This window comes from Bacillus altaicus, from assembly GCF_042136375.2.
Classification (GTDB): Bacteria; Bacillota; Bacilli; order Bacillales; family Bacillaceae_G; genus Bacillus_A; species Bacillus_A cereus_U.
In genome coordinates this window covers 1552360-1609650 of sequence record NZ_CM143394.1, presented here as the reverse complement: position 1 = coordinate 1609650, position 57291 = coordinate 1552360, and the positions used below count along the sequence as shown (strand labels likewise).

The following is a 57291-nucleotide window of genomic DNA, read 5'->3' as shown; positions in this document are numbered from 1 at the left end:
AATAGTAAAAAAAGCCAAGGAGAAATCTCCTCAGCTTTTTTTATTACTTCGTTACAATACCATGCACTAAAGTTGGCGCATCTACGTGGTCTTTAGCGATTTTCATGTTCTCATAAATTTTCGCTTTTACGTCTTCAACATTTTCGCGGTTTGCGTAAATTGTAACAAGAGAGTCACCTTTTTTCACGCTATCGCCTACTTTTTTGCGAAGCATTAGACCAACTGCTAAATCAATTTCAGACTCTTTCGTTGCACGCCCTGCTCCTAAAAGCATTGCTGCTGTTCCGATTTCATCTGCAACGATTTCCGATACGTAACCGTCTTCTTTCGCTTCCACTTCAATTTTAAATTGTGCTTGTGGCAATTTAGAAGGATCATCAACAACAGATGCATCGCCGCCTTGCGCTGATAAGAACGTTTTAAATGATTCTAGCGCTTTACCATTGTTCATTACTTCAATTAACTTTTCACGCGCATCTTCTAAAGATGAAGCTTGTCCAGCAAGGTACACCATCTGACTTCCAAGTGTTAAACATAACTCTTCTAAATCTTTCGGTCCTTTACCTTGTAATGTATCAATTGCTTCTTGTACTTCTAATGCATTACCAATTGCTTCACCAAGTGGCTGACTCATATCAGAAATAACCGCCATCGTATTACGACCAACGTTATTACCGATGCGTACCATTGCTTCTGCTAAACGCTTTGCATCTTCATCCGTTTTCATAAATGCTCCTGCTCCAGTTTTCACATCAAGAACGATTGCATCTGCACCAGCAGCAATTTTCTTACTCATAATGGAGCTTGCAATAAGCGGAATTGAGTTTACTGTTGCCGTGACATCACGAAGTGCATACAATTTTTTATCAGCAGGTGTTAAGTTTCCACTTTGACCGATAACAGCAATTTTATTTTCATTTACAAGACGCATGAATTCATTATTTTCAATTTCAACATGGAATCCTGGTACTGCTTCTAATTTATCGATTGTACCACCCGTATGTCCTAGACCACGTCCAGACATTTTCGCAACTGGTACACCTAAAGCAGCTACTAATGGACCTAATACAAGTGTCGTTGTATCACCAACACCACCTGTTGAATGCTTATCTACTTTTACCCCTTCAATTGCTGATAAATCAATTGTATCGCCGCTGTTTACCATTGCCATCGTTAAATCAGCACGTTCTTGTTCATTCATATCTTGGAAGAAAATTGCCATTGCAAGTGAACTTACTTGATAATCAGGAATATCACCATTTGTATATCCTTCAACAATAAAGTTAATTTCTTCTGTCGTTAATGCATGTCCATCACGTTTTTTTGCAATTAGATCCACCATTCTCATTGTGAGGTCACCCCTTCATTTGTTTTACGATTGCTTTTACTAATGCTAAGAAGTTAGCTTTAACACGTTCTGTCGTTTCAATTACTTCATCGTGGTGAAGTGGTTGATCTAAAATACCAGCTGCCATATTTGAAATACAAGAAATACCAAGTACTTTCATACCCGCATGACGCGCTACAATTACTTCAGGTACAGTTGACATACCAACTGCATCTCCGCCAAGTGTACGAAGCATACGAATTTCAGCAGGTGTTTCATATACAGGACCTGTCATTCCAACATATACACCTTCTTGTACTTTAATATTTAAATCTGCTGCAACTTGTTTCGCCATTTCGCGAAGCTCTGGCGTATATGATGTAGACATATCAGGGAAACGTACACCCATTTCAGAATCATTTGGTCCGATTAATGGGTTCGTACCCATGAAGTTAATGTGGTCTGAAATTAACATAAGATTGCCTGGTTCAAATGATGTATTTACACCACCAGCTGCGTTCGTTACAACAACTGTTTCTACACCTAGTTCTTTCATAACACGAACTGGGAATGTTACTTTTTGCATATCGTATCCTTCGTAGAAATGGAAACGTCCTTGCATTGCTACTACTGTTACACCTTGAAGTGTACCGAATACAAGTTGACCTGCATGTCCTTCTACAGTTGAAACTGGGAATTCAGGGATTTCACTGTATGGTACTGTTACTGCATTCTCGATTTCATCTGCTAATACACCTAGTCCAGATCCAAGGATTAGTCCTACTTGTGGTGTCTCTTGAAATTTCTCTTTTAAGTATGAAGCTGATTTTGTAATTAGTTCACGATTCATCTGTTTATCCCCCTATTTCTTTAGCTCGTTTAAGAAGCTTGTTCCATGTTCTGGCATTTTAACATTAAAGTTTTCTGCTACAGTTGCACCAATATCAGCAAATGTTTGACGAAGTGATAACTCTTGTCCGCCTTCTTTCATGCTTGGACTATATGCTAATAACGGTACATATTCACGTGTATGATCAGTACCGTAGTGAACTGGATCATTACCGTGGTCTGCTGTAATTAATAATAGATCATCTTCTTTTAGTTTTTCGAATACTTCTGGAAGACGTGCGTCATATTCTTGTAGAGCTTCTCCGTACCCTTGTGGGTCACGGCGATGACCAAATAATGCATCAAAGTCAACTAAGTTTAAGAAGCTAATACCTGTAAAGTCCATATTTAATGTATCTACAAGCTTGTCCATTCCATCCATATTTGATTTCGTACGAAGTGATTCAGTTACCCCTTCGCCATCATAAATATCAGCGATTTTACCAATAGCAATTACATCATAATCGCTATCTTTTAGTTCATTCATTACTGTGCGACCAAATGGTTTTAGTGCATAGTCATGACGATTTGGTGTACGTGTGAAGTTTCCTGGCTCTCCAACGAACGGACGAGCGATAACACGTCCTACCATGTACTTCTCATCTAATGTTAATTCACGTGCGATTTTACAAATTTTATATAGCTCTTCAAGTGGTACTACTTCTTCATGAGCTGCGATCTGTAATACACTATCAGCAGAAGTGTAAACAATTAAAGAACCTGTTTCCATTTGTTCTTGACCAAGCTCAACAAGTACCTCAGTTCCAGAGGCTGGTTTATTACCAATAATTTTACGACCTGTCTTTTCTTCTAATTCATCAAGTAATTCTTTCGGGAATCCTTCAGGAAACACTTGGAATGGTGTATCAATGTAAAGGCCCATAATTTCCCAATGACCTGTCATTGTATCTTTGCCTGTAGATTTCTCTTGCATTTTTGTATAATATCCAAGCGGTTTCTCTACTTTAGAGATTCCTTTCATTTCACGAATATTACCAAGGCCTAATTTCACCATGTTTGGCATGTGTAATCCATTCATATGTTCAGCGATATGACCAATTGTATCAGAACCTAAATCACCAAACTGCTCAGCATCCGGTGCTTCACCGATTCCCACAGAGTCCATTACGACTAGGAAAATACGTTTATAGTTATTCATAACTGCAACCTCCTATATGTTCAGTTCTACTTCTTGTAGTATGTTCAAAACGCTATAAAGTGAAACTGTTATCAATGGGAATTATCTTTCGTCCTCATTATTAAACAGTACTGCTTTAAATCATTCTCTAACTTTTTCGTTTTACTTTCAAACGAATCAAAAACATTTCTAGTTTTTTAAGTCAGATGTCAGACATCTGATATTGATATCATAACATGTTTACGCTTTCTTTTTAATACATTTTCGTAGAATTTCTCATTTTCTTTACCCTTCTATTGTAATCCATTCTGCAAAGAAGTGCTAATCATTTCATGACTTATTTCCTAAAATAAAAAGCAGCTCTAAAGAGCTACTTTTTATTTTACTTCTACTGTTTCTTCTTTATGTTCATGTAGTTCACCTTTTCTTACATGAACTTTCACTTTATAAGCACCATTCTCTTTGAAAGTATGTTTACTTTCATATTCCCCTTTATTCCCCTCTTTTGCTGGAATAAATTCGTGTTTTTCAACGCCGTCTTTCCAAATTTCAAGTTGTACTTCAGCACCAGTTAATGCTTCTTCTTTTTGTTTTAAATGAACTTTCATTGTTGACTCAGCATTTGCTTTTATGTCACCAGCCATAAGGTGAATCATTGTGTCACTTTTATGATCGCCATGTCCTGCACTGTGATCGCTATTTTCTTTTTTCGCATCTTCTACTTTCGCATTCCCTACAGCAACTTTGTGTTCTGGCATAACGTGCATATCACGTGCATTTGTATGAGGAATAATATGATATACTCCATCAGTTTCAAATGTTTTCTCTACTGCATAAACACCTTTTCCTTTATGCTTACCATCTAACATCTCGTGTTTCTCGTCGCCATCTTTCCAAATCTCAAACTTTACGTCATCAGCATCCGTTACTCTTTCTTTTCCTTGTGTAACAAGTGCTTGTACTTCTGTTTTTTCACCAGGTTTAATTTCTTTCGGATTCGTTTGAACCGCTACTTTTATACCTTCAAGTTTCTGTCCTTTTTTCGGTTCTTCTTTGTTTGTATTACAGCCAGCCAATGCTAGCATCGCGATAAATAATGTAATAATAAGTTTTTTCATCTTCATTTCCTCCTTCATACTTTCCTTAGTATAGAGGAAATACATTGTAATATTCTAGTCTTCTGCTGAAAACAATGTACGAAATGTTTGTGAAGTTTCTGTGAAATGGTTCACTCTTCTTAATCTATGAAAAAAGAGCATAGTGACTATGCTCTCGGGTGAAACTGTTTATATACATCTTTTAATCTAGTTTTTGAAACGTGCGTATAGATTTGCGTTGTTGAAATATCTGCATGTCCAAGCATTTCTTGTACAGCACGCAAGTCTGCCCCGTTTTCTAATAAATGCGTAGCAAAAGAATGGCGCAACGTATGCGGTGTAAGCTCTTTTTCAATATTTGCTTCTTTCGCTAATCGTTTTAAAATTTTCCAAAATCCTTGTCTCGATAATCGATTACCATGATGGTTTAAAAAGAGTGCATCTACTGCTTTTTTACCCATCAATTCTCTTCTTCCTTTTTCAATATACTTTTGAATCGCTTCTGTCGCTAAGCTTCCTAATGGAATAATTCTTTCTTTATTCCCTTTCCCAATGCAGCGAACAAACCCCATCGTTAAGTGTACATCTTCTAAATTTAATGAAATTAATTCTGAAACACGAAGTCCTGTTGCATACAACAACTCTAACATTGCCTTATCACGAATCCCAAAAGCACTTACCGTTTTCGGTGTTTGAAGCAATGCTTCCACTTCGTCGATTGATAATACTTTTGGTAATTTCCGTTCCCCTTGTGGCGTTTCAATATGTACCGATGGGTCATGCTCCACTGCTCGTTCACGAAGTAAAAATTGATGAAACGAACGAATCGATGCAATATGACGCGCCAATGTTTTTGAAGATTTCCCGTTTTCTTTTAAATACTGCAAAAAGTTAACAATATGCAAGCGTGTCACTTCATGAAACGTCTTCGTTTGTTCTACATTTTGCAAATACTTCACATAGCTTTTCAAATCGCGTTCATAAGATACAACTGTATTTTTCGCTAAACCTTTTTCAACAATCATATAATGAATAAAATCTTTTAATTGATCTTCCAATCTACACTACTCCCCATTTTCATAGAAAAACATCATTCTATTTACGAAAGCATCCTTTTCCGGCCCCTCATTCCCTGATACTTTTTCTACAGTCTCTTCTTTTGGCTTTTCATAACGATGGTAACTTTCATATTCTTCATTTATCCATAGTATAGCGAAATAAAACAAAATCGTACAACTTGTAAATAATAAAAATACTTTCATCCCATCAAAAGTTAATTTTAAAGCTCGGCGCATTGTAAATTCCTCCAAAATATAAGTTATTACAACATATGCCAAGCTTTCACCAATTTATACCTTATTCAAATAAAAAACCTCTTCCTAGTTAAATAGGAAAAGGTTATTTTTCATCCGTTTCATTTTCTTGACAATTTTTACAAATCCCATGGAATGTTAAACGATGATCTTTCACCTTAAAGCTCCAGTCTCGTTCCACTTTATTCTCCACTTCACCAAGTAAATCTTCTTGTATTTCTTGTACAGCACCACATTGTGTACAGATTAAATGATGATGGAAACGCTGTGCACCTTCTTGGCGTAAGTCATAACGCGAAACACCGTCTCCAAAGTTAATCTTATCGACAACTTTCAACTCAGACAATAACTCTAAAGTTCGATAAACGGTTGCTAATCCGATCTCTGGCGACTTTTCTTTTACAAGGAGGTATACATCTTCTGCGCTTAAATGATCTTCTTCATTTTCTAGCAGCACACGAACTGTTGCTTCACGTTGTGGTGTCAATTTATAGCTCGCTGCATGTAATTGCTTCTTAATTCGTTCAATTCTTTCTTCCATTCGGTACTACTCCCTCCTCGCCACTCTTACACCATTATATCAGAAGAAGGGCTCCTGTCAAAAGAAAAACAATAAAAACAAATTGATAATTATTCTCAAAAAGTATTTATTGTTTGTTAATAGCCTCCACAACTTCTTTCATTAAAACTGGTGATGCATACGCTTCGACACTGGAAGCAATAGCTAATACCGCTCCAATCACGAGAAAAAAGCATGTATAGCGAATTAATAACGGTAATAGTGGCTCAGTTATTTTCCGGATAAATTGATGCCTAATCATTCTCAAGGAAAAGCTTGCAGCAATTGTTGTCATTACGAGAAATACAGGAATTATAATTAAATTTTGTGGCAATACAGATACAAATGCTAATAATAGTCCATTCCATCCGTGCTGACTTACTAAAAAACCTACTGTAAATCCAACAACTACTCCTTTTAAAAATAGTAAGATAAAAATGAGCGGCAACCCAATAATTGAAATCCCCAAAATCCAAATAAAGCCGATATATTTTAATTGCGAAAAGTAACTTTCTCGAAACATTTCGCCCGCGACAGCAAATTCTCCTTTAGAAACTTGTCCAAAAAAACGCTGTAAATAAAATGATAAATCTTGCTTTTGGTTTATTTGTAAACTATTCACAAGAATCGCTCCAAATATTACTCCCATCAGTAATAAAACCGCATTAAATATATATAGTGAAGAATTTTCCTGTATGTGAGACATTACACGGTCTTGCCACGTTTTTCGCCACATTTTCCTTCCCTCCGTTCACACTCTTACTAAAAATGTATGAAAGAAAGAAAAAAAGTATGACGAATTAGCATTGAAATTCCGCTCTACTTTGCTAAACTAAAAAGTAGAGAATAGGAGGGATTTCTCTTGAAACCATTATTATTAGATTTTCCAACATTATTTCAAACTGAGCGCTTGCAAGTACGTAAGCCGTTTCCAGGTGATGGCACAGAAGTATATGAAGCAATCCAAGCTTCGCTAGAAGACTTATTACCATGGATGCCAATTACAGCTGAAACAGAAGAACGTGCTGAAGAAATTGTTCGGGAGGCTCACGGACAGTTTTTACTTCGTGAAACACTTGATTTCCACTTATACGATAAAGTATCTGGTACATTCATCGGAGCTATTACGCTCAAGCCTGAAAACTGGGATATTCCAAAGTTTTCACTTCACTTCTGGCTACATAGCGCTTATACAAAACAAGGCTATATGACAGAAGCCATTAAAGGTACGATTCAATTTGCATTTGATAAACTAGGTGCTAGAAGAATTGAAATTCGTACTGATGCAACAAATATAAACGCATGTAACTTAGCAGAGCGTCTAGAATTTATTTTAGAAGGTACAATGGAAAATGATTTCCTAGCACCCGATGGCAGCTTACGCGATGCACGTGTATATGCAAAAATCAACTAAAAACACTCGCCTTAGGCGAGTGTTTATTTTTGTAATTGTAAATATTGTACTGCAAACATCGTCTTAGCATCATGTATGCGAAGGTCTTTCATAAGATCAATCGCTTCTTCTAATGACACTTCCATTAATTCCACAAATTCATCTTCATCTAAAGCTGCTTTATTTTCTTTTTGTTTTAACCCTGTCGCTTTATATACATATAAAATCTCATCTGCAAAACCAGGTGATGTATAGAAAGATGTAATAAGCTCCATATTTTCACATACATATCCTGTTTCTTCTTCTAATTCACGAACTGCTGTTACCTCTGGCTTTTCCCCAGGTTCTAACTTCCCAGCAGGAATTTCCACAATTGCCTTTTCGAGAGCTTTACGATACTGCTCAACGAGTACAATTTTCCCCTCATCAGTAATAGCAATAATAGCAACTGCCCCAGGGTGATTTACGATTTCACGTTTACTCATTTCTCCATTTGGTAATACTACATCATCAACACGAACTTTTATAACTCTACCATCAAAAATCGGTTCAGTTTTTACTGTTCTTTCTGCAAGATTACTCATACTACTTCATCTCCCTGTTCTATTTCCTAATCGTTCTTCATACATTTTACCACATTGAAAGGAGCGTGATAGAAATGAAAGTTTACATTTTACCAAATCGCGTCACTTTAGTCGGCAAAGCATGGCAAATTCGGCATAAGCTAAAACAATATGGCAAAGAGTATACAACTGTACAAGAGTGGATTACAGCAAATAAGGTGAAAATTTAATCAGAGGGGGCAGTTAATCTCCCACCTAACTTCCTCGTATGAGCCGAATTTTGAGGTGGGGGTCTTACCGCCCGTTAAAGCGGGGTAAAAAGTAAACGTTTGTCAACCTCCTTCCCCTTTCGTACAATAAAGATAAGGAGGTTGACCTATGAAAAAACGTCAATTAGGAAATTCAGATTTATATGTTACGGAAATTGGATTTGGCTGTATGTCTCTCGGTACATCTGAGGCTGAAGCTATGCGTATTATCGATGAGGCAATCGATTTAGGAATTAACTTTTTTGATACAGCGGACTTATACGACTATGGATTAAATGAAGAATTTGTTGGAAAAGCTCTGAAAGGAAAACGCGACCAAATTGTTCTTGCAACAAAGGTTGGAAATCGATGGACAGAAGAAAAAAACGGCTGGTCTTGGGATCCTTCTAAAGCTTATATAAAAGCCGAAGCAAAAGAGAGTTTACGTAGACTTCAAACAGATTATATTGATTTATATCAACTGCATGGCGGGACGACTGAAGATCTTATAGATGAAACAATTGAAGCCTTTGAAGAATTGAAAAAAGAAGGTATTATTCGTCATTATGGTATCTCTTCTATACGTCCAAATGTCATTCGTGAGTATGCAAAACGTTCAAATATCATTAGTGTATTAATGGAGTACAGCCTTTTAAATCGTCGTCCTGAAGAATGGTTCCAGGTGCTTAATGAACATCAAATTAGTGTCATCGCACGCGGACCACTTGCGAAAGGCATTTTAACTAACAACAATGCAAGCAAGATAGAAAGAGTAAAGGAAAAAGATTACCTCTCCTATTCTTATGATGAATTAAATACAACACTCGCGAGTGTAAAAGAAATTATAGGAGAAAAATCTTTAACTGGATCAGCCGTTCAATACTGCTTACATAATGAAAATGTTGCATCTGTTATACCTGGCGCAAGCTCTATTCAACAGTTGCAAGCAAATGTACATGCTGGGGAACAAACGTCTTTAACAAAAGAAGAATATAGACAACTTCAGCAAATTGTTAAATTTGATACATATGCTTTACATCGTTAAAAAAACGTTATCGTACAGGTCATAGCCATCAAATTTTAAAAAAGGTGTCCCAAAAGCTCATTAAAAATGACCTTTTGGAGACACCTTCTTTGTATTGATCTTTATATGGATGAAAAGTTGTTTCATGAACTAATTTAACGTTATGTTTATCTACCGAGAATAAACAACTATTATTTCTCTTATTTTGAACTAAAATTAATTGATTTGTAGTGTTCGGGCAACTTTCCCACCACTTTCTATAACCGTACAGATAGCGTTTTTATAACGTATCATATTTATCAGGATTCGTTCCTACATGTAAATTACGATTTAACGTATTAATTTGATCCATCTCTTCTTCAGTTAATGAGAAATCAAAAATAGTAAAGTTCTCTTTAATACGAGATGGCGTAACAGATTTAGGAATAGTCACAATCCCACTTTGAATATCCCACCTTAATATAACTTGTGCAGGTGACTTTTCATATTTTTTAGAAATAGCCTGAATAATTGGCTGCTGGAATACTTCGCCGCCTCTCATTAAAGGACTCCATGCTTCCATTTGAATTTGCTCACCTTGACAGAAATCACGCAATTCAAATTGCGCTAGCATTGGATGAAGTTCAACTTGGTTTACCATCGGCTTCACTTTGCAATTTGGTAATAACAATTCTAAATGATGTTTATGAAAATTAGAAACACCAATGGCACGCACTTTACCTTCTTCATATAGCTTTTCTAGAGCACGGTACGTATCAACATACTTTCCTCTTATCGGCCAATGGATTAAATATAAGTCTACATAGTCCATTTGTAATTTCTTTAAACTTTTTTCAAACGCCTCGAGCGTCTCCTCGTACCCTTGATCGTCGTTCCAAACTTTTGTTGTAATAAACAAGTCTTCTCGCGAGATTCCAGATTCACGAACCGCTTCTCCGACACCGCTTTCATTTTCATATACAGTTGCTGTATCAATCGAACGGTATCCAAATTCTAATGCTGTTTTTACTGCTTGTTTAACTTCGTTGCCTTCTTTCGCTTTATAAACGCCTAGACCAATCATCGGCATTTTCACACCATTATGAAGTGTAGTTGTTGGAATATGCACACTCGTTCTCCCTTTCAATGTTACATTTTTTATAAACCACCACTTTATTTCAACAAGATTCATCCAAAAAGTCAAAACATACGTACAGTTTACATAATACTTTTATACACATTTAAAAAATAACGTGAACTCAGTCATTCACGTTATTTCCTTTCCATTCTTTCGCTTTTTCATCAACATTACGTACAAACTCATTTTTCCCTTCCGTATACATCGTGCCATCATATGTATATTTTTCCGCTAGTTCTTTCTTTAAAGTTGCATACGCCTCTGCTTCTTCACAATGAGCCATCATGTAATCACGAAACGATAAATGCCTTGTAATCTCAGGATTCCCTTTTTCAAATACGTGCAAATGATACGAGCGTTTCTCCTCCGTTCCATGAATAAAAAAACGTCGACCTGAAATACCATTTTCCCCTTTCACGATGTAACCAAGCTCTTTAAATCGTTCATTCCAATGATCTACTCTGTCGATACTTTCTACTTCCATGATCATATCAATAATAGGCTTAGCCGCAAGTCCTGGCACTGATGTACTACCAATATGATGAATTTTTACCGTTTCTGGCATCGCCACTTTTAATCTTTCGGCTTCCATTTGGAATTTCTCACTCCAATGATTTTCATACGGAACGACTACAATTTTCCTCATTCTAACTCCCCTTTTCTTATAAACTCGTCAAAAAAATGATCAGCGGCATTTCACTGATCATCTTTTTATTATTTAAAGTCTTTCCAAGTAAGGCTACTTTCACTTAACAGTTCTTCAAATGATTTATTCTTTTCACGTTCTTTTTGTTCCTTACGCTTTCTTTCTTGTTCTGCTGCCTCTTTTTTCTCTTCTCTCACTTGCAACTCTTTTTTCTTATTCTTTAATTGTTGCATGAGCGAATCATTCAATTGATCACCTAGTGTAAGTGATTCTTTCTCTGGTTGATTCATTTGAGAGTGTCTTTGTGTTTGTGTTTGTCTTTGCTTCTTTTTCTTCATACTATTCACCTTTTACTTTTTTCTCCATTATAGAGGATACACGGCGAAATCGACAATAAAAAAGATACGTGACTCCCCGATTCTCTATTATTCTTTTTTTGTAAATGTGTTAATTTTTCGAAAAAACTAAATTTTTTTGTGGATATAATCCTAGTAATCTATTAAAATTATGTCGTATGATGTCAGATTATAAAAAAAGGAGAAATTAATTATGTGGAAAAAAATTATTCCTGCTGTTGCTGTTTTAAGCACTATTACTTTTTCAAGCGTATTCGCCGCTCCTCCATCTCAGGCTCCTGCCGAACAAAACCGGTTCATAGACGTACAAATGCTTGGTATTAATGATTTCCATGGACAACTAGATACTGTAAAAAAAATTAACAATAAAGAAGCTGGTGGTGCTGATTACTTAGCTACTTATTTAAAAGAACGCAAAAAACAAAACCCTAATACACTTCTTGTACATGCTGGAGATATCGTCGGAGCTAGCCCACCAGTTTCTGCTTTATTACAGGACGAACCAACTATTGAATTTTTAAATGACTTAAAGTTTGATGTTGGTACAATTGGAAATCATGAATTTGATGAAGGCATTGATGAAATGCGACGCCTCATTTATGGTGGATATCATGAAAAAACAGGGAATTTCAAAGGAGCAAACTTCCCTTATGTTGCTGCAAACTTCTATAATAAATCAACTGGCCGCTTATTTTTACCACCATTTACTGTAAAAATGGTAGATGGAGTTCCTGTAGGTTTCATCGGAGTTGTTACAACGGATACACCGAATGTCGTTATGCCAACTATGCTAAAGAATGTACAAATTACTGATGAAGTAGAAGCTATTAATAAATCTACTCAGCAATTAAAGCGTCTCGGTGTTAAATCTATCGTAGTCCTTGCACACGTTGGAGGTACAACTGATGACACTGGTGTAACAAACGGTGACCTTACTCGCATTGCAAATGAAACGGATCCAGAAGTTGATGTTATTTTCGGTGGACATAGTCATACGTATGTAAATGGTACGGTTAATAATAAGCTTATCGTACAAGCGAACTCTTACGGGATGGCTTTCTCTGATGTAGATGTAACGATTGATAGAAAAACAAAAGATATTGTGAAGAAAAAAGCTGAAGTTGTTACAACATATCATGAAGGTGTCGAGCCCGATAAACAAGTAAAACAAAAGTTAGATCAATATAAAGAAAAAATTGCACCGCTTGTAAATGAAGTTGTCGGAAAATCTACAGCACCTATTGACCGTAAACAAAACGATGCTGGTGAATCTACACTTGGAAATTTAGTTGCGGATGCCCAGCGCCAAACTATGCAAACTCAAATCGCACTTATGAATCCTGGCGGCATTCGTAATGACTTAGACGCTGGCGATATTACATGGGGCGAATTGTACGGCATTCAACCTTTTGGAAATCAATTGATTAAAGTAGATTTAACAGGTCAAGACATTCGCGATATTTTAAATCAACAATGGCAAAAAGGTACAACGAGAATGCTTCAAATTTCAGGTATCCACTATACTTGGGATGCAAGCAAACCAAACGGTGAGAAGGTTACGACTATACGCCTAACAAATGGAGAAGAATTATCTCCATCCAAAACGTATAGCGTAGTTGCAAATGCTTTCTTAGCTTCTGGCGGTGATGGATTCGTATCATTTAAAAATGGTAAAAATGCAGAAACTGGTCCAAATGACTTTGAAGCACTAGTCGATTATGTAAAACAAGTAAAAGAGCCAATTCAACCAATTATTGATGGACGTATTCAAAAAATCAACTAAATACTATTCAAACTAGTGCGTGACACTCGAAAGAAGAAGCTCCTTTTTATATGCAAGGAGCTTCTTCTTTTAGAGTCATACGTATTGTCATTCTTCTAGTGCAGTAAAGGATAAGCACATAGCCCCTTGTTTCCTCGTAGTATATAGAAAACTATAATAGGAGGATTTGTATGTATTTCTATCAAACAATGACGATACATTATATCGACAAAACGACAAACTCATTCGTAGTATTGAGAAAGCAATTAACGGAGAATATAGCGCCATTCATTATTATGCTAGATTAGCTAATTTAGCTCCAGACATAAATGAACGAAATCAAATCCTTGAAATTCGGCAAGATGAGCAACGAAAAGTTGATTTTTACTTAGAAATTGCAGACGAAGCGACAAATCAACAAAGGAAAGAAACATTTCGGCGCGCAGCAGCTGATGAACAAAATTATGCCGTTTGATTCCTATATTAATTTTCGAAACAAAAAATAAAATAAGACAAAAAGGATACACGCTCTTATATGGAACATAGTATCCTTTCTTTTATTTCTCTGGATACGTTTCATGATTAACATCATACCGTTGCAAAAATTCCTGTAGTGCTTCTTCTACAATTTTAGACTTTTGAATCCCTTTCGATTCCGATATAACATCTAGTCTTGCTAATACTTCTATATTAATCGAAAAGGTTCGTTTCTTTTTCTCTGTGCTCTCACTTATAATTTGAACACTTACTTCTCCTCTTTTTCTTAACAATTCATAAATGCTTTGTAATTGTTCATAAATTAGTAATTGATAGTCAGTTTTTGCATATTGAAGGGCAGTAGCTTCTTGGATTTGCAAATGACGTGGCTCTTCACCATCACCTATAAAGATACGTTTTTTCTGCTCTCCATCATATTCATATCCAATCACCCTTAATTTCTTTGATAATGTATATGGGCTCATTTCAAGCCGTTTCGCTATAATAGCGATTGATTCGCGTCTATTTAAAGAATCAATAATTTCTCCAATCGTCACATTCTCCCTCCTCTCTTAATCGCCTAAACTTGAAATCAAACCAGTATGTTATGATACAATGATTTTCTAGTAGTATATGCAAAAGAAAGAGCCTGTGCGATTCATACCATTTAAGAAAAGGAGGGTTACATATGCTTTTTCGTAGCCATACCCCTCGGTTTTATAACGAAAAGAAGCAATTAATCCCTAACAGTATCGCTACGATAGAAAGCGTTATGATTAATGACCGGAAACAATCTCTCCTTATACGCGGACAAAACGTGGAACAGCCTATTTTATTATGCTGTCACGGTGGACCTGGTATGGCTCAAATTGGCTTTATTCGCCATTTTCAAAAAGAGTTAGAAAAGCACTTTATCGTTATTAATTGGGATCAGCGAGGGGCAGGTAAATCCTTTTTATGGCGGGATATCCAAACAAATTTTACGATTGATCAATTTTTTTCAGATGCAAAAAAGGTTATTCAATATCTTCTCAAACGCTTTAATAAACAAAAACTATTTCTCGCTGGTCATTCTTGGGGAAGTATTATCGGACTACAAATCGCTAATCAATGTCCCGAATATATAGAAGCATACATCGGCATCGGTCAAATCGTACATATGAAGCAAAATGAAGAATTACTATATCAACATTTAATTAGCTCTGCCAAAAAGCATGACCATAAAAAGGCATTAGCTTCTCTTTTAAAATTAGGGAAACCACCCTTTTTAGATACGAGACGCCTCATTATTCAAAGAAAGTGGCTTGGTACGTTTGGAGGAGCAATACAAAACGGATCTTCCTTTTCTTTCATACGAAAAGGTTTCTTTTCTCCTGAATATACGCTATTAGATTGGTTCAAATTTCTCGCAGGAAATTTAAAATCCGGAGTTTTATGGGAAGAGATGCTGACAATCGATTTCTTTTCGTCTATTTCAGGTTTATCTGTTCCTGTTTATTTTTGTTCTGGTCGCTATGATTATCAAACTCCTTATGCACTCGTTCAACAATATTGCGATACCATTCAAGCTCCTATTAAAAAGATGGTTTGGTTTCCAAACTCGGCACATTCTCCAGATTTAGAAGAGCCTGAACTATTCGCCAAATCTTTACAATCAATTAAACAAGAACTATCTTTTCAACATACATAACGAAAGGCTCTTTTACATTTCATAGAAAACATTTTATAATGATATGTCGCAAGTATATGTCACTACAAACATTTGCTTGCCTTAACAGAATAAAAATTAGGGAGATTACATTTATTATGAACGCTGTACTCATCGCAGTAGCAGTCATGCTACTGCTTAGTTTGTTACGTGTCCAAGTCATTGTCGCCATTATCGTTGGAGCTTTAACAGGCGGACTTATCGGCGGACTCGGTATTTCAGAAACAATTAGTACTTTTACAGCCGGTCTTGGGAACAGTGCTCCTATCGCATTAAGCTACGCAATGCTCGGTGGATTTGCTATTTCCCTTTCAAAAACAGGACTTCCTGATGCAATGATCCAATCAGCTTTAAAATGGATCGGCAACGAACAAGACACGAAAAAACAAGTCTATTCTAAAATACTTATATTATTTATCATTTTAACAATGGCTTGTTTCTCACAAAATATTATCCCTGTTCATATCGCCTTCATCCCAATCTTAATTCCAGCACTTTTAAAAGTATTAAATGAGCTGAGGGTGGATCGTAGGCTTGTAACATGTCTTATTACATTTGGATTAATTACCCCTTACATGTGGGTCCCCGCAGGATTCGGAAAAATTTATCATGACGTATTACAAACAAATGCTGCGCAAAGCGGTCTTACATTTGATGTCGCACTTATTCCAAAAGCGATGACTATTCCAGCAATCGGTATGATTATCGGATTATGTGTAGCGGTTTTCATTACATACCGAAAACCACGTACATATGAAACAGAACAAATTCATGCTGCACAGAATGAAATCGTTCCCTATACGAAAAGAAGCATTACTTTTGGTTTATTATCAATACTCGCTACATTAACTGTGCAATTAGCAACAGAATCAATGATTTTTGGTGCTTTAGCAGGTATTATCGTCTTATCAGTTAGCGGTAGTCTCCCTCTTAAAGAAGCCGATGCTATTTTAACGAGCGGAATGCGTATGATGTCCTTTATCGGATTTGTTATGATTTCTGCCGCTGGATTTGGCGCTGTTCTTCGAAAAACTGGACATGTTGAATCTCTTGTGCAAACGAGTGCGCATATAATCGGAAATAATAAACCGCTTGCTGCATTTCTTATGCTCGTTATTGGACTTCTCGTTACGATGGGAATTGGTTCTTCCTTTTCAACCATCCCAATCTTAACAACAATTTTTGTACCGTTATGCGTCCAGCTCGGATTTAGTCCAATGGCAACAATCGCAATTATTGGTACAGCTGGTGCACTTGGTGATGCAGGTTCTCCAGCATCTGATAGTACACTTGGACCAACGTCCGGTTTAAATGCTGATGGTCAGCACCATCATATATGGGATACATGTGTCCCAACATTTCTACACTATAATATACCGTTACTTATATTCGGCTTTATTGCCGCAATTACACTATAAAAGGTGCGTTTTAAAAACGCACCTTTTACTTTGTTGTTTCTCTCTCAATGCATCTAAATTCTGTTTCCACTTCTTCTTGCTCCACTTGTTTCTTCTTTATTTTTCCTATTAACTGCTGAAAAGCTATTTCCCCATTTTCTTCGATATAACTTCCAATCGTCGTTAATGATGGACTTATCCATTCGCCCTCTACACTCCCGTTAAATCCAATGATTTGCAACTTACCTGGTATATGAATATTAAGAGTTTTCGCCGCCCTGATTAGCTCAATAGCGACCTTATCACTTGAAGCTACAACCCCATCTATGTATGGATGCTTTTGTAACAATTCAAGAAACTGTTGATTCGTATACCCTTGGACAATTTCCTCTCGATAAGAAAGTCCTTCTTTCCAAGCAGTATCTAGAAATCCTGCCACATGCTCTTCCATTTCTTCACTCTCTACTCCCTCACCGATATAAGCAAGAAACCGGCAGCCTTTCTCTTTTAATAAAGAAACAGCTTTCTGTCCACTTTCATAATAGCTCACAAGAGATTGCCGTCCCTCAAGCACAGCGAAAGGAAGTGGGATCTCTCCTATACTTCGAAAAACAGATTTCGTCATTATAACGCCTGCAATGTTATTTTGCTCCAACATATCTATGTATCTATTCTTATTTTCTATATTACAAACTATTACTTGATACCCTTCTTTATATGCTATTTCCTCAACGAAACGGAGTAAAGTGATGTATGATGGATTATGCAAATTATCTACAAGTAATGCAATCATCGTTGAAGGCTGTTTAAATAAAGGCTTTGCTGTAGCATTCGGTCTATAATGTAATTCTTCAATTGCTTTTTTTACTTGTTTCACCGTATCTTCATGGACATATCCTTTTTCGTTAATGACTCTTGAAACGGTTGCGACTGAAACACCGGCCAATTTTGCAACATCACGTATAGTTGCCACATCGTCACCCCTTAATATGGTAATAGATTACAATTTTAAACTAAACCAAAATATAACATTCGTCAAGGTTATTGTTTTATATTTCTGAAAATTGTTACATAACTTCCACTCTACTCAGAAAATATACTCCAGCTGAATTTCATGTGAAATCGCGATATTATCATAACCAATAAACGGAATTTCTTTCTTTATTTTTCGCGCTTCTTTTACCGCATCAATATATAAATTCGTCATTATGAAGTTACGTTTTTGATAAAAACGAAGTGCGTTCATATTATCATTCGTCGTAATGAGCCATACTTTTTTACATTCGTTCTCTTTTGCCACTTGCAGCACACAATCCACCAGTTTTGTACCAATCCCCTTTCCTTCCTCAAAACTATTCACCGATACAATTTCACACATATTTTCTATCACTTCACACGTTATAATTCCCACTATTCTGTTATTTCTAAGTGCAATAAAACCGGGTAATTCTTCTAATTGATGTACGCTGCCACGCGAGACCATCATAGAGCTTCCCCAGTTTTCACACATAAAATCCTGAATTGCTTCTTTCATTTCTGGTGTGATTTTTTGTATATGAACCATATACGATTTCTCCCCTTTTCACATCATTGTGATACAATGTTAGTGTATCATATGTAGAGGTATTTGGAGGATGAGGTAAAGTATGAAACGTTTTTTTACAGCATTGTTTACTATACTAGGTGCACTAACTGCGATTGGGATTTTCTTTACAAATAAAGTTATGTACTTGAAGAAAAAAACAGAGGAAGAAGTTTTAGAACGCGAAACGAAAAAGCATTTTCATTTGGACGATTTTAAGGCTATTCAAAAAGAAGAGGTTCACATCCCTTCTCAATTCGGATACGAACTTCACGGATATTACATGCCAGCTGGTCATTCCAATAAATTTATGATTTTTTGCCACGGTGTGACCGTAAATAAAATCAATTCCGTTAAATATGCAAACTTATTTTTAAATAGAGGATATAACGTATTTATTTATGATCATCGCCGTCATGGTAAAACCGGTGGTAAAACAACAAGTTATGGCTATTATGAAAAACATGATTTAAAGTCAGTAGTTGACTGGCTAAAAGATCGTTTCGGAACGAATATTACACTCGGAATTCATGGTGAATCTATGGGTGCTGCAACTCTTCTTCAATATGCAGGACTTGTTGAAGATGGTGCTGATTTTTATATTGCTGATTGCCCTTTCTCTGATTTTTATGGACAGTTACAGCATCGTTTGAAAGTTGAGTTTCACTTGCCAAAATGGCCTTTATTGCCTTTAGCAAATGCCTTTTTAAAAGTTCGTGATGGCTATACAATTCGTGAAGTTTCACCAATTGATTGTATAAAAAACATTAACAATCCTGTTCTCTTTATTCATAGTAAAGATGATGACTATATTTTATCTGATATGACGAAATCACTTTATGAAGCGAAAGAAAATAATAAACAGCTTTATATTGCAGAACATGGTGCACACGCTTGCTCTTATAATGAAAATAAAGAAGAGTACGAAGATGCCATCGATAAATTTTTAAACACATATGTAAAAGAAACAAAAAACAGGCTTGCATAAGCCTGTTTTTTTACTGCGCTAAAACGTCTGTAACTTGTTCCATATTTTCAGAAATCCACTTTACTGCCTCATCTAGCGTTGGGAATTCCGTCGTTTGAAAAGTCACCTCATCTTGAAGTAACCAAACATCTTTCGGTTCTTGTCCTACACCTGCGATTGACCAATGAAGTAAACTATATGGATGATTATCATTCAAAAATGATGCCCATGTGCGCTCATTTGCAATATTTTGTAGTGTTTGTAATTTTTTATCCATCTTTCGTCACCTTACTCTAGTCAGTTATAAAAACTATTATAACACTCTCTTCTCTCTCAAACAAAGTGCTCTTTTTATCCCACTATTTGCGGGCAGTAAGACTCCCACCTCAAAATTCAACTTAGGCAAAGAAGTAAGGTGGGAGATTAACTGCCCGTAAACGCCCGATTGGTTCAACTAATAATCAGTGGGGATGCCCCCCCCCACTGATTAAAGTTTCACTTTATATTGTCAAGTACTCTCCCTAATTATATGATGAGAGTAAGCGTTTGGAAAGGAGGGATAACGTTGGCAAAAGTACAAATTAAAGTAAATGATAATGGCTCTTTTCGCGTTACAGGGGACGTGGAATTAGTTGACTCGCAAGGGAATGTATTCCCAGCAAAACCAGCATTTTCTTTATGTCGTTGTGGTTTATCAAAAAACATGCCTTATTGCGATGCTTCGCATAAAGGAAAATTCGAGTCTGTTGTTAGAGCACCAGAGGCAGAATAAATATTTAAAGAGCATGCACATTTATTTGTGCATGTTTTTTCTTTTGATCAAAGCCTATACAGCCCTTCTCCTTTCAACATTTCTATTACTTTCGTCCCCATTCAAACCGGCATATATTTTCACATTCGAACATTTTTTACTATGCTTTTTTCTTTTTTGTGCTATACTGTGAGCAAACAACATCCTTCGGGGTCGGGTGAAATTCCCAACCGGCGGTGATGAAGCAAAAGCTTCTAAGTCCGTGACCCGTTTTCAACGCGAAAACGGTGGATCTAGTGAAACTCTAGGGCCGACAGTATAGTCTGGATGGGAGAAGGATATGTTTTCTAGTAATTATATATAGCGAATACACTTTTATTTCAGTATGCATATTTTTAAAGATTCATTTTGACTCTTTATATATGTTTTATTTTGTATACTTATGTTTCTATACTGAAATAAAAAGATACGACTAGCGTTTGAAAAACTCGATATTTTGCTAGGTTTTTTCCTTATGCCAAAATATCAGTCATCGTTAGGTTTCTTCCCTATACTTTCGTATTCGAACTATATTTCTAGAAATCACGTCTCCCAAACCCCAAGGATTCTATATCCTTGGGGTTTTTTGATTTTTTTCAGGAGAGGTGAAGAGAATGACAGATCAAGAATATATGAGGATTGCCTTGCAGTTAGCACAAGGAACATCGGGACAAACAAGCCCAAATCCTATGGTTGGTGCTGTTGTTTTAAAAGATGGCGTCATTGTCGGAATGGGTGCCCACATGCGTGCTGGTGAAGAACATGCTGAAGTTCATGCTCTTCACATGGCTGGAGAAAGAGCAAAAGGCGCTACCGTTTATGTAACACTTGAACCGTGTAGCCATTTTGGAAAAACACCGCCTTGCTGTGAATTACTCATTAAAAAGGGAGTTCAGCGTGTTGTAATTGCCACCCTTGATTGCAATCCACTCGTTTCTGGTAATGGAAAAAGGAGATTAGAAGAAGCTGGAATCGAGGTAACTACCGGTGTTCTTGAAGCGGAAGCAACTTTATTAAATCGATACTTTTTTCACTATATGAAAACGAAACGTCCATTTGTAACAATAAAAACAGCAATGAGCTTAGATGGAAAAACAGCGACTGCAACAGGGGAAAGCAAGTGGATTACAAGTGAAGAAGCGCGAGCTGATGTTCACCAATATCGTCATATGCATGACGCTATCCTTGTCGGTGTGAATACAGTTATAACTGATAATCCACACTTAACAACACGAATTCCAAACGGAGGTAAACATCCTATACGAGTTATTTTAGATACCCACTTACGAACGCCGCCATCTTCTCATGTCATAACAGATGGCTTAGCTCCGACATGGATTATTGTCGGTAAGGATGTAAATAAAGAGAAAATAGCGTCTTATGAATCTAACAATATAGCTGTACTCCAAATGAAAACGAAGCAAATTGAAATACAAGATGTCCTATCCCTACTCGGGGAGAAACAAATTCTTTCTCTGTTCGTTGAAGGTGGTCAAACAGTACATGCAAACTTCTTAAAAATAAATAGTTTTAATGAAATTGTGACCTATATAAGCCCGAAATTAATTGGTGGAAAAAATGCACCCACTTTATTTGGCGGAGCTGGTTTTTCGAAGTTACAAGATGCACTTTCCTTAACAATTCAAGAGATGAAACAAATTGGTAATGATATAAAAATTGTTGCAACCTTAAAAAGCGAGGTGACGGAATGTTTACAGGAATTGTAGAAGAGTTAGGAACGATATCAAGCATGACTCAAAGTGGTGAAGCCATGAAGCTAACTATTAGCGCAAATCAAATTTTATCAGATGTCAAATTAGGTGATAGTATCGCGGTTAACGGCATTTGCTTAACAGTAACTACTTTTACGACTACTTCATTCACTGTTGATGCAATGCCTGAAACAATGAATGCAACATCACTTCGTATGCTAAAGCCAAGTGCCAAAGTGAATTTAGAACGGGCAATGGCTGCGAACGGAAGATTCGGTGGACATTTCGTCACCGGACATATCGACGGCATCGGTACGATTTTAACTAAAAAACAACATTACAATGCCATCTATTACAAAATATCAATTTCTGATGAATTACTACGCTATTGTTTGCATAAAGGATCCGTTGCTGTTGATGGCACTAGTTTAACAATATTTGATATAGACGAATCTTCAATTACAATTTCACTCATCCCCCACACAGTAAGCGAGTCTATAATTGGAGAAAAAAAAGCCGGGGACATCGTAAACATTGAGTGTGACATGATTGGAAAATATATTGAACGCTTTATTGCAAAGCCCGCAAAAAGAACTGATTCAATGACCGCAAGCTTTTTACAAGAAAACGGATTTCTATAAGGGGGAAGCACAATGTTTCATCGTATTGAAGAAGCTCTAGAAGATTTAAAACAAGGAAAAGTCGTTATCGTATGTGATGATGAAAACCGAGAAAATGAAGGCGATTTTATTGCTTTAGCAGAGTACATTACACCAGAAACGATTAATTTTATGATTACACACGGTCGTGGTCTCGTTTGCGTACCGATTACGGAAGGTTACGCAGAGCGTCTACAGTTAGAACCAATGGTTTCTCATAATACGGATTCACATCATACTGCTTTTACAGTAAGCATCGATCACGTTTCTACAACAACAGGCATTAGTGCTCATGAGCGTGCTACAACAATACAGGAATTATTAAATCCCGCATCTAAAGGAACTGATTTTAACCGCCCTGGACATATCTTTCCATTAATTGCGAAAGAAGGTGGCGTCCTTCGCCGCGCAGGTCATACAGAAGCTGCTGTTGATTTAGCAAAACTTTGCGGAACTGAGCCAGCTGGCGTCATTTGCGAGATTATAAATGAAGATGGGACGATGGCACGTGTACCTGATTTAATACAGTGTGCAAAACAATTTGATATAAAAATGATTACAATTGAAGATTTAATTGCTTATCGCCGCCATCACGAAACACTTGTGACGAGAGAAGTGGAAATTACATTACCTACAGATTTCGGTACTTTTCATGCAATTGGCTATTCTAACTCATTAGATATGAAAGAACATATCGCGCTCGTAAAAGGTGATATTTCAACAGGCGAACCTGTACTTGTACGCGTTCATTCAGAATGCTTAACAGGGGATGTATTTGGTTCGTGCCGCTGTGATTGCGGACCACAACTACATGCTGCACTTGCTCAAATTGAGCGTGAAGGAAAAGGTGTTTTTCTCTATATGAGACAAGAAGGACGCGGCATTGGCCTTCTTAATAAGCTTCGCGCTTATAAGTTACAAGAAGAAGGGTTCGATACTGTAGAAGCAAATGAAAAACTTGGGTTCCCAGCTGATCTTCGTGATTACGGTATTGGCGCTCAAATTTTAAAAGATTTAGGCTTACAAAGTTTACGATTATTAACGAATAATCCACGAAAAATTGCTGGCTTACAAGGTTACGATTTAGAAGTAACCGAGCGTGTACCTTTGCAAATGCCAACAAAAGAAGAAAATAAAACGTATTTACAAACGAAAGTAAGCAAATTAGGACATTTACTAAACTTATAATTAAGGGAGAGATACATTATGGTATTCGAAGGTCATTTAGTTGGTACAGGATTAAAAGTTGGGGTTGTTGTTGGGCGTTTTAATGAGTTTATTACAAGTAAGTTACTTGGCGGAGCTTTAGATGGATTAAAGCGTCACGGTGTAGAAGAGAATGATATTGATGTTGCATGGGTTCCTGGTGCATTTGAAATTCCTTTAATCGCTAAAAAGATGGCAAATAGCGGAAAATATGATGCTGTTATTACATTAGGTACAGTAATTCGCGGCGCTACAACACATTACGATTACGTTTGTAATGAAGTAGCAAAAGGTGTTGCGTCTTTATCACTACAAACGGACATTCCAGTTATTTTCGGTGTATTAACGACAGAAACAATTGAACAAGCGATTGAACGTGCAGGTACAAAAGCTGGTAATAAAGGATATGAATCAGCAGTTGCTGCGATCGAAATGGCTCATTTATCAAAACAATGGGCTTAAAAAAAGAGGCTGCGGCCTCTTTTTTTTATTTTTTCACCTTTTTTCGTACATCTTCTATTAATTCATCCATCGTTTTCCCTTCTGTTTTTATACGAAGAGTTTGTGCTGTTCTCCACACATTTTCTCTCTTTTTCGCTTCTTCTATAATAGAAATTTCCTTCCTTACTTCTTTTAAATCTTTTCCTTCTGTTTCAAGTCCAAAATGTTCAGCTTTCGTTCGAAAATGCTGTTCAATTCTTTGTTGCATTTCTTTTTGTTCAGGATTTTCAGCCGCCTTAACTGGATCAGCACTTATCGCTTTTATTAAAATCAGACAAGTCATAATGGCTAATATGTATTTGTACATGTAAAATCCTCCAACCCGATATAAATTACATTTTTACTATGTACAATTAGAGCTTGGAAAATTCGTCCACAAAATTATTTTTCTCGTCCAAAAGCGACTACTATCAAGCGTTAATGGACTTTTATTACATTTTATTTACAAAAAAAAGCAAACCCTTTAAAGAGTTTGCTTTTCATCTATCTTATAGCGCACATTCTTCAATCTCAAATCCTAAATCTTCAATCATACCCCAGTCCGCAGTCGGCTCTTGTCCAGCTGTTGTTAAATAGTCCCCGACAAAGATAGAGTTTGCTGCAAATAAACCAAGTGGCTGTACAGAACGTAAATTAAGTTCTCGACCGCCTGAAATACGAATTTCTTTTGTTGGATTTACAAAACGCATCATCGCCAGCACTTTTAAACATTCTACAGGTGTTAATTCTTTTTGTCCTTCCAGCGGAGTACCCTTTACAGCAACAAGGAAATTACACGGAATAGAATCCGCATCTAAACGTTGTAATTCAAAGGCAATTTCAGCGCGCTGTTCAATCGTTTCTCCCATTCCGAAAATTGCTCCAGAGCATGGAGAAATACCGGCTTGCTTCGCTTTTTGGACTGTATCAACACGATCGTCATACGTATGCGTTGAACAAATGCTATCATAATTGTTGGCATGCGTATTTAAATTGTGGTTATAACGATGCACACCAGCTTCTGCTAACTGACCTGCTTGATCTTCATTTAAAAATCCTAAACAACAGCAAATTTTCAAATCTGTCGTTTCACGAATTTCCTTAACTGCTCCAATAACGTGATTTACTTCTTTATCCGTCGGACGACGACCAGATGCAACAATACAATATGTACCTGCTTTACGACGAATTGCTTCGTGCGCTCCTTCAACAATTTTCTCTTGTGTTAACCATGCATACTTATCAATCGGTGCTTCTGAAATAATAGACTGTGAACAGTACCCGCAATCTTCAGGACATAATCCAGATTTCGTATTTATAATCATGTTCAACTTTACTTTCTTACCAAAATGATGATGGCGAATGATGTAAGCTGCATTCATAATTTCTAAAACCTCTGTATCATCAGCTTCTAATATTGCAATTGCATCTTCTTTCGTAATCATTTTCTCTTCTACTACGTCGTATGCAAGTTTTTTCCAATCCCTTTTTGTTTGTACTTGTTTCATTTCATCTCTTCCCCTCTTTTGTTATATACGTAAATAAAGCATGATATGTTGCTACTATCCCTTCTTTTTCCGTGAAGTCTCTTTCGTATATACGAAGCATCTTACGAAAGAGTGAAGGACTTTGACAATAAGACTCTTCATTACTATTGGTCGCTCCTACTTTTCGAATAGAATGTAGAAACTCCCTAACTTCTGTAAAGTTTTCTATGTAACATGTTTCAGAAACATGTACATCTCCTAATGGATTTTTGCATACGTTCACTAACTGTTCTTTCGAAACGAATCGTTGTCCAATTGAAGTACAATTGTGTATCCCCTTTTCTTTCTTAGCGCGTTGGAAAGACATATGCAATTCTTGGAAAGTCGTATTACCAAACGTTGAAAATAATAACATTCCCTCTTCAGACAAATAGTTAAATAAATTTTTCACTGTCGCTTTTAAATCATTAAGCCATTGAAATGTCGCATTTGAAATAATGACATCATATGAATCTTCTAATTTTAATTGTTCAATATCTTCACATCGAAACATCACATTTTCCACATTATTTCTAGTTTTCGCGACTGCAATCATCTCATTAGCAAAATCAACGGCTGTAATATGCGCTTTCGGAAATAAATTTGATAATTGCTCTGTTACATATCCTGTTCCACATCCAAGTTCTAAAATACGTATCGATGATGTTTCACTATATCGTTCCTTCAATGTAGAAAGTAACGAATGTGCCATCTTTTTTTGTACATTTGCATATTGATCGTAGGATACAGCCGCCCCGTTAAACCGTTTTTGCAGTAACGTTTTGTTGATCATGTCGTATCCCCTCTACAAATTGAATAATTTCATTTGCACAATATTCAAAATTCGTTACACATAATGCATGCCCAGCCTCGCTTACTACTTTTAGCTTAGCATTCCTATTCTCTGTCATACTATGAGCTGCGGATAATGGACATATTACATCCTGCTCTCCATGAAGAAGTAACAACGGAACTTTGACATCCGTTAATTCGTTTCTCATATCTGTTTCTATTAAATAATCTAAGCCTAATTGTAAAGACTGAATCGAGTCTCCTTTAAAATTCAGCGCAATCTCTTCAAAACTCGTATTCTCCTTCAGCTCATTTTTTGTAAACATATTTTCATAGAAACGCTTCAAAGTATCTTCTTTCTTTCTCGTTAAATTCTTTTTCATACGTTCTACATGTAAGGAATTCCATCCACTTGTATAGTCACTTGTATTGGTAAATTTAGTGGTACCACCAATTAGTACCATACCTTTCGCCTTAATCTTTTTATAAGCTTGTACTGCTGCTAATGCTCCTAGTGACCATCCAACTAAAATTACATTTTCATCCTGCGCTACATCTATTATTCGCCCCGTAAATTCACTTTGTTCTTTCACGTTACGCCACTCTACACATTGAACAGAATATCCTTTAAAATACGGCAGAACTAAAGTCCAAACACCTTCTTCCATTCCCCACCCAGGAATAAAAATAATCTTTAGCTCTTTCATACTAAAAACCCCTCTTCTTTACCAATGCGTATAATATGCTGAATAGCCCATTTTAAATCAGCTATTGTATGTTGTGACGTAACTGCAAAACGGACTCGGGAACTGCCAACCGGAACAGTTGGTGGACGAATTGCAATTGCTGCAATACCTACCTCTTGTAATCTTTCACTAAACCGTAAAGCATTTTCATTTGAACCGACTACAATCGGTACAATATGAGTTGAGCTATTCCCAATATCAAAACCAGCTTCTTGTAAATGCGCCCTGAAATATGCACCATTCTCTATAAGTCGCTCTCTTCTTTCGTTATCTTCTTTCACAATTTCAATTGCTTTTCGTATCGCCCCTAATGTTCCTGGTGGTAAAGATGTAGTAAAAATAAAGCTTCTCATCATATTTTGTAAATACTCTATATAAATGGAATCACCCGTTAAATACGCACCATAACACCCTAGAGCCTTACTAAACGTCCCCATATGTATATCAATTTTTTGAGCAATATCTTTTTCTATATGAGATAATCCCGCTCCACCGATTCCATATATTCCACTTGCATGTGCTTCATCAACTATAATGATTGCCCCGTATTTCTCTTTAAGCTGAACTAAACCTCTCAAATATGCAGTATCTCCATCCATACTAAAAACCGTATCTGTTACGATTAATTTCCTCTTTTCTGGTGACGCTATTTTCAACATCTTCTCTAAATGATCCAAATCATTATGACGATATCTTTTATGCTCTGCTCCGCTTAATATAATTCCATCAACGATACTCGCATGATTTAATTTGTCACTAAAAACAATATCGTGGCGACCAACTAACGAAGAAATCGCCCCAACATTCGCGGTATATCCACTATTTACAATCAAGGCTTTTTCAGTGCCTTTCCAATCGCATATACTTCTCTCAACTTCTTCATACAGTGGATAATTTCCTACAACGAGACGAGATGCTGTCGATCCAGTTCCATATTTTCTTGTACAGGCAATAGCAGCTTCTTTCAACCTTTCATCTCCAGCTAATCCTAAATAATTATTCGATGCTAGATTTAGCATCCTTTTCTTACTTCGAATAAGCCATGTCTCTTCGGATCGCTCTGTTATATGTAAATTACGATACTGCCCTTGCTCCTTTAATTGTTCTACTTTAGATTGAAGATGCGCGCGCCACGTTTGATTCATTTTGGATGAGCTCCTCTAATTTTGAAATCATAATATGCTCTTTTGCCGATTCTAATAATTCTTCCTTAGTAAATTCCCCTTCAAGGAATGGTAATAAACCTAAAACTGGCACTCCACTTAACTCCTCAATCATTACTTTATTTTCTTGCACTCTTTCCTTTTCACATTCTTTACAAACAGATAAAATTACACCTGCTACTGTTAAACCATGTGCTTTTGCATAAGAAATTGTTAAAACAGTATGATTAACTGTCCCAAGTGTAGGACGTGCTACTACAATAAGAGGAAGCTCTAATTCTTTTGCAAAATCAATTACTAAAGCATCTTCTGTATACGGGACGGCAAGCCCACCAGCCCCTTCTACAAATAGGCTATTAAACTCTTTTAGTAGTTCATTATAGTGATCAGTAATTTCTTTTAACGTCACTGTCCTTCCAGCTCTTTTCATAGCCAGTCTCGGAGCAAGTGGTTCTTCAATGGAATAAGGACAAATTTTATCTTCTTTTGTCGGTACACCCGATAATGCTTTTAATCTTGCTGCATCTCCCTCAGGATTTGATGCAACATGTCCACTTTGCAACGGTTTATATACACCAACATTATATCCACGCTCTCGAAATATACCTGCCAACGCTCCTGTCACTACCGTTTTTCCAACTTCTGTATCCGTTGCTGTTATAAAGAAACCACTCATTACTCTTCCTCCGTAATATCCGAGATTGCTTTATATAAAATGCGTAACATCTCATCGATTTCAGCCATTGTAGACGCAAGAGGAGGCATAAATACAATGGTGTTACCAAGCGGACGTAAAATCATGCCTAACTCCCTTGAGCGTTTACACACTTGAACACCGACTCTTTCTGTCCATTCAAACGATTCTTTCGTTTCCTTATTTTTCACAAGTTCAATACCAACCATTAGCCCACACTGACGAATATCTCCTACGTGCTTATATTCATTAAGGGCTTCTAATTTTGTTGCTACATATTCTGTTTTATGCGCAACATCTTCTATTAAATTAGTTTTTTCATATAGTTCTAAATTTGCAATTGCTACGGCACACCCTAACGGATTCCCTGTATAACTATGACCATGGAAAAATGTTTTTTGTTCTTCATAGTCTCCTAAAAAGGCATTATAAATTTCATCTGTCGTTACCGTAATTGCCACCGGTAAATAACCACCGGTTAAGCCTTTTCCCCCAGTTAAAATGTCTGGCGTCACATCCTCATGTTCACATGCAAACATTTTCCCAGTACGCCCAAATCCAGTCGCTACCTCATCTGTAATAAATAATACATTGTATTTTGTACATAAATCGCGAAGCCCTTTTAAGTATCCTTTTGGCATTGTAATCATCCCGCCAGCACCTTGCATTAATGGCTCCACAATGATAGCTGCTACTTCTTCATGTTTTTCTTGCAGCAATTCTTCCATTTCTTCTAAATGTTTCTTTACAATTTGTTCCTTATTATCTCCATAAGGAGAACGATATGTATATGGATACGGCATTTTAATTGCCTCAAATAATAGTGAACTATACACTTGGTGAAACAAGTCTATTGCTCCTACTGAAACAGCACCTATTGTATCACCGTGATATGCTTCTTTTAATGTAACAAATCTTTGTTTTCTCGGTTTTCCTTTATGCTGCCAATATTGAAAAGCCATCTTAATTGCAATTTCAACAGCGGTAGAACCAGAGTCTGAATAAAATACTTTCTTCAAGCCTTCTGGTACAACATCAATTATTTTTTCTGCTAATAAAATAGATGGAACGTTAGCAAGTCCTAACATAGTAGAATGAGCAATTTTATTTAATTGCTCACGAATTGCCTCATCCAGTTCCGGTACTTGATGCCCATGAACATTTAACCAAATAGACGAAACACCGTCCCAATATTCATTTCCATTTACGTCGTATAGCTTTCTTCCCTCTCCACGTTCAATAATGACAGGATCTTCTTCTAAATAGTCTTTCATTTGTGTAAATGGGTGCCATACGTAATCTTTAGTCTTCTTCGATAATTCTTCATATGTATAAGACGATTTTTCACTCGTGTTACTATTAACAGCCACAATTGTCACCCCTAATGTCAACTTGTTTATAGATATAGTTAACATTAAAAACAAATGACTGTCAATTATTTTCAAATCAAATAGTTCTTAAAAAAGAACAACTTATCATACGATAAGTTGTCCTACTTTCCATGTTGTATCTTTCCAATTTCTAAAATAATCTCTTCATCTTTTTTTCCTTCTGTATCAATTCCAAGCTGCTTAGCATGCTCAATTAATAAATCATGGCGCTGCTCAAACCTAGCGGTATCTACTTCTTTCGTAATCTCTTCTTTTGTTTTCCCTTCAGTAGAAACCCCTAGTTTTACAGCTGATTTTTCCATCGATTTCTTCTCTTCAGTTTCTTTCACTTTCTTCACTTCTGACTGCTGTATTTGCTTTTGTTTCGACTGCCCTGATTCAGCTGCAAAAGCTGTGTAAATTCCAGCACTTCCGCCAACGACTAGTAAGGTGGTAAAAAGAATTATTTTTTTCTTCACTCTTTCCTCCCCTTTCAAATTCATTATAACGCACATTTTTACAGTATTAAAAACATTTCTCCTTTATTTCCCTAAAAAAATATTAAACATTTTTATTGACATGTATGATGAATATATGATAAAAATTTAACTAACATCATATGAATCGGCGTTGATAGGATTTAGTAGTATTTCGTTTTCTGATTTCAGAGAGCTGGTGGTCGGTGCGAACCAGTACAGAGCGATTTATGAATTACCCCCTGGAGCTTCTTTTACGAAACGTGAGGAGTAGTGAAAGACGGTTTAGACCGTTATGTCTAAAGAGTGGTGAAACGACACTGTTTCACAATTTAGGGTGGTACCGCGAATTTTTCGTCCCTGCATATATTGCAGGGGCGTTTTTATTTTATTAGCGCATATCATATGACCCTTTATTTTGTGATACATTCCTTTCACAAGCTAGGGTGGTACCGCGATTTCTTCGTCCCTGCATAATTATATGCAGGGGCGTTTTTTTATCCAATCATTTCCGTATCATATTGAGATGTTGACAATTACCGGTATTTTGTCAAAAAATTCTAAATTTTAGAAGGAAATATACAATATTGGCGAATTTCATATAAAAAAGGCTATTTTAGATTACTTAGGAGGGGAAAATAATGATTTCAAAAATTGAATCTGTTCTTTTAACAATTTTTATTTTTTTCTGTATTGGCTTTAGCGTTATTCAATTAGAAGTTTCACCACATATCCCAATTTTATTCGGCATCGTTATTTTATTAGCGTTTGGATTTATGAAAAAAATCTCTTGGTCTACTATGGAAAAAGGGATGATAAGTAGTATTTCAGCTGGTATTCCATCTATTTTTATTTTCTTACTTGTAGGAGTATTAATTAGTGTTTGGATCGCAGCTGGAACAATTCCAACTTTAATGGTATACGGATTCCAACTTGTATCTCCAAAAATTTTCGTTCCTACCGTTTTTGTTGTTTGTGCAATTGTTGGAACGAGTATCGGTAGTGCATTTACAACTGCAGCAACAGTAGGGCTTGCCTTTATGGGAATGGGTAGTGCTCTCGGATACGATCCAGCTCTTATTGCTGGTGCAATTATTTCTGGTGCATTCTTTGGGGATAAAATGTCTCCTTTATCTGATACAACAAACTTAGCTCCAGCTGTAACTGGTGTAGATTTATTTGAACATATTCGCAACATGCTTTGGACAACAGTCCCTGCTTTCATTATTGCTTTTATCGCATTTTTCATTTTAGGAAGCGGCACTAGAGGCGACGTTGATTTCACAAACTTTATTAGTACGTTAGAAAAAAATGCAACGATTTCTATCGTTACACTTATTCCGATTTTATTACTGTTCCTATTCGCATTTAAGAAAGTACCCGCAGTTCCAACATTACTTGCAGGAATCGTAGTAGGGATCATCATTCTCTTTATTTTTAAACCTAGTACTTCTTTAGCTGATTTAATGAAAATTATGCAAGACGGTTACGTTTCTAAAACTGGTATAAAAGATATTGATAGCTTATTATCTCGCGGTGGTTTACAAAGTATGATGATGTCAATTGCTCTTATTTTCCTCGCTCTTTGTATGGGTGGTTTACTACAAGGAATGGGCATTATCACGCAGCTGATGAATATCATCTCTAGCTTCGTAAAAAATAGTACACGCTTAATCGTCTCTACCGCTTTCACTGCAATTGGTGTAAACTTCTTACTTGGCGAACAATACTTATCAATCGTTTTAACAGGACAAGCATTCGCTAACAAATACGATGAAGTCGGTTTAGAACGTCGTAATTTATCACGCGTATTAGAAGATGCAGGTACCGTTATTAATCCACTGGTACCATGGGGTGTAAGCGGCGTATTCTTAACAAACGTCCTTAGCGTGCCAACCTTAGATTATGTTCCATACGCAATCTTCTGTTTAGCTTGTCCAGTCTTAACAATTATTGTTGGTTTCACTGGGATTGGTCTTTCATGGAAGAAAGAAAAAACAGTACCAGCTTCATAATATATACGTAAAAAAAGGATTACCGATTACGGTAATCCTTTTTTTACAATACTTTACTATCTATTTGCTTTCTTTCTTCTAAATAACATAAGTAATCCCGCTCCAACAAACGCCAGACCAGCTCCAATTGTAGAAGCAACACTCGCACCTGTTTTCGGTAAATCACGCTCATCTTTTTCAGCTTCTTTATTTTCACTTACAGTTGTTGTTGTTTCTTTTGTATCTTGATTATCCGTTGTAGTTTGTCCAGATCCTGCGTTGTTTCCATCTTGTTTTGGTTCATTTCCATTATTACCTTCATCTGTTGGCGGTGCCGTTGGATTCTCCCCATTATTGCCATCACCTGTTGGTGGTGTCGTTGGATTCTCTCCATTATTGCCATCACCTGTTGGCGGTGTCGTTGGATTCTCTCCACCAGTTTCCTTATCACCGTCGTTCTTCTTCGTTATATCAATTGCATATTTAGCGAATTCATTTTCAGATGGTCCAACATATGATATCTTTCCATCTTTCTTTATATGATTTTGTGCATTTGGTGAAGAATCAAATGTTGTATTTAATTTATCTGCAACAATCGGCTTAAACGTCCAATTTTGATCTGCTGCTGGATCAATAATTGGTGTTTCTTGCATATATTTCACAATGATTTGACGTGTTTCATCTTGTGATTGGTATACAACTTCCCCTTTACTTACACCAGGGAACGTTTGGCTACTTCCACGATAGTTATTTGTAGCTACGATGAACTCTTGATTGTCAGCTACAGGCTTACCTTCATACGTCATATTTACAATACGATTCGTATTTTCATTTACAACTTTACCATCTTTATCGTATTTCGCTGGTTGCGTCACGTCAATTTCGTATTTTAGACCATCTAAAATATCAAAATTATATGTAGGATAACCTATATTTACTAGTGGCTGCTCTTCTGTTTTCGCTGGATCAATTTTATTAAACTGACCAGCAGACATTTCAAGCCATTCTTTTACTTGTGCCCCGTTTACTTTTACAGCATATAACGTATTTGGATATACATATAAATCCGCTACGTTTTTAATTGCTAACGTCCCTGCTGGAATATCCGTATAATATGTAGCACCGTTTCGGCCACCTGCTTTAAATGGTGCTCCTGCAGATAAAACTGGAAGCTTTTTATAGTCATTATATTTTTCATTTTCAGCGAATAGCTTTTCTACATACCATTTTTGTGCATTTGTCACAAGTTGTACAGAAGGATCATCTTGTACTAATGAAAAATAACTATTAATTGGCGCTGTCGTTTTTCCTACAGCTGTATTCACATAATCAATTGTCGCTTGATGATCATCTTTAATTTCATTAACTAATTTTTGATCAGATTCTACTAATGGGGTACCTTTACTATTAGCAATCGGGCGAAGTTGTGGCTTAGATTGATCTTTTTGTACTTCCCATTTTCCGTTTACCTTTTTCAATTGCATATCAATAATACCTAAGTTACTACCAAAAACACCAGGCATTACAACTGGAACACCATTAAATATATCCGTCACTTCAGTATGTGAATGTCCCATTAATACTGCATCTACGCCAGGAACTTTTGTTGCTAAATGATATGATGCATTTTCCATTTTATTCGCTTCTTTATATTCGCTCTTATCGACGCCCGAATGAGCTAATGCAATGATAATATCTACACCCTCATCTTGCATTTTTTTCACCATTATTTTTGCTGTCGCGACGATGTCTTTCGCCTTTACTTTTCCTTCTAAGTTCGCTTTATCCCAGTTCATAATTTGTGGTGGAACAAATCCCATTACACCAATTTTCACTATTTGTTTTTGGCCTGCTTCATCCACTACTTCTTTCTTTAAAATATGATATGGTTTAAAATAATTTTCATCGTTCTCTTCCTTATCATCATGGTCAACTTTATAGACATTCGAGTTAATAACCGGGAATTTCGTTTTTTCAATCACTTTGTTTAAATAATCTAATCCATAGTTAAATTCATGATTCCCAAGAGAGATGACGTCATACTTCATTAAATTCATTACACGATATAATGGATGTGTATAACTAGGATCCACAGGCTTCTTCGGATCATTTATTTTATTCGCTACATAATCTCCAAGCGGTGTCCCTTGTAATGCATCCCCATCATCAAATAGGACAGAGTTCTTCGCTTCTTCACGCGCTTTATTAACAAGTGTTGCAGTTTGCACGAGACCTACTTTATTATCTGTTTTCGTTTGATAATAATCGTAATTCATTAAGTTAACGTGAATATCTGATGTTTCTAGAATTCGCAAGTTAACTGTACTCTCCCCAGTATTCTCATCCGCATGAGCTGTTGTTGGCAGCACTTGTGGCGCTATTACACCAATAGCAAGAGTTGCTCCAGCTAGCATTTTTTTTGACTTTTTCACAAAAAAATCCCCCTTATATAATTACCCCAAAATAATGAAGTGCATCTCTATCAGTCCCTAACCACATACCTTTTTTCTTCTATTAGAGCGATGCTTTTCACTTTATCCCACGTTAACGAACAACAGACTGCTCCCTCAAAGAAATAGGTAAACAAAAAGTTCCACTGCTCTTTAACGCCCGATTGGTTAAGATACATCATTAGTAGGAAATCATGCTCCACTAACAATAATTTCACCTTATCTGACATTATCATATATAAAGTTCTTTCGTATCGTCAATATTTTTTGACAAACTTCAACAAATTTTCTGTAAAGTTTTCATAAACATATAATATGCCCTTACATTGCTTATACTGCTGAATATGATACAATTACCAATTACAAGGAGGATGAATTTATGAAAAAAGTCATCTTAACAATTGTTTGTCTCCTCCTTCTAATCATTTCTTGTTCTAATTTTGAAAAGAACGATGAGACAGAACAAAAAGAAACTGAAGGAAAAGCAGAAACAACATCTGCTCCGAGTTGGATTGATAAGCAAACGAATGACTCTTTTTATCACCTCGTATTAGGTGATTCATTTGCAAAAGGATATGGATCTACACAAGGGGGATTTGCCGAATTAGCTTCTAGACAATTAGAAGGACAAATTCATAAACCAATTACGGTAGAAAACCTCGGTGTAAATGGTCTCACTACAGATCGTCTCGTTAAGAAAGTCCAGTCAGAAGAAGTTCAACAAAAAATTAGGGAAGCAAATATCATTACTATTAGTATTGGAGGAAATAATTTATTCCGCTTAAATCGTGATGTAGGTGTTATAGATGGTATTAAAATGTTAAATAAAGAAAAAGCCCGTTTTGAAACGGATGTAAAAAATATTGTAAAGACCGTTCGAGATCAAAATCCGAATGCTTTACTCATTCTCTCTGAACTCTATAACCCTTTACAACTAGATGACTCCATCGCAAGTTATGCAGATATGTTTTTAGACGGTTGGAATGATTCTATTTATTCTATTTCAAAAGCACATCAACCGTCGATTGTTTTACCAATTCGCAAATTAATATCGAATGATAAAAAAGAGTTACTATTTGACCAAGTACACCCAAATGATAACGGTTATGAGATTATTGCCAATACATTTACAAAGCAAGTGTTACCCTACAAATATTAAGGCTATCATGAAACAATTCTATTTTTATACCTTGTCTTTTTTGTTACAATGATAGTGGAAGGGGGCCATTATATGGAATCACGCGAGTGGGAACGTATTGTTGATCATCTTCTTTCGCTAGTGCCTCTTTTTTATCGCAAATTTATGCTTCCTGGAGAGTTTTCTTCTCAAAGACATATGCCGCCATCACATACGCAAGTGTTACTGCTTTTGCATGAAAATGGTACATTAGCAGTTTCAGAAATTGGCAAGCGGCTAGCGATTTCACGGCCTAACATGACCCCTCTATTAAACAAACTTATTCAAGAAGAACTAATAGAGCGTCATTATAGCGAAAAAGATCGACGGGTCATTTTAATTTCCCTAACAACTGAAGGGAAATTGTTAGTAAGTCAGTATCAGCAATTCATTTTAGACAAACTAAAAGAAAATTTTCAAACATTATCTGAGGAAGAGCGTGAAAAGCTCATTTATTCTCTTAAAACCATTCAAAATTTAATTTTGAAAACAAACGCATAAAGCTGCTTCTAAATAGAAGCAGCTTTATGATTCGTAATAATTACCATAGTATACATTTGAATACGGCCATGTCATTAAATACGGCTTTTGTTCTTGAACAGGTTGCTGCTGAGGCTGTTGCATTTGCTGTATTTGTTGCTGTGGATACACTCCGAATTGCTGCCTCATATCATTTACAGCATAATAATTTGTATACGGATATACTTGAGGTACGTAGTAGTAATAATACATTCATTCTCTCCCCCTTTTTCTTAAACATATTCAAAGGAGAAAATGAATGTGACATTCTTTATATTTGTACAAGTGGTTCTCTCACTTGTTTCTTTCTTTTCTTCAAACGTAACTTACGATTCTTTTCATATAAATAATGTACAACGAAATATGAAATTATCCCAAACACAATTCCTATTATCGTCATACCAATTAATACATATACTTCACTCTGTAATAAGCTCTTTAACATCGTAAAAATATGGCTCGAAAACAAATCTGATATCGTAAATGGTTCATGATGTATTTTCTGTACATGAAATGGATAAATCATTTTCCCTAATGCATAAGCAAACGGAAATAAAAATACTGGGAGAAACGATATTTTCCCAATAATATTACCAATGACTGCGGCTGGAAAAGATCCCTTTGCTAACCTGACAATTGGATAAAATATTAAATATACGAGCGATGCCGTATAAATCACCAACATTTCTAAACCAAATCCAATAGCAAAACCTAACGACACTTTCTTTGCTCCTTCTGGCGATCGAAGCAACTTAAAATATTGAAACTTTAATATTCTCCACATTCGCTGAAAAAACGAATATGTTTTCTTAGTTGTTTTCAAATTCATCATCTCTTTAACTATATTTTTTTATCTAGTATGTCCTTACATGATATGAAAAATAAAATTAGTTTTCTCTTTTTATTATAAATGATATAGAGATAATTAACTAAATATACATCAGACATTTCAACATAAAAAAACCTTCCTTTTAGGAAGGCTCCTCTATATTTTTAAACAAACTCACCAATAACGCTTTTTGCGCGTGCAACCTGTTACCAGCTTGCTCAAAAACGATAGACTGTGGCCCATCTATAATCTCTCCAGTTACTTCTTCTTCACGATGAGCAGGCAAACAGTGCAGGAAACGATATGTTTGCTTTGCATGTATAACAAGCTCTTTATTTACTTGGAAAGGCTGGAATAAAGTATATTTCTCTGCTTCTCCTTCTTGGCCCATACTCATCCAAACGTCAGTATAAATAAAATCCGCTCCACTGACCGCTAATTCAGGATTATGCAAAATCTCAATTTCAGCCCCTGTTTCATCTGCAATCGCTAACGCTTTTTTAACAATTTCTTCATTCGGTTCATACCCTACGGGAGTCGCAACAGTCATATTCATTCCGACTTTTGCACTTGCTAGCAATAGTGAATGACATACATTATTCCCATCACCTACGTAAGCTAATTTAATTCCTTTAAACGTATGAACTTCTTCATATATCGTCATTAAATCTGCCAATGCTTGGCAAGGGTGATGATCATCAGTTAAACCGTTAATAACTGGGATACTGGACTCTTTTGCAAGCTCTTCTACATCAGCATGCGAGAATGTACGTATCATAATTCCATCAATATAATAAGATAGTACTTTCGCAGTATCTGACACCGTTTCTCCTCTGCCAATTTGCATCTCTTTTCCACTTAAAAACATTCCATGTCCTCCGAGCTGTACCATTCCTGCTTCAAAAGAAACGCGAGTACGAGTTGAATGTTTATCAAAAATGAGACCTAATATTTTCCCTTGTAATAAAGGCTCCTGCTTGTTCTTTTTTAAATATATAGCGAACTCAATTAAAGAAATGATTTCTTCTTGCGTCAATTCTTCTAACGTTAAAAGATCTTTCGTATTTAATTTCGGTACTTGTACAGTTGACATGAAATTTCCCCCTTATATTATTGATGCATTTTTTGTACAAACCACTTCTTTTATCATATATACTGCCTGTTCTAGCTCTTCATTCGTTACAATAAGTGGTGGTAATAGTCTTATAACATTAGGCCCTGCTTGTAATACGAGAAGTCCTGCTTTTTCTAATTGTTCTATGAAATTTGCAACCTCATGCTTACATTCGATTCCAATCATAAATCCCTTACCACGAATATTTTGAACACATTCAACGTGTCGTAATTCTTCTTGCAATTTCTTTAATACATACTCACCCTTTTCCTGTACTTCTTTTAAAAACGATTGTTCCTTAATGAATTGCAATACTTCTTTCGCTGCAGTCATAGCGATATAATTCCCACCGAAAGTTGAACCGTGTGACCCTGCATTAAAAGAAGAACCTAGTTCTTTCCGGCCAATCATCGCTCCAACTGGAATACCATTCCCAAGCGCCTTTGCGATGGTAACGATATCAGGACCTATTCCCATTTGTTCATAAGCGAATAGTGTTCCTGTTCTGCCTATTCCAGTTTGTACTTCATCTATAATAAAAAGAGCATTGTACTGATTACATAGTTTTTCAATTTCCTTCAAAAAGGATGGATCCGCTAATATTACTCCTCCTTCTCCTTGAACAACTTCTACCATTACCGCCGCAACTTCTTCATTCATTACTTCCTCTAATGCTTGTATATCGTTAAATGGTGTATGTAAAAAAGACGGAAGTAATGGACCGAATCCTTCTTTCACTTTATCTTGCCCTGTTGCACTCATCGTTCCAAATGTTCTCCCGTGAAAAGATTGTTCACATGTTACGACGAGAGATTTTCCAGTATGCTTACGTGCTAGCTTTAAAGCCGCTTCATTTGCCTCCGCCCCGCTATTACAAAAAAACACATAATCTAATGCTGTATCTTCTGTTAATAACGATGCGACCTCTTCTTGTAAGGAGTTCGTAAACAAATTAGATATATGCCATATGTTTCTAAGTTGCTTTTCTACTGCCTTTACAACAGTAGGATGACAATGTCCTAAGTTACATACGCCAATCCCCGACGTAAAATCTAAGTATTGCGTACCATTTTTATCAATGACTGTTGTTCCATTCCCCTTTACAAACTCAATGGTTCTCCTGCCATACGTTTGAAAAAGATGACTTGTCATATGATACTCACTCCTTTCGTTACCGTGGTTCCAACACACTTTCCTGTGACCTCGGCAAAATCCTTTGTACCATTTACGATACTAACCTTTTTCACTCCCATTTTTAACGATGTAAGTGCCGCCTGTACTTTCGGAATCATCCCGCCTGTAATGACACCTTGTTCTATAAAAGTAAGAATTTCATATTCATCCATTTTCTCTACCAATCTTCCTTCATGTAATACTCCATCTACGTCCGTTATAAAAATGAGTTCTTTTGCGGATAGTGCATATGCAATTCCAGCTGCAGCAGTATCTGCATTAATGTTATAAACTTCATTACCATTTATCCCGATTGGAGCAATAACAGGAATATAATTCATATCTATCAACCCTTTTAATAAGGCTGTTTCTACATAACTTACTTCTCCTACATATCCTATCTCTTCACCAACAGGTTGAACTTGAAGTAAATTACCGTCACATCCTGAAAGCCCCACCGCAAGTAAATTATGTTTTTGTAAATTCATTACGATTTTTTTATTCGTACTTCCGCATAGCACCATTTGAACAACATCCATAACCTCTTTCGGCGTTACTCGTAATCCATCTTTCTTTTCTATCTTGATATTAGAGTCTTCTAACTTGGCATCAATTTCTGGGCCACCGCCATGGACAATAACAACCTTATACTTATTTTGCAATTTCTTTATGCAATCAAAAAACACACTATTTAATCGATTCAACATGCTACCGCCACATTTAACTACAATATAATCACTCATCTTCTCTCTCCTTATGTACGATAACAAGCATTTATTTTCACATATTCATAACTTAAATCACAGCCCCAAGCTGATCCCGTTTCATCTCCTAAATGTAAACACGCATCAATTTTTATTTCATGTTCTTGTAATTTCTTTTTCATTTCCTCTTCGGAAAACATTTGAGGCTCACTATTTTTTAATACGGCGATAGATTGAAGAGTGATATCAATTGTGTTTGGGTTAATAGTTACTTCACTCTGTCCAATACTACTAATAATTCGTCCCCAATTTGGATCCTCACCGTATATCGCTGTTTTCACAAGACTTGAACCGACTATTTGTTTTGCAATTTTCTTTGCTTCTTCATTTGTTCTAGCCCCTAACACGTTTACTTCTATTAACTTCGTAGCACCTTCACCATCTTGTGCAATTTTTTTCGCTAAATCTTCACATACCTTTTGTAAAGCAAATACGAAAGTCTCCCAGTCTTCATGTTCCATATTCATCGTTTTCGTTTTTGATAATCCACTTGCCATAACGATGACCATATCATTTGTAGAAGTATCTCCGTCCACCGTAATTTGATTAAACGTATGATTCGTAATTTGTGATAGTGCTGTTTGCAATACTTCATGCTCTATATTTGCGTCTGTTGTAATAAAACTAAGCATCGTTGCCATATTCGGTTTGATCATCCCTGAACCTTTTGCGACCCCAGCAATTGTCACTGCTTCCCCATCAATTATCATCTCATAGCAAGTTTCTTTCGTTATAAGGTCTGTCGTTAAAATTGCTTCACAAAAAGAATGAGCTTCACTTACTTCCTTTGTTGGCACAAGAGATTCAATTCCCTTTCGAATGATATCCATCGGTAAAGGTACTCCAATTACACCTGTTGAAGCGACTGCGACGTACTTTTCTTTTACTCCAAAGTGTTCCGCTCCTAATGTTCGCATCTCATAAGCATCTTGCAATCCTTTCATGCCCGTACAAGCATTTGCATTTCCGCTATTTACAACAATTGCTTGTAATTTCCCTTCTGCTGCTATGCTATCCTTCGTTACTTGCAACGGTGCTGCTTGTATTTGATTTGTTGTATACACAGCGGCACATGATGCTGGCACCTCACAAACGATTGCACCCACATCCTTTTTCACCTTTTTCAGACCATTTGCAGTACCGATTGCCGAAAAGCCTTTCGGCGTAACAATTGAACCATTTGCTAATTTTGTAATAGACGATGTTTTAATCATAATTTCCCCCTTATGGATAAAGCGGCATATGCTGTAAACCCGTTGTCTCTTCTAGTCCCGCTAATAAATTTGCATTTTGAACTGCTTGCCCTGCTGCGCCTTTCATCATATTGTCTATCACAGAAACTACTGTAATTCTTTCTGTTCTTTCATCGTAAGCCATCCCAATATCACAATAATTTGAGCCTCTTACTTCTTTCGGACTCGGAAATTCCCCTTGAGAACGAATTCGAACGAAAGCTGAGTTGTGATACGTTTCTTCATACAACGTTTGAAGTTGCTGCATTTTGATTTCTTGTTTTACTTTCGCATAGAGTGTAACCATAATCCCTCTTGATATCGGTATTAAATGTGTACTAAATGTGATTGGCTTCGCTTTATCATTCCACTCTACAAGCATTTGCTCAATCTCTGGAACGTGCTGATGCTGATTTACTTTATAAATGTGAAGGTTATCATATAGCTCTGGAAAATGAGTCATTGTTGTTGGAGTTTTTCCTGCTCCAGATACACCTGACTTTGCATCAATGATAATCGAATCTTCTTCAATCATTCCGCTACGTACTAACGGCGCTATCGCTAATAATACGGCTGTTGCAAAACATCCTGGGTTTGCAATTAAATTTGCATTTTGAATCTCAGACCTTTTCCATTCACTTAATCCATATACTGCTTTCCTAAGGATTTTTGCTTCTGCAGCTGGCCGTTTATACCACATTTCATATGACGAAGGATCTATCATACGAAAGTCACCAGATAGGTCAATTACTTTTAAACCTACTGCCAATAATTTTGGTGTTAACTCTGCCGATACTCCCGCTGGGGTTGCTAAAAATACAATTTCAGCTTCCTTCTCTATTTTCTCCGCATCAATTTCTTGTAACGTATGGACAAGAACATTTCGAAAATGCGGGTATACATTTGTTATAAATTCACCAACTTGTGAAAAAGAATGGAGAGATGCTATCGAAAAATATGGATGTTGCTCTAATAACCGAATTAACTCAATACCTCCATATCCAGTTGCTCCAATAATTGCGACTTTCATAAGCTCCTCCTCATATCTATTCTTTAAATTAAGTTTGATTATAATGTTGCATAATTATAAAGTCAATTAAATATTTATAATTTTAAAAAACTTCAAAATATTAATCTCACTATAAAAGCAATATATACAAGTGGATTTTTATGCAAAAATAGTGCATAGTAGTATTTTCATTTCACTTCAAGTACAATAAAACAATACATGTATACATACAGGCGGGAAAAAACATGAATGAAAAATTAATTGAGAAAATGATTATAAAAAGTTTTCGGCAATATCAATGTAATCCTGTTTCAAAAGAGGATCAGGAAATGCTAATTAAACATATTCAAATGATAATTCATTTAAATACTGAAATTGATGTATACGAGGCTGTTGAGGATATCGTTTACGATTATGTGACTGGAAAATAAAAAATAGGAGATTTCCATATGGAAATCTCCTATTTTTTACTTAATGATTTGCCTGCAACGCGTTCAAATAAACCTGGGAATAATGCGTAGAGCTTTGGCCCCATTCCCATCCACTTCGGCAAGTTTACTTCACGTTTTTTCGTTTGCATCACCTTTACGATTTGTTCTGCTACATATGTTGGTTTTAACATGTAACGTCCCATATTTTTCACATATGTACCTGATTGATCGGCTATTTCAAAAAAGTTCGTATCTATCGGTCCTGGGTTAATTGCTGTTACATACACATTTGTGTTAGATAACTCCATACGCAAACTATTCGTAAATCCTAATACAGCGTGTTTTGTTGCTGCATAAGCACTCGACTTCGGAGTTGCAATTTTTCCAGCCAATGAAGCAATATTAATAATTTGTCCTTCGTTCCTTTTTACCATATAAGGTAATACCGCTTTCGTACAAGCTACTAATCCAAATACATTTACTTGAAACATATCCTTTACTTCATCCATTGACGCATCTTCAAACGTTTTAAAAATACCAAACCCAGCATTATTTACCAATATATCAATACGTCCTACTTCTTGTAATACCTTTGAAAAAACAGATTGTACTTTCGTTTCTTCACTTACATCTAATACATAGTAATAGCAAGGCGTATTATAAGTTTCTTTAATTTTGTCTGCTAATGCTTGTAGCTTCTCTTCTGTTCGAGCCATTAATACCGGAGTCGCCCCTTGCTCTGCAACCTGCATTGCAACTTGCTCTCCAATTCCACTAGAAGCACCTGTAATGACGATTACTTTTTCTTGTAAACGTCCCGTCATTGCTGTCACCTACTTTGCATAATAAATCAATTGTTGTGAAGATTCATCAATCATCACTTGTTGATTATATGCTAAAAAGTCTAATTGTCCAACAGTTTCTGAGATAGTAAGTGGCAATTGCTCTTTATATAATACCGGAAATAGTTTTACACATACTTCAAATGCTGTCATTGGCTTTTCCTTTAATAGTTCAAGCACTTTAAACGCACGTGTCTCTTGCTTTTGTAATCTTGTTTCAATAAGTTGTTTCATATTCAGAACATCTTCCCCATGCCCTGATAAAATACGTGAAATATTCATTTCACTTAAACGTTTTAACGTTTGATTGTACTGCAATAAAGGACGCGCTCTTTCTGTTTGCCCTTCATATGGTGGTTCTAATATTGGATTTGAAGAAATGTGACTAATGAGAGCATCCCCACCAATTAATATTCCATCAGATTCTCTATATAATGAAATATGAGTGGAAGCATGACCCGGGGTTTCAATCACTGTAAATCCAGGTAACGAATCTATACGATCTCCCTCTCTCACGGTATGTGTTAACGATCTATTACAAGAATATTTAAGTGTCTTCGTCGTCAATAACGCCTCATCATTCAGAAATGCTGCTGGAACGCCGAACTGCAAGGCTGTCTCTTTAAAAAATTCATGATACCTCTTTAAAAATTCAGCATTCTGTGTAATCCAAGGTTCATTCCAAGGATGTCCGATAATCTTTACTTTTTCAGAAAATGTATTTAAAAGTCCGCAATGATCCGCATGGTGATGCGTAATCACTACCGTTTCAATATCTTCTATCTTATACCCTAATGCACCTAATTGACTTTCTAGTGCCTTCTTTGCTTCTTCTGTATTTGTCCCTGTATCAATTAACGTTAATGTTTCTCCCTCAACTAAAAACACATTCACTGTCTCAACTGCAAATGGAACAGGAATCTCCATTCGATGAATCGCCGTCATGCTTAGCCCCCCCTGTCTTTTTCCGGTTCAAAATGAATACCTCTTCAGTTTACAACTTCCCTATAAATTTGTCATTATTTTCAGATAAAAAGAGGTGTTTTCCATAAAAAAACGAATGTATGTACATTTATAAGCATTTCTAACCAAATTCAAAGGAGGCACATCATGTCTATGCAAAACATTTCCTTTCTCGGTGCAGGCTCTATTGCCGAAGCGATTATTGGTGGTTTATTAAACGCAAATGTTGTTAAGGGAGAAAATGTAACTGTAAGTAATCGTTCTAACGAGACAAGATTACAGGAGTTACATAAAAAATACGGTGTCAAAGGTACACATAATAAAAAGGAGTTACTTGCTGATGCAAATATTCTTTTTCTAGCGATGAAGCCAAAAGATGTCGCAGAAGCGATTATTCCTCTTAAAGAATACATAAATAATGACGTGCTTATTATTTCGTTATTAGCAGGTGTTTCTACTCATTCAATTAGAAACCTACTTCAAAAAGACGTTCCGATTATTCGTGCAATGCCAAATACATCTGCGGCCATTTTAAAATCCGCTACTGCTATCTCACCTTCAGAACACACAACGGAGGAACATATTCGCATTGCAACATCGTTATTTGAAACGATTGGTCTCGTCTCTGTTGTAGAAGAAGAAGATATGCATGCTGTCACTGCATTATCCGGCAGTGGACCAGCTTATATTTATTATGTGGTAGAGGCAATGGAAGAGGCAGCAAAAAAAATTGGTTTAAAAGAAGATGTTGCAAAATCACTTATTCTTCAGACGATGATTGGTGCTGCTGAAATGCTAAAAGTAAGCGAAAAACACCCTTCTATTTTGCGAAAAGAAATTACTTCTCCTGGCGGAACTACCGAAGCAGGTATTGAAATATTACAGGAGCATAATTTTCAACAAGCATTAATCTCCTGTATTACACAAGCAACGAAACGATCACACGATCTTGGAAAAACATTAGAAAAAATAGCAGAAGAAAAATAAAAAACGGAGCTCAACTTTATTTGAGCTCCGTTTTTTATTTTAATCATATGATATGCTTTTAGTTATTGCTCTTACCAAAAATCTCTTCTTGCAGACGACGACCTGTTGGTGTTGCTGCAAGTCCACCTTCTGCTGTTTCACGAAGTGCTACTGGCATCGTTTGTCCAATTCTAAACATCGCCTCAATGACTTCATCACATGGAATTGTACTAGTTACACCAGCTAATGATAAATCAGCTGAAATCATGGCATTCGCAGCTCCTGCTGCATTACGTTTTACACAAGGTACTTCTACAAGCCCTGCAACAGGATCACATACTAAACCAAGCATATTCTTTAATGAAATCGCCATAGCTGTAGCTGCTTGATCTTGTGTTCCACCAGCCATCTCAACTGCTGCTGCTGCTGCCATTCCACTTGCTGAACCTACTTCAGCTTGGCAACCTCCTGCCGCGCCCGAAATACAAGCATTATTCGCAACAACCATACCGAAAGCTCCTGCTGTAAATAAAAATTCAATCATTTCTTCGCGTGTCGGCTGTAATTTTTCTTGCAGTGCAAAGAGTACACCTGGCACTGTTCCAGCAGATCCTGCTGTTGGTGTTGCACAAATGATTCCCATCGCCGCGTTTACTTCATTTGTTGCGACAGCTCTACTCACTGCGTCCAAAATTGTATCTCCAGATAAGCCTTTTCCACTCTTTAAATACGCTTGGACTTTCACAGCATCCCCGCCAGTTAAACCAGTCGGTGATTTTACACCACGAATACCTCGTTCTACTGCTTGTTCCATCACGACTAAGTTCTTTTCCATTCCAGCAATTACTTCTTCACGTGAGATACTTCTTGTTTCCATTTCACATTGAATCATAATTTCTGCGATTTTTACATTTTTCTCTTTAGCTTGCGCCACTAGTTCCGCTGCGTTCCGAAACATGGTGTTTCCCCCCTGCAATTAATCCATAATAGTTACTTGACAAATATTTTGTTGCCCATTTATTTCTGCGATTACTTCATCTGCTAATAATTCATCTGTTTCAATGACCATAAGCGCTCTTCTTCCTTTTTCTTTACGAGAAACACTCATTGTACTAATGTTAATCTCATGCTTAGCAAGGATTGAAGCTACAGCTGCGATAGCACCAAAGCGATCGTTATTTACAATAAGTAGTGCTGGACTCGTGCCTGTTAATTGAAGATCGAATCCGTTTAATTCTACTACTTCAATTTTACCGCCACCAATTGAGCAAGCAACAACTTCAATTTCCTCTTCACCTTTATACAGACGAATTTTCGCTGTATTTGGATGCGGAGCATTTGCATCTTCTTCAATGAATTCCACTTCAATCCCGCGTTCTTTTGCAATATCTAACGCACTTGGAATACGTAAATCATCTGTTTCAAATCCTAGTATTCCACCGATTAGCGCTACATCCGTACCGTGACCACGGTATGTTTTTGCAAATGAACCATATAATGAAATGCTAACTCTCTCTGGTTCATGACGAAACAGCTGACGAGCAACTTGCCCCATTCTTGCCGCGCCTGCTGTATGTGAACTTGATGGACCAATCATAACCGGACCAATAATATCAAACACTGAGCGATACTTCATCATAACTCCCCCTAAACCTCTATGAAAAAATTATTTACTATTCTATTAAGCTACCGAATCGGTTGCTGTTCCAGTCGTACCACGAATTTGTTCCGCTGTAAGAATTGGATAGTTTTTGAATAACAGTGAAGCAATATATCCTGAAATAATACCAGTTATAATAATAAATAAGAAACTTAGCATTACCTGCATTTAAAAATAATATAAGATAGTCCACAATAAAGCCTGGTAGCAATCCAAAGTTTAACACAGAACCCCTTACAAGCATAGCATAAACAAGTGAAACTCCCATTGCTTTCATACCTTTTGATATTTTAAAGCTAAAAAGTGAAAAAAGACTTAGTACAAATAATAGTAATATCCTTCCTATTATAATTTCCATGTTGCTCTCTCACGATTTAGTCAACTTCACTTGTTATGACAAATGGCTAAAACGCATGTAGCCTACAATAAAGTGAAACTTTAATCAGTGGGAGTTTTGTCCATCCCCCACTGATTATTAGCCCACACCAATCGGGCTTTTACGGGCAGTTATCTCCCACCTAACTTCCTCGCATTCGCCGAATTCTGAGGTGGGAGTCTTACTGTCCGCAAATAGCGGGATAAATTATAATCTGCCCTCATTATAGCTTGTTTTTAATAAAACGCTTACTTTTAATGAATTTTAAAAGTTCTGAATAAAAATCCATTTTTGCTACTTGTACCACTCGTATGTCGTCTGACTTATATAACAGTTTTTCTAAATAATCGGTATTATGTATTTTCATCCTATATCTTCACATCATTAAAACTTTCTGTGTCATCCTATATAAAAATAAAATGATAACAGTTTTATTTTTAATTTTTTTTAGAAATAAAAAAAATGGCAACCTATCGTCACCATTTTTTCACAACATTATTATCTTTCTACTGGAAATGATTTTAAATCCGTAGCTATTTCTGTATTAGAAAATAGCTCTCTTGCCTCTTTCAATAATTCCTTATATGTATCTCCTTGATAACGAGAACTAATATGAGTCAATATTAAGCGTTTTGCATTTGCCTGAAGTGCAATACTCGCAGCTTGCTTAGATGTGGAATGAAAATAATCATACGCTTGTTGTTCATCTTCTGCCGCAAAAGTCGCTTCATGAACAAGTACGTCAGCATCTTGCGCAAGCTCTCTACTCGCTTCGCAATATCGTGTATCGCCTAAAATTGTAATAACTCTTCCTTTTTGAGGCGGGCCAATAAAATCTTTTCCATTTAACACTGTGCCATTCTCTAATGCAACTACTTCACCATCTTTTAAGCGTTTAAAAACTGGACCAGGTTTCACACCCATTCCCAGTAACTTATCCACTAAAAGAGCTCCCTGTATATCTTTCTCTACAATTCGATATCCGAAGCATTCAATTCCATGTGATAACCTTTTTGTTTCTACACAAAATTCATTATCCTCAAACACAATACCTTCTTCCGTAATCTCAACGATTTCAAGTGGATATTTAACATGTGTCGTACTTACTAATAATGCCACTTCAATAAATTGTTTAATTCCTTTTGGTCCGTACACTGTTAATTTTGTTGTTCCACCTTGAAACGACCGGCTACCCAATAAACCCGGCAATCCAAAAATATGATCGCCATGTAAATGCGTAATAAATATTTTTTCAATGCGGCGTGGACGTACAGACGTATGTAGTATTTGATGTTGTGTCGCCTCGCCACAGTCAAATAACCAAGTCTGTCCTCGTTCTTCTAACAACTGCAAAGCAATTGCTGAAACATTCCTTCCTTTTGAAGGAACACCTGCACCAGTCCCTAAAAATACAAATTCCACTTTCTTTCCTCCAGCTCTTTATATAATCTATCTTTCATCTTACGGAATGTTATTTCAAATGGCAAATTGAATTTGCATAACCAATCATCTAGACAACTATATAACACGAACATTATACTTAAAAAATTTAGATATCGTTCGTATTTTGTGGTAAAATAATTGTACTACATTTTAAGGGAGCGTTTTATTATGAAAGAAGTATTTCGTTTACAAACTGATTTTTCATCTTCATTTGATCGCTGGGTAAGTTCTTTCGTTTCTGATCACCCAGCACAATTAGAATGGACGACTTTAAAAGAATTAATCCATGAATATACAACATCACATACAAATGAGACGTTACCAACATATATTTCTTCAGCTTTAACATATTACGCACAACGCGTTTCAACAACAAATAGCTCAGAGATTGTTATTTTTGAAAATGCTACAATCTCATAATCTATAGTAAAAAGCACTGTAATCAGTGCTTTTTATTTATATTTATTTAAGCATTTATTTCCCCATCATATTTACAATTAAACCCATCTTACTTCATACTATATATCCATCATAAACCTATTTAATTTTTTAAAAAAATAGACAAAAAAGATATTGACACTACAAATTTACAGTGCTAATATTCAACGTGTAATTGAATATGGTCTCTGTTAGGTGAGGCTCCTGTATAGAGAAACGCTGCTGCCCAAAAATGTCGAGAGACGCCAATGGGTCAACAGGAAAGGTCGGAATGAAGGCCTTTCTTAACGTAGCTGGTTTCAGTACCTATGCTATACAGTGCTAAAACTCAACGAGGGAGAGGTGCGTATGTTTTGTCATACACAAAAACTGTTTTTATCTATGTTTAATAACAGTCTTTGTTGTTGACTCTTTTTGACTACGAATTCAGACCTTTACTCGTTTTGAGTAAAGGTCTTTTTTTATGTCTTATGCACCTTACTATGAAACAAACATAGCATATTCAGAAACTACTAATTGTACGGAGGTGAGGAGCAGTGGCGAGTGATGATTCGGCCCAGATACCCATATGTTTTACCCTTATATTTCATCATGTAGGTAGGAAAGAAGCTGTTCCTCCCAATTTTAAATAGTCGAGTAACAGATTGTTTCCTCCTTCATGAAAAAGGAGGAACTACCAATGTTAAATTTACAAAGACAAGAAACAAAGCATGCTTACAATCAAGATAACATGAATACAAATAACGAATTGCTAGTAGAAGTTGCAACACAGGATGTAAACTCTGCGTTAAAACTTCTAGGAACAACAAAAGATGGACTCTCTAAACAAGAAGCGTCTCATAGACTTTCTTTATACGGTCCGAATGAAATTGCTCATAATAAAACACTGCCATGGTATATTCAATTTCTGCTGGCATTTAAAAATCCATTTATTTTTGTTTTGTTAGCTCTTGGAGCACTCTCTTTTTTCACAGATGACATACAAGGAACAATTGTCGTAACTGTAATGGTACTGCTAAGTACAACTATTCGTTTTTTTCAAGAATTTCGTTCTCAAAAAGCTGCAGATAAGTTAAAAGCTATGGTTCGCACAACTGCAAGCGTCTCTAGAATAAATGGATTTATACACGAAACAAAAAGCGTAACGAATTTAAATCGTAATCATACAACGGAAATTCCAATTGAAGAACTTGTACCTGGTGATATCATTTCACTTTCAGCCGGTGATATCGTTCCAGCTGATGTGCGTATCTTATCAGCTAAAGATTTATTTGTTAATCAGTCTTCATTAACAGGCGAGGCACTTCCGGTTGAAAAATACGAAAACTGCTACCATACGGAAAATAAACATATATTACCGAAAAACTTGAAAACAAATTACAATCCGCTCGATATGGAAAACCTTTGCTTCATGGGTACAAATATTGTTAGCGGCAGCGCAAAAGCTGTTGTTGTTTCAACTAGTACGGATACGTATTTCGGCTCTTTAGCAAAAAAAGTGATTGGAAAACGTACAGAAACAAGCTTCGATAAAGGAGTAAACAAAGTAAGCTGGCTCTTAATCACATTCATGCTTATTATGGCACCTATTGTCCTTCTCATTAATGGATTCACAAAAGGCGACTGGCAAGAAGCTTTCTTCTTTGCTATTGCTGTTGCAGTTGGTCTTACACCTGAAATGCTACCAATGATTGTAACTGCTAATTTAGCTAAAGGTGCCGTTAACATGTCTAAACAAAAAGTAATTGTAAAACAGCTAAACTCTATTCAAAACTTAGGTGCTATGAACATTCTTTGCACAGATAAGACTGGAACTTTAACAGAAGATAAAGTTGTCCTAGTTCGTCATTTAGATCCTAACGGAAATGAATGCGATCGTGTATTACACTTTGCCTATTTAAATAGCTTCTATCAAACGGGATTGAAAAATTTAATAGATAAAGCTGTTATTGAACATACAGAGGAGAACCATAAATTTGATCCATCAGCTTTTCAAAAGCTAGATGAAATTCCATTCGATTTCGCGCGGCGTCGTATGTCTGTCATCGTAAAAGATATTTCAGGTGAACATACAATGGTTTGTAAAGGTGCCGTAGAAGAAATTTTATCAATTTGTAATTACACTGAAGTTGATGGGCAAATTGTCCCTCTCACTGAAGAAATGAGAGCAAATGTAAAACATCTTAGCGAAACTTTAAATAGTGAAGGAATGCGTGTCATAGCTGTAGCATACAAGAAAGATAACAAACCCTATCATAAAGCATATACAGTACAAGATGAATCAGCTATGATCCTTACTGGGTATATCGGCTTTTTAGATCCACCTAAACCATCTGCTGCTTCTGCAATTCAAGCATTGCAAAAACACGGCGTACAAGTGAAAATCTTAACTGGTGATAACGAAATTGTTACAAGAAAGGTTTGTAAAGACGTTGGATTAAATATAGGAGAGCCTGTCCTCGGTTACGAAATCGATTCTTTACCAGATAAAGCATTAGCAAAACTGGCAGAAGAAACAACAGTGTTCGCAAAACTAAATCCAATGCAAAAATCTCGTATTATTCACGTATTACAAGGTAATGGTCATACTGTAGGTTACATGGGCGATGGCATTAACGATGCCGTGGCATTACGTGAAGCTGACGTTGGAATATCTGTTGATACCGCTACCGATATCGCAAAAGAATCTTCCGATATTATTTTACTCGAAAAAAGTTTAACTATATTAGAAGCAGGTATTTTAGAGGGACGTACTACGTTCGGCAATATTTTAAAATATATCAAAATGACGGCGAGCTCTAACTTCGGAAATGTATTTAGTGTATTAGTAGCAAGTGCTTTCATTCCATTTTTACCGATGCTTGCAATTCATCTATTAATTCAAAACTTACTTTACGATATTTCACAACTTTCAATTCCATGGGATAAAATGGATAAAGAATTTTTAGAGAAGCCTAGAAAATGGGATACTGCAAACTTACGTAACTTCATTATTTGCATCGGTCCAATTAGCTCTATATTCGACATTATCACATACGTTGTCATGTGGAATGTATTCGGTGCAAATACACCCGGAGAACAATCGTTATTCCAATCTGGTTGGTTTGTCGTTGGGTTACTAACTCAAACATTAATTGTCCATATGATTAGAACACAGAAAATTCCGTTCATTAAAAGTACCGCATCAATACCAGTTCTCTTATTAACCGCTTGTATTATGGCAATTGGAATTTATATTCCGTTCTCACCACTTGGTGCAGCAGTTGGTTTACAAGCGTTACCACTAAGCTACTTCCCGTGGCTCATAGGAATATTATTAGGCTATGCTTTCTTAACACAATTCCTGAAAAAACTTTATATTAAAAAGTTTCATAGCTGGTTGTAAAAATGAGAATGAGTGGGGATTCCCCTCTCATTCTTTAAAAAATATAACATGCACTTATATGTATGGAGGTGACCATGATGGTATGGTATGACATTGTATTAAGATTATTGATCGCAATCATTGTAGGAGCTTGCATCGGAATGGAAAGACAATGGAGACATCGAATGGCTGGTTTGCGGACAAATGCTCTCGTATCACTTGGCGCCTGTATATTTGTTTTATTATCCGTCATGCTTGATCATGATGCTAGTCCATCACGCATCGCCGCTCAAGTTGTTAGTGGTATTGGCTTTTTAGGAGGCGGTGTTATTATTCGTGACGGTTTTAGTATTAGAGGGTTAAATACAGCAGCAACTTTATGGTGCGCAGCTGCTGTTGGTACTCTTACAGGTGCTGGCTTCCTCGTTGCAGCTATGCTAGGGGCAGCTAGCGTTTTACTAGCAAATATACTACTCCGCCCAATCGCTCTATTTATGAATAATAAATCAAAAGAAGATTTCCCTGAACAAACAAACTACTTACTTTCTCTTACCTGTTCGGAAGAAAATGAAGCGCATATTCGTTTTCTTCTCATGCACATGGTAAGTTCAGAAGGTATCGGTTTAAAAGAATTGTACAGTGAAGACGTTGATTCTAACCAAAAAGTATGTATACAGGCTACTTTACATTGCAATACAAATGCAGCTGTCTTAATTGAAAAAATAGTAAGTAGAATGCTTTTAGAATCTGGTGTTACTGCCGCGGGGTGGAAGACTTCTTTAGATTTAGAAGCGAGTTAAATATAAAAGGTAGCATGATATTTACTACTTCATGACACCTTCTACATAAACTTATTTTCTAACTTTTGTTGAAACGATTTTTCTTGTTTACGTAATAACTGGCTACCACGTTGTAAGAGTGGTGTTCCATACTTCTCATTAATTTGATCAATGACAGCAAGTAGCGGCTCTTCTTTCGCATCTTCTTCAAATGAAAACAAATCTAACTGTTTCACCGATTCTGTCTTCCACTCTAATTCAGTAGCTGTAACACCTAACAGACGAACAGAATCACCATCCCAGTGTTGCTTCCATAAACGGGATGCCGCTTGAAAAATAACCCGTTCTTCCCATATTGCATTTTTCAATTGTTTACTCCGTGTTACTGTGCGGCGATCATGGTATTTAATCATAATTTGAATGTTATAACTAACGAGAGTTCGTTTTTGTAGCCTTTTGCTTACTGATTTCGATAATCTTTCTAACATATCAAGTAATTCTTTTTCTTCGTCCATATCCTTTGAGAAAGTCATCGAATTTCCAACGCTTTTATGTTGTCCCATTTGATTCGGGTCAACTTCCCTGTCATCCATACCTTTTGCACGTTTTTGTAAATCAACACCATGCTTTCCAATTTTAGCGCGAATGATATGCTCGTCTCCTTTTGCTAACTGTTCAATTGTATGTATATGAATGTCTTTTAGTTTTTCAGCTGTTTTCTCTCCGATTCCATGCATCTCTGCAACTGATCGTGGCCAAATAATTTCTGGGATATCACGTTTTCGAAGTACTGTAATACCAAGAGGTTTTTTCATATCTGAAGCAGTCTTTGCTAGGAAGAGGTTTGGGGCAATCCCAATGCTACATGGAAGCTGTAACTCTGTTACTAACGCTTGTTGAATCATCTTCGCTATTTCAAGAGGCGAACCGAGCGCATAGCAATCTGTAATATCTAAATACCCTTCATCTATAGAAAACGGTTGTATTTTCTCTGTAAAACGGGAAAGAATTTGAAACATTTGAAATGAAGCTTCTCGATATAATGTAAAATTAGGGTGCCTCACAACTAATTGCGGACATAATCGCTTCGCTTCCCATAGAGGCATCGTCGTACGTATTCCATATTCTCTCGCCTCATAACTACATGTTATGATAATCCCTTTTCTCTCTTTTTCATTCCCTGCAATCGCTAATGGCTTTCCTTGTAATGATGGGTCATGAGCAATTTCAACAGCTGCGAAAAAACAATTCATATCTACATGTAAAATAACACGACCATTTTTCGGATACATTTCTCGCATACTACTCACCCCTTAAAGAACGTTTGTTCCTTCATTATATCAAATTTATTTACAAGTTATAATAATTATTGGCTTTTCTCTATCTATTTTTTGCTATACTGTACGTAACAAATGGATATTATTGTAAAGGAGATGAATCGCTATGAAACAACATAATAAACTCAATTATGTATTTATTATTATTATAGTAATCCTTGCGATTAATTATTTGTTACTTCCCCTTTTTAACATTAACATTTACGCTTTAGGAATCTTCTCTCATTTCATACGTTTTACAGCAACTTATGTACTTCCATGGGTCTTCTTATATTGGCTTATCCGCCTTGTGAAAGCACTTGAATCAAAATAAAAAAAGACGTGTAAACCATAATTGGTTCACACGTCTTTTTTTATTTATTACTTACTTCGCTACTTCTTCGATAATAGCTACAACTAATTCTGCTGTTTTCGCTAATTCTTCAACAGGAATTTTTTCATTTGTTGTATGAATTTCTTCATAACCAACTGCTAAGTTAACTGTTGGGATACCATGTCCTGCGATTACGTTCGCATCACTTCCGCCACCACTTTGGTGAAGAGAAGGCGTACGACCGATGTTTTCAGCTGCACGTTTCGCAACTTCTACAACGTGATCGCCAGCAGCAAACTTAAATCCTGGATACATAACGTTTACTTCAACGTCTGCATGACCACCCATTTCTTTTGCAGTTGTTTCAAATGCTTCTTTCATTTTTGCAACTTGCACTTCCATTTTCTCATTTATTAAAGAGCGAGCTTCTGCAAAGATTTGAACATGATCGCAAACGATATTTGTTTGTGTACCACCTTCAAAACGTCCAATATTTGCAGTTGTTTCAGAATCGATACGACCAAGTGGCATCTTTGCGATTGCTTTTGCTGCTATAGTAATTGCAGATACACCTTTTTCTGGCGCTACGCCAGCGTGAGCTGTTTTCCCACGAATAATCGCATTCACTTTCGCTTGTGTTGGCGCTGCAACTACAATTTCACCAACTTTTCCATCACTATCTAATGCATAACCATATTTTGCTGTAATACGCTCACGGTCTAACGCTTTTGCACCAATAAGACCAGATTCTTCTCCAACTGTAATAATAAATTCAATTTTACCATGAGGAATGTTTTTCTCTTTTAAGACACGAATCGCTTCAAACATAGATGCTAATCCAGCTTTGTCATCGGCTCCTAAAATTGTAGTACCATCTGATACGATATATCCATCTTTAATAGAAGGCTTAATTCCATTACCAGGAACTACTGTATCCATATG

General features: G+C 36.4%; 62 protein-coding genes, 2 riboswitches and 1 other annotated feature (1 of these 65 only partly in view). Of the genes, 22 read left to right on the top strand and 40 right to left on the bottom strand.

The window, feature by feature from the left end:
• Positions 1–43 precede the first annotated feature (43 nt).
• From ACE38F_RS08525 to spoIIM, 8 genes are all read right to left on the bottom strand, one after another.
• Positions 44–1348: a pyrimidine-nucleoside phosphorylase gene (locus ACE38F_RS08525; protein ID WP_375369478.1), complete on the bottom strand. Its 1305-nt coding sequence runs from the start codon at positions 1346–1348 to the stop codon at positions 44–46.
• A gap of 7 nt (positions 1349–1355) precedes the next feature.
• Positions 1356–2177: a purine-nucleoside phosphorylase gene (locus tag ACE38F_RS08520; protein ID WP_375369479.1), complete on the bottom strand. Its 822-nt coding sequence runs from the start codon at positions 2175–2177 to the stop codon at positions 1356–1358.
• Between the two features lie 12 nt (positions 2178–2189).
• Positions 2190–3374, bottom strand: coding sequence for a phosphopentomutase (gene deoB / locus ACE38F_RS08515; RefSeq protein WP_215554084.1), 1185 nt, complete (start codon positions 3372–3374; stop codon positions 2190–2192).
• A 356-nt stretch (positions 3375–3730) separates the two neighbouring features.
• A complete protein-coding gene (locus ACE38F_RS08510) occupies positions 3731–4471 on the bottom strand; it encodes a FixH family protein (protein ID WP_193656599.1) in 741 nt (246 codons plus the stop codon).
• 146 nt (positions 4472–4617) lie between these two features.
• Positions 4618–5508, bottom strand: coding sequence for a site-specific tyrosine recombinase XerD (gene xerD, locus ACE38F_RS08505; protein ID WP_215554085.1), 891 nt, complete (start codon positions 5506–5508; stop codon positions 4618–4620).
• A 6-nt stretch (positions 5509–5514) separates the two neighbouring features.
• Positions 5515–5745 carry a YqzK family protein gene (locus ACE38F_RS08500; protein ID WP_375369480.1) on the bottom strand — a complete coding sequence of 77 codons (231 nt, stop codon included), beginning with the start codon at positions 5743–5745 and terminating at the stop codon, positions 5515–5517.
• A 103-nt stretch (positions 5746–5848) separates the two neighbouring features.
• Positions 5849–6304: a ferric iron uptake transcriptional regulator gene (gene fur, locus ACE38F_RS08495; protein ID WP_000392654.1), complete on the bottom strand. Its 456-nt coding sequence runs from the start codon at positions 6302–6304 to the stop codon at positions 5849–5851.
• Between the two features lie 106 nt (positions 6305–6410).
• A complete protein-coding gene (gene spoIIM / locus ACE38F_RS08490; protein WP_002111637.1) occupies positions 6411–7058 on the bottom strand; it encodes a stage II sporulation protein M in 648 nt (215 codons plus the stop codon).
• 126 nt (positions 7059–7184) lie between these two features.
• Between spoIIM and ACE38F_RS08485 the strand changes: the two genes are divergently transcribed.
• A complete protein-coding gene (locus ACE38F_RS08485) occupies positions 7185–7736 on the top strand; it encodes a GNAT family N-acetyltransferase (RefSeq protein WP_215554086.1) in 552 nt (183 codons plus the stop codon).
• Positions 7737–7759: 23 nt separating this feature from the next.
• Here the strand turns inward: ACE38F_RS08485 and ACE38F_RS08480 are convergent, their stop codons facing one another.
• Entirely contained in the window at positions 7760–8299 is a 540-nt protein-coding gene (locus ACE38F_RS08480) for an NUDIX domain-containing protein (RefSeq protein ID WP_002014941.1), read from the bottom strand.
• 74 nt (positions 8300–8373) lie between these two features.
• Between ACE38F_RS08480 and mciZ the strand changes: the two genes are divergently transcribed.
• Positions 8374–8508: a Z-ring formation inhibitor MciZ gene (mciZ, locus tag ACE38F_RS08475; RefSeq protein ID WP_215554087.1), complete on the top strand. Its 135-nt coding sequence runs from the start codon at positions 8374–8376 to the stop codon at positions 8506–8508.
• A gap of 148 nt (positions 8509–8656) precedes the next feature.
• Complete coding sequence (locus ACE38F_RS08470; protein WP_341305921.1) at positions 8657–9571, top strand: aldo/keto reductase; 915 nt, start codon at positions 8657–8659, stop codon at positions 9569–9571.
• Between the two features lie 259 nt (positions 9572–9830).
• Here the strand turns inward: ACE38F_RS08470 and ACE38F_RS08465 are convergent, their stop codons facing one another.
• The 3 genes from ACE38F_RS08465 to ACE38F_RS08455 all read right to left on the bottom strand — a co-directional run bounded on the left by ACE38F_RS08465 (position 9831) and on the right by ACE38F_RS08455 (position 11651).
• Complete coding sequence (locus ACE38F_RS08465) at positions 9831–10658, bottom strand: aldo/keto reductase (RefSeq protein WP_215554089.1); 828 nt, start codon at positions 10656–10658, stop codon at positions 9831–9833.
• A gap of 130 nt (positions 10659–10788) precedes the next feature.
• A complete protein-coding gene (locus tag ACE38F_RS08460) occupies positions 10789–11313 on the bottom strand; it encodes a GrpB family protein (protein WP_375369481.1) in 525 nt (174 codons plus the stop codon).
• A gap of 68 nt (positions 11314–11381) precedes the next feature.
• Positions 11382–11651: a YqkE family protein gene (locus ACE38F_RS08455; protein ID WP_002033875.1), complete on the bottom strand. Its 270-nt coding sequence runs from the start codon at positions 11649–11651 to the stop codon at positions 11382–11384.
• Positions 11652–11862: 211 nt separating this feature from the next.
• Between ACE38F_RS08455 and ACE38F_RS08450 the strand changes: the two genes are divergently transcribed.
• Positions 11863–13452 carry a bifunctional metallophosphatase/5'-nucleotidase gene (locus tag ACE38F_RS08450; RefSeq protein WP_375369482.1) on the top strand — a complete coding sequence of 530 codons (1590 nt, stop codon included), beginning with the start codon at positions 11863–11865 and terminating at the stop codon, positions 13450–13452.
• A gap of 166 nt (positions 13453–13618) precedes the next feature.
• Entirely contained in the window at positions 13619–13906 is a 288-nt protein-coding gene (locus tag ACE38F_RS08445) for a ferritin-like domain-containing protein (RefSeq protein ID WP_215554092.1), read from the top strand.
• Between the two features lie 82 nt (positions 13907–13988).
• Here the strand turns inward: ACE38F_RS08445 and ACE38F_RS08440 are convergent, their stop codons facing one another.
• Complete coding sequence (locus tag ACE38F_RS08440) at positions 13989–14465, bottom strand: ribbon-helix-helix domain-containing protein (protein WP_375369483.1); 477 nt, start codon at positions 14463–14465, stop codon at positions 13989–13991.
• Positions 14466–14596: 131 nt separating this feature from the next.
• Here ACE38F_RS08440 and ACE38F_RS08435 point away from each other — a divergent pair, with 131 nt between their 5' ends.
• Together ACE38F_RS08435 and ACE38F_RS08430 are read left to right on the top strand one after the other, a co-directional pair.
• On the top strand, positions 14597–15598 hold the full coding sequence (locus ACE38F_RS08435; protein WP_375369484.1) for an alpha/beta fold hydrolase: 1002 nt from the start codon (positions 14597–14599) through the stop codon (positions 15596–15598).
• Positions 15599–15714: 116 nt separating this feature from the next.
• Positions 15715–17034, top strand: coding sequence for a Na+/H+ antiporter family protein (locus ACE38F_RS08430; protein ID WP_002111651.1), 1320 nt, complete (start codon positions 15715–15717; stop codon positions 17032–17034).
• A 25-nt stretch (positions 17035–17059) separates the two neighbouring features.
• On the opposite strand, the gene ACE38F_RS08425 is transcribed toward ACE38F_RS08430, so the two are convergent.
• Positions 17060–17986 (bottom strand): LacI family DNA-binding transcriptional regulator, encoded by a 927-nt coding sequence (locus ACE38F_RS08425; protein WP_215554095.1) that lies wholly within the window; start codon positions 17984–17986, stop codon positions 17060–17062.
• A gap of 114 nt (positions 17987–18100) precedes the next feature.
• The gene (locus ACE38F_RS08420) at positions 18101–18577 is read right to left on the bottom strand and encodes a GNAT family N-acetyltransferase (protein WP_215554096.1); all 477 of its coding nucleotides are present in this window, start codon (positions 18575–18577) and stop codon (positions 18101–18103) included.
• 82 nt (positions 18578–18659) lie between these two features.
• Between ACE38F_RS08420 and ACE38F_RS08415 the strand changes: the two genes are divergently transcribed.
• Positions 18660–19583: an alpha/beta hydrolase gene (locus ACE38F_RS08415; protein WP_215554097.1), complete on the top strand. Its 924-nt coding sequence runs from the start codon at positions 18660–18662 to the stop codon at positions 19581–19583.
• 10 nt (positions 19584–19593) lie between these two features.
• Here the strand turns inward: ACE38F_RS08415 and ACE38F_RS08410 are convergent, their stop codons facing one another.
• Complete coding sequence (locus ACE38F_RS08410; RefSeq protein ID WP_002111659.1) at positions 19594–19839, bottom strand: DUF2552 family protein; 246 nt, start codon at positions 19837–19839, stop codon at positions 19594–19596.
• A gap of 288 nt (positions 19840–20127) precedes the next feature.
• On the opposite strand from ACE38F_RS08410, the gene ACE38F_RS08405 reads away from it, so the two are divergent.
• The 5 genes from ACE38F_RS08405 to ribH all read left to right on the top strand — a co-directional run bounded on the left by ACE38F_RS08405 (position 20128) and on the right by ribH (position 24391).
• Complete coding sequence (locus ACE38F_RS08405; protein ID WP_001151582.1) at positions 20128–20334, top strand: CDGSH iron-sulfur domain-containing protein; 207 nt, start codon at positions 20128–20130, stop codon at positions 20332–20334.
• A 178-nt stretch (positions 20335–20512) separates the two neighbouring features.
• Positions 20513–20656: riboswitch (FMN riboswitch) on the top strand.
• A 310-nt stretch (positions 20657–20966) separates the two neighbouring features.
• Entirely contained in the window at positions 20967–22079 is a 1113-nt protein-coding gene (gene ribD / locus ACE38F_RS08400; RefSeq protein ID WP_375369485.1) for a bifunctional diaminohydroxyphosphoribosylaminopyrimidine deaminase/5-amino-6-(5-phosphoribosylamino)uracil reductase RibD, read from the top strand.
• Positions 22061–22705, top strand: coding sequence for a riboflavin synthase (gene ribE, locus ACE38F_RS08395; protein WP_215554099.1), 645 nt, complete (start codon positions 22061–22063; stop codon positions 22703–22705). Before ribD ends, ribE begins: the two co-directional genes overlap by 19 nt.
• A gap of 12 nt (positions 22706–22717) precedes the next feature.
• Positions 22718–23911 carry a bifunctional 3,4-dihydroxy-2-butanone 4-phosphate synthase/GTP cyclohydrolase II gene (gene ribBA / locus ACE38F_RS08390; protein WP_215554100.1) on the top strand — a complete coding sequence of 398 codons (1194 nt, stop codon included), beginning with the start codon at positions 22718–22720 and terminating at the stop codon, positions 23909–23911.
• Between the two features lie 18 nt (positions 23912–23929).
• Positions 23930–24391 carry a 6,7-dimethyl-8-ribityllumazine synthase gene (gene ribH, locus ACE38F_RS08385; RefSeq protein ID WP_000230892.1) on the top strand — a complete coding sequence of 154 codons (462 nt, stop codon included), beginning with the start codon at positions 23930–23932 and terminating at the stop codon, positions 24389–24391.
• Positions 24392–24416: 25 nt separating this feature from the next.
• Here ribH and ACE38F_RS08380 read toward each other — a convergent pair whose 3' ends face one another.
• The 8 genes from ACE38F_RS08380 to ACE38F_RS08345 form a co-directional block, all read right to left on the bottom strand.
• The gene (locus ACE38F_RS08380; protein WP_002145881.1) at positions 24417–24737 is read right to left on the bottom strand and encodes a hypothetical protein; all 321 of its coding nucleotides are present in this window, start codon (positions 24735–24737) and stop codon (positions 24417–24419) included.
• Between the two features lie 181 nt (positions 24738–24918).
• The gene (bioB, locus tag ACE38F_RS08375) at positions 24919–25917 is read right to left on the bottom strand and encodes a biotin synthase (RefSeq protein WP_000815853.1); all 999 of its coding nucleotides are present in this window, start codon (positions 25915–25917) and stop codon (positions 24919–24921) included.
• Position 25918: 1 nt separating this feature from the next.
• Positions 25919–26728 (bottom strand): malonyl-ACP O-methyltransferase BioC, encoded by an 810-nt coding sequence (gene bioC / locus ACE38F_RS08370; protein ID WP_375369486.1) that lies wholly within the window; start codon positions 26726–26728, stop codon positions 25919–25921.
• Positions 26694–27434: an alpha/beta fold hydrolase gene (locus tag ACE38F_RS08365; protein WP_215554103.1), complete on the bottom strand. Its 741-nt coding sequence runs from the start codon at positions 27432–27434 to the stop codon at positions 26694–26696. The genes bioC and ACE38F_RS08365 overlap by 35 nt, the downstream gene beginning before the upstream one ends.
• Positions 27431–28618 carry an 8-amino-7-oxononanoate synthase gene (bioF, locus tag ACE38F_RS08360; RefSeq protein ID WP_215554104.1) on the bottom strand — a complete coding sequence of 396 codons (1188 nt, stop codon included), beginning with the start codon at positions 28616–28618 and terminating at the stop codon, positions 27431–27433. Before bioF ends, ACE38F_RS08365 begins: the two co-directional genes overlap by 4 nt.
• On the bottom strand, positions 28584–29312 hold the full coding sequence (bioD, locus tag ACE38F_RS08355; RefSeq protein ID WP_375369487.1) for a dethiobiotin synthase: 729 nt from the start codon (positions 29310–29312) through the stop codon (positions 28584–28586). Before bioD ends, bioF begins: the two co-directional genes overlap by 35 nt.
• Positions 29312–30745 (bottom strand): adenosylmethionine--8-amino-7-oxononanoate transaminase, encoded by a 1434-nt coding sequence (gene bioA / locus ACE38F_RS08350; protein ID WP_215556631.1) that lies wholly within the window; start codon positions 30743–30745, stop codon positions 29312–29314. The genes bioD and bioA overlap by 1 nt, the downstream gene beginning before the upstream one ends.
• A gap of 77 nt (positions 30746–30822) precedes the next feature.
• Positions 30823–31179: a hypothetical protein gene (locus ACE38F_RS08345; RefSeq protein WP_215554106.1), complete on the bottom strand. Its 357-nt coding sequence runs from the start codon at positions 31177–31179 to the stop codon at positions 30823–30825.
• A 142-nt stretch (positions 31180–31321) separates the two neighbouring features.
• Positions 31322–31541, top strand: a binding site (T-box leader).
• Between the two features lie 276 nt (positions 31542–31817).
• Here ACE38F_RS08345 and nhaC point away from each other — a divergent pair.
• Positions 31818–33191, top strand: coding sequence for a Na+/H+ antiporter NhaC (gene nhaC / locus ACE38F_RS08340; RefSeq protein ID WP_375369488.1), 1374 nt, complete (start codon positions 31818–31820; stop codon positions 33189–33191).
• 56 nt (positions 33192–33247) lie between these two features.
• On the opposite strand, the gene cpdB is transcribed toward nhaC, so the two are convergent.
• Positions 33248–35602: a bifunctional 2',3'-cyclic-nucleotide 2'-phosphodiesterase/3'-nucleotidase gene (gene cpdB, locus ACE38F_RS08335; RefSeq protein ID WP_375369489.1), complete on the bottom strand. Its 2355-nt coding sequence runs from the start codon at positions 35600–35602 to the stop codon at positions 33248–33250.
• Between the two features lie 397 nt (positions 35603–35999).
• Here cpdB and ACE38F_RS08330 point away from each other — a divergent pair, with 397 nt between their 5' ends.
• Together ACE38F_RS08330 and ACE38F_RS08325 are read left to right on the top strand one after the other, a co-directional pair.
• Positions 36000–36779: a GDSL-type esterase/lipase family protein gene (locus ACE38F_RS08330; protein ID WP_375369490.1), complete on the top strand. Its 780-nt coding sequence runs from the start codon at positions 36000–36002 to the stop codon at positions 36777–36779.
• A 72-nt stretch (positions 36780–36851) separates the two neighbouring features.
• On the top strand, positions 36852–37298 hold the full coding sequence (locus ACE38F_RS08325; protein ID WP_098776594.1) for a MarR family winged helix-turn-helix transcriptional regulator: 447 nt from the start codon (positions 36852–36854) through the stop codon (positions 37296–37298).
• 24 nt (positions 37299–37322) lie between these two features.
• Here ACE38F_RS08325 and ACE38F_RS08320 read toward each other — a convergent pair whose 3' ends face one another.
• From ACE38F_RS08320 to argC, 7 genes are all read right to left on the bottom strand, one after another.
• On the bottom strand, positions 37323–37529 hold the full coding sequence (locus tag ACE38F_RS08320; protein ID WP_215554111.1) for a hypothetical protein: 207 nt from the start codon (positions 37527–37529) through the stop codon (positions 37323–37325).
• Positions 37530–37587: 58 nt separating this feature from the next.
• The gene (locus tag ACE38F_RS08315; protein WP_375369491.1) at positions 37588–38139 is read right to left on the bottom strand and encodes a DUF2062 domain-containing protein; all 552 of its coding nucleotides are present in this window, start codon (positions 38137–38139) and stop codon (positions 37588–37590) included.
• Positions 38140–38287: 148 nt separating this feature from the next.
• Positions 38288–39238: an ornithine carbamoyltransferase gene (gene argF, locus ACE38F_RS08310; RefSeq protein ID WP_375369492.1), complete on the bottom strand. Its 951-nt coding sequence runs from the start codon at positions 39236–39238 to the stop codon at positions 38288–38290.
• Positions 39239–39250: 12 nt separating this feature from the next.
• Complete coding sequence (locus ACE38F_RS08305; RefSeq protein ID WP_215554113.1) at positions 39251–40411, bottom strand: acetylornithine transaminase; 1161 nt, start codon at positions 40409–40411, stop codon at positions 39251–39253.
• Positions 40408–41175, bottom strand: a complete 768-nt coding sequence (gene argB, locus ACE38F_RS08300; protein WP_375369493.1) for an acetylglutamate kinase — start codon at positions 41173–41175, stop codon at positions 40408–40410. The genes ACE38F_RS08305 and argB overlap by 4 nt, the downstream gene beginning before the upstream one ends.
• An 11-nt stretch (positions 41176–41186) precedes the next feature.
• Positions 41187–42410: a bifunctional glutamate N-acetyltransferase/amino-acid acetyltransferase ArgJ gene (argJ, locus tag ACE38F_RS08295; RefSeq protein ID WP_375369494.1), complete on the bottom strand. Its 1224-nt coding sequence runs from the start codon at positions 42408–42410 to the stop codon at positions 41187–41189.
• 10 nt (positions 42411–42420) lie between these two features.
• Positions 42421–43458 (bottom strand): N-acetyl-gamma-glutamyl-phosphate reductase, encoded by a 1038-nt coding sequence (gene argC, locus ACE38F_RS08290; RefSeq protein ID WP_215554116.1) that lies wholly within the window; start codon positions 43456–43458, stop codon positions 42421–42423.
• A 224-nt stretch (positions 43459–43682) separates the two neighbouring features.
• Between argC and ACE38F_RS08285 the strand changes: the two genes are divergently transcribed.
• Positions 43683–43868: a YqzH family protein gene (locus tag ACE38F_RS08285; RefSeq protein ID WP_215554117.1), complete on the top strand. Its 186-nt coding sequence runs from the start codon at positions 43683–43685 to the stop codon at positions 43866–43868.
• Between the two features lie 29 nt (positions 43869–43897).
• On the opposite strand, the gene ACE38F_RS08280 is transcribed toward ACE38F_RS08285, so the two are convergent.
• Entirely contained in the window at positions 43898–44692 is a 795-nt protein-coding gene (locus tag ACE38F_RS08280) for an SDR family oxidoreductase (protein WP_215554118.1), read from the bottom strand.
• Between the two features lie 9 nt (positions 44693–44701).
• Positions 44702–45655 (bottom strand): MBL fold metallo-hydrolase, encoded by a 954-nt coding sequence (locus ACE38F_RS08275; RefSeq protein ID WP_215554119.1) that lies wholly within the window; start codon positions 45653–45655, stop codon positions 44702–44704.
• Between the two features lie 165 nt (positions 45656–45820).
• On the opposite strand from ACE38F_RS08275, the gene proI reads away from it, so the two are divergent.
• Positions 45821–46660, top strand: a complete 840-nt coding sequence (gene proI, locus ACE38F_RS08270; protein ID WP_215554120.1) for a pyrroline-5-carboxylate reductase ProI — start codon at positions 45821–45823, stop codon at positions 46658–46660.
• A 58-nt stretch (positions 46661–46718) separates the two neighbouring features.
• On the opposite strand, the gene sdaAA is transcribed toward proI, so the two are convergent.
• From sdaAA to rnz, 4 genes are all read right to left on the bottom strand, one after another.
• Positions 46719–47597 (bottom strand): L-serine ammonia-lyase, iron-sulfur-dependent, subunit alpha, encoded by an 879-nt coding sequence (gene sdaAA / locus ACE38F_RS08265; protein ID WP_215554121.1) that lies wholly within the window; start codon positions 47595–47597, stop codon positions 46719–46721.
• Positions 47598–47615: 18 nt separating this feature from the next.
• Positions 47616–48275, bottom strand: coding sequence for an L-serine ammonia-lyase, iron-sulfur-dependent subunit beta (sdaAB, locus tag ACE38F_RS08260; protein ID WP_002088527.1), 660 nt, complete (start codon positions 48273–48275; stop codon positions 47616–47618).
• A 45-nt stretch (positions 48276–48320) separates the two neighbouring features.
• On the bottom strand, positions 48321–48458 hold the full coding sequence (locus ACE38F_RS08255) for a hypothetical protein (protein ID WP_002066987.1): 138 nt from the start codon (positions 48456–48458) through the stop codon (positions 48321–48323).
• Between the two features lie 715 nt (positions 48459–49173).
• Positions 49174–50097: a ribonuclease Z gene (rnz, locus tag ACE38F_RS08250; RefSeq protein WP_375369496.1), complete on the bottom strand. Its 924-nt coding sequence runs from the start codon at positions 50095–50097 to the stop codon at positions 49174–49176.
• A 189-nt stretch (positions 50098–50286) separates the two neighbouring features.
• Here rnz and ACE38F_RS08245 point away from each other — a divergent pair, with 189 nt between their 5' ends.
• The 3 genes from ACE38F_RS08245 to ACE38F_RS08235 all read left to right on the top strand — a co-directional run bounded on the left by ACE38F_RS08245 (position 50287) and on the right by ACE38F_RS08235 (position 54720).
• Entirely contained in the window at positions 50287–50538 is a 252-nt protein-coding gene (locus ACE38F_RS08245; protein WP_002145851.1) for a DUF3932 family protein, read from the top strand.
• Positions 50539–50736: 198 nt separating this feature from the next.
• Positions 50737–50904, top strand: a riboswitch (M-box (ykoK) riboswitch).
• A 331-nt stretch (positions 50905–51235) separates the two neighbouring features.
• Positions 51236–53941 (top strand): magnesium-translocating P-type ATPase, encoded by a 2706-nt coding sequence (gene mgtA, locus ACE38F_RS08240; protein WP_375369497.1) that lies wholly within the window; start codon positions 51236–51238, stop codon positions 53939–53941.
• A 77-nt stretch (positions 53942–54018) separates the two neighbouring features.
• On the top strand, positions 54019–54720 hold the full coding sequence (locus ACE38F_RS08235; RefSeq protein WP_341305895.1) for an MgtC/SapB family protein: 702 nt from the start codon (positions 54019–54021) through the stop codon (positions 54718–54720).
• Between the two features lie 41 nt (positions 54721–54761).
• On the opposite strand, the gene ACE38F_RS08230 is transcribed toward ACE38F_RS08235, so the two are convergent.
• Positions 54762–56000 carry a DNA polymerase IV gene (locus ACE38F_RS08230; RefSeq protein ID WP_375369498.1) on the bottom strand — a complete coding sequence of 413 codons (1239 nt, stop codon included), beginning with the start codon at positions 55998–56000 and terminating at the stop codon, positions 54762–54764.
• Between the two features lie 142 nt (positions 56001–56142).
• Between ACE38F_RS08230 and ACE38F_RS08225 the strand changes: the two genes are divergently transcribed.
• On the top strand, positions 56143–56349 hold the full coding sequence (locus tag ACE38F_RS08225; protein WP_215554126.1) for a hypothetical protein: 207 nt from the start codon (positions 56143–56145) through the stop codon (positions 56347–56349).
• A gap of 51 nt (positions 56350–56400) precedes the next feature.
• Here the strand turns inward: ACE38F_RS08225 and ACE38F_RS08220 are convergent, their stop codons facing one another.
• On the bottom strand, positions 56401–57291 hold the 3' portion of the coding sequence (locus tag ACE38F_RS08220) for a tripeptidase T (protein ID WP_002111705.1). The gene runs 228 nt beyond the window's last position; the window shows 891 of its 1119 coding nt (coding positions 229–1119); the start codon falls outside the window, past its right edge — the gene reads right to left on this strand; the stop codon is at positions 56401–56403.

What these genes read in the sequence shown, in the direction of transcription:
- ACE38F_RS08420 (WP_215554096.1), bottom strand. Translation starts at nt 18,577, where the DNA reads ATGGTTCATATACAAAAAATCACACCAGAAATGAAAGAAGCAATTCAG.
- ACE38F_RS08480 (WP_002014941.1), bottom strand. Translation starts at nt 8,299, where the DNA reads ATGAGTAATCTTGCAGAAAGAACAGTAAAAACTGAACCGATTTTTGAT.
- ACE38F_RS08280 (WP_215554118.1), bottom strand. Translation starts at nt 44,692, where the DNA reads ATGACGGGACGTTTACAAGAAAAAGTAATCGTCATTACAGGTGCTTCT.
- ACE38F_RS08450 (WP_375369482.1), top strand. Translation starts at nt 11,863, where the DNA reads ATGTGGAAAAAAATTATTCCTGCTGTTGCTGTTTTAAGCACTATTACT.
- ACE38F_RS08285 (WP_215554117.1), top strand. Translation starts at nt 43,683, where the DNA reads ATGAATGAAAAATTAATTGAGAAAATGATTATAAAAAGTTTTCGGCAA.
- ACE38F_RS08410 (WP_002111659.1), bottom strand. Translation starts at nt 19,839, where the DNA reads ATGGATAAAAAATTACAAACACTACAAAATATTGCAAATGAGCGCACA.
- fur (WP_000392654.1), bottom strand. Translation starts at nt 6,304, where the DNA reads ATGGAAGAAAGAATTGAACGAATTAAGAAGCAATTACATGCAGCGAGC.
- ACE38F_RS08525 (WP_375369478.1), bottom strand. Translation starts at nt 1,348, where the DNA reads ATGAGAATGGTGGATCTAATTGCAAAAAAACGTGATGGACATGCATTA.
- ACE38F_RS08245 (WP_002145851.1), top strand. Translation starts at nt 50,287, where the DNA reads ATGAAAGAAGTATTTCGTTTACAAACTGATTTTTCATCTTCATTTGAT.
- spoIIM (WP_002111637.1), bottom strand. Translation starts at nt 7,058, where the DNA reads ATGTGGCGAAAAACGTGGCAAGACCGTGTAATGTCTCACATACAGGAA.
- ACE38F_RS08330 (WP_375369490.1), top strand. Translation starts at nt 36,000, where the DNA reads ATGAAAAAAGTCATCTTAACAATTGTTTGTCTCCTCCTTCTAATCATT.
- argJ (WP_375369494.1), bottom strand. Translation starts at nt 42,410, where the DNA reads ATGATTAAAACATCGTCTATTACAAAATTAGCAAATGGTTCAATTGTT.
- sdaAB (WP_002088527.1), bottom strand. Translation starts at nt 48,275, where the DNA reads ATGAAGTATCGCTCAGTGTTTGATATTATTGGTCCGGTTATGATTGGT.
- bioC (WP_375369486.1), bottom strand. Translation starts at nt 26,728, where the DNA reads ATGATCAACAAAACGTTACTGCAAAAACGGTTTAACGGGGCGGCTGTA.
- proI (WP_215554120.1), top strand. Translation starts at nt 45,821, where the DNA reads ATGTCTATGCAAAACATTTCCTTTCTCGGTGCAGGCTCTATTGCCGAA.
- ACE38F_RS08455 (WP_002033875.1), bottom strand. Translation starts at nt 11,651, where the DNA reads ATGAAGAAAAAGAAGCAAAGACAAACACAAACACAAAGACACTCTCAA.
- mciZ (WP_215554087.1), top strand. Translation starts at nt 8,374, where the DNA reads ATGAAAGTTTACATTTTACCAAATCGCGTCACTTTAGTCGGCAAAGCA.
- ACE38F_RS08255 (WP_002066987.1), bottom strand. Translation starts at nt 48,458, where the DNA reads ATGCTAAGTTTCTTATTTATTATTATAACTGGTATTATTTCAGGATAT.
- ribE (WP_215554099.1), top strand. Translation starts at nt 22,061, where the DNA reads ATGTTTACAGGAATTGTAGAAGAGTTAGGAACGATATCAAGCATGACT.
- ACE38F_RS08430 (WP_002111651.1), top strand. Translation starts at nt 15,715, where the DNA reads ATGAACGCTGTACTCATCGCAGTAGCAGTCATGCTACTGCTTAGTTTG.
- ACE38F_RS08500 (WP_375369480.1), bottom strand. Translation starts at nt 5,745, where the DNA reads ATGCGCCGAGCTTTAAAATTAACTTTTGATGGGATGAAAGTATTTTTA.
- argF (WP_375369492.1), bottom strand. Translation starts at nt 39,238, where the DNA reads ATGTCAACTGTACAAGTACCGAAATTAAATACGAAAGATCTTTTAACG.
- ACE38F_RS08470 (WP_341305921.1), top strand. Translation starts at nt 8,657, where the DNA reads ATGAAAAAACGTCAATTAGGAAATTCAGATTTATATGTTACGGAAATT.
- ACE38F_RS08225 (WP_215554126.1), top strand. Translation starts at nt 56,143, where the DNA reads ATGAAACAACATAATAAACTCAATTATGTATTTATTATTATTATAGTA.
- ribD (WP_375369485.1), top strand. Translation starts at nt 20,967, where the DNA reads ATGACAGATCAAGAATATATGAGGATTGCCTTGCAGTTAGCACAAGGA.
- bioD (WP_375369487.1), bottom strand. Translation starts at nt 29,312, where the DNA reads ATGAGTGGTTTCTTTATAACAGCAACGGATACAGAAGTTGGAAAAACG.
- nhaC (WP_375369488.1), top strand. Translation starts at nt 31,818, where the DNA reads ATGATTTCAAAAATTGAATCTGTTCTTTTAACAATTTTTATTTTTTTC.
- bioB (WP_000815853.1), bottom strand. Translation starts at nt 25,917, where the DNA reads ATGAAACAAGTACAAACAAAAAGGGATTGGAAAAAACTTGCATACGAC.
- sdaAA (WP_215554121.1), bottom strand. Translation starts at nt 47,597, where the DNA reads ATGTTTCGGAACGCAGCGGAACTAGTGGCGCAAGCTAAAGAGAAAAAT.
- bioF (WP_215554104.1), bottom strand. Translation starts at nt 28,618, where the DNA reads ATGAATCAAACGTGGCGCGCGCATCTTCAATCTAAAGTAGAACAATTA.
- ribBA (WP_215554100.1), top strand. Translation starts at nt 22,718, where the DNA reads ATGTTTCATCGTATTGAAGAAGCTCTAGAAGATTTAAAACAAGGAAAA.
- ACE38F_RS08325 (WP_098776594.1), top strand. Translation starts at nt 36,852, where the DNA reads ATGGAATCACGCGAGTGGGAACGTATTGTTGATCATCTTCTTTCGCTA.
- ACE38F_RS08510 (WP_193656599.1), bottom strand. Translation starts at nt 4,471, where the DNA reads ATGAAAAAACTTATTATTACATTATTTATCGCGATGCTAGCATTGGCT.
- ACE38F_RS08380 (WP_002145881.1), bottom strand. Translation starts at nt 24,737, where the DNA reads ATGTACAAATACATATTAGCCATTATGACTTGTCTGATTTTAATAAAA.
- argC (WP_215554116.1), bottom strand. Translation starts at nt 43,458, where the DNA reads ATGAAAGTCGCAATTATTGGAGCAACTGGATATGGAGGTATTGAGTTA.
- ACE38F_RS08435 (WP_375369484.1), top strand. Translation starts at nt 14,597, where the DNA reads ATGCTTTTTCGTAGCCATACCCCTCGGTTTTATAACGAAAAGAAGCAA.
- ACE38F_RS08305 (WP_215554113.1), bottom strand. Translation starts at nt 40,411, where the DNA reads ATGACAAGTCATCTTTTTCAAACGTATGGCAGGAGAACCATTGAGTTT.
- deoB (WP_215554084.1), bottom strand. Translation starts at nt 3,374, where the DNA reads ATGAATAACTATAAACGTATTTTCCTAGTCGTAATGGACTCTGTGGGA.
- ACE38F_RS08235 (WP_341305895.1), top strand. Translation starts at nt 54,019, where the DNA reads ATGGTATGGTATGACATTGTATTAAGATTATTGATCGCAATCATTGTA.
- ACE38F_RS08365 (WP_215554103.1), bottom strand. Translation starts at nt 27,434, where the DNA reads ATGAAAGAGCTAAAGATTATTTTTATTCCTGGGTGGGGAATGGAAGAA.
- ACE38F_RS08275 (WP_215554119.1), bottom strand. Translation starts at nt 45,655, where the DNA reads ATGACGGCGATTCATCGAATGGAGATTCCTGTTCCATTTGCAGTTGAG.
- bioA (WP_215556631.1), bottom strand. Translation starts at nt 30,745, where the DNA reads ATGTTAACTATATCTATAAACAAGTTGACATTAGGGGTGACAATTGTG.
- ACE38F_RS08460 (WP_375369481.1), bottom strand. Translation starts at nt 11,313, where the DNA reads ATGAGGAAAATTGTAGTCGTTCCGTATGAAAATCATTGGAGTGAGAAA.
- mgtA (WP_375369497.1), top strand. Translation starts at nt 51,236, where the DNA reads ATGTTAAATTTACAAAGACAAGAAACAAAGCATGCTTACAATCAAGAT.
- argB (WP_375369493.1), bottom strand. Translation starts at nt 41,175, where the DNA reads ATGAGTGATTATATTGTAGTTAAATGTGGCGGTAGCATGTTGAATCGA.
- ribH (WP_000230892.1), top strand. Translation starts at nt 23,930, where the DNA reads ATGGTATTCGAAGGTCATTTAGTTGGTACAGGATTAAAAGTTGGGGTT.
- ACE38F_RS08230 (WP_375369498.1), bottom strand. Translation starts at nt 56,000, where the DNA reads ATGCGAGAAATGTATCCGAAAAATGGTCGTGTTATTTTACATGTAGAT.
- ACE38F_RS08320 (WP_215554111.1), bottom strand. Translation starts at nt 37,529, where the DNA reads ATGTATTATTACTACTACGTACCTCAAGTATATCCGTATACAAATTAT.
- ACE38F_RS08415 (WP_215554097.1), top strand. Translation starts at nt 18,660, where the DNA reads ATGAAACGTTTTTTTACAGCATTGTTTACTATACTAGGTGCACTAACT.
- ACE38F_RS08520 (WP_375369479.1), bottom strand. Translation starts at nt 2,177, where the DNA reads ATGAATCGTGAACTAATTACAAAATCAGCTTCATACTTAAAAGAGAAA.